Here is a 57,439-nt window from a genome sequence, read left to right as displayed (position 1 = left end):
GAGCAGCGGCCGTATTCTGCTGGAGGGCCGCGACCTCACGCCGGTGCCGCCGGAAAAGCGCGGACTCGGGATCGTGTTCCAGAGCTATGCGCTGTTCCCCCACATGACCGTGGCGCAGAACGTCGCGTTCGGTCTGGACATGCGCCGCGTGGACCCCGGGCAGAAGCAGCGCCGCGTGCAGGACGCGCTGGAGCTGGTGCATCTCGGCCAGCATGCGCAGCGTTATCCGCGCGAACTCTCAGGCGGCCAGCGTCAGCGTGTGGCGTTGGCCCGGGCGCTGGTGATCGCACCGCCCGTGCTGTTGCTCGACGAACCGCTCTCGAATCTCGACGCCAAGTTGCGCGAGCAGATGCAGGACGAGTTGCGCGCGATTCAACGCAAGGTCGGTACGACCACCGTCATGGTGACGCACGACCAGGCCGAGGCGCTCGCGATCAGCGATCGCGTGGTGTTGCTCAACGCTGGGCGTGTGGTGCGCATCGATACGCCGCACGAAGTCTACGAAGACCCGCGCGCCACGTTCGCCGCGCATTTCATCGGGCAGACCAATCTCATCTCCGGTCAACTCGATGTGCGCGGCGGCGTGGCGGTGCTCGATGCACAAGGGCACCGGCTCGCCGTGTCGCCCGCGCATGCGGGGCAGGCATCGGCGGCGGGGGGTAACGGCCCGGCGACATTCAGTCTGCGGCCCGAACGCATTCGCCTGACGTCGGCGACGGCGGGGCGGCTCGCGGGCCGAGTGGGCCAGCGCAGCTTCCACGGCAACCATTGGGTGCTCACCGTATCGACGGCCCTGGGCGAGCTGCGTGTGCTCGTGTCCAACGATGGCGTGGTGGCGGCCAACGACGGCGAGGCGGTGGGACTCGATTGGGCCGACGATGCCTTGCGTCTCGTGCAGGAGGGCGCATGAATGCTGCGACGTCTACGCCTCCGGAGGCATCGGCCATGTCGGAAATAAAAGCGACGGCGGCGATCTCGCCGGAGATCGCCAGCCAGCGCCGTGCGGCCTGGGCGCTCGTCATGCCGGCGACGCTGTTCTTCCTCGTGCTGCTCGCGGTGCCGCTCGTCCTGACGTTCGTGTTGAGCCTGCGTGGCTTCGATGCGAACCTGGGCGGCATACTGCCGACGATCTCGCTGCAGCACTATGCCGACATTCTCACAGACAGTTATTTCTACGAGATCTTCCTGCGCACATTGCTGCTCTCGGTCGGCGTGACGCTGCTCTGCGTGCTGGTCGGTGTGCCCGAAGCGTACTTCCTGTTCCGCATGCGCGATCCGTGGCGCTCGCTCTGCCTGGTGCTCGTGCTCGGGCCGCTTCTTATCTCGGTCGTTGTGCGAACGTTGGGTTGGTCGATCCTGCTGGGCCGCGAGGGGCTGGTGAACGTAGTGCTCATGAAGCTCGGGCTAATTGGACATCCCTTGCAGATGCTCTTCACGATGGGCGCGGTCACGGTGGCGCTGGTGCATGTGCTGGTGCCGCTCATGGTGCTCTCGGTGTGGACATCGCTCACCCGGCTCGATCCGGCGGTCGCGCATGCGGCGCGCTCGCTCGGGGCAGGACGTGCGACGGTCATGTGGCGGGTGGTGTTGCCGCAGATCACGCCGGGCATTCTCTCCGGCAGTCTGATCGTCTTCGCGTTGACGGCGAGCGCCTTTGCAACGCCGGCGCTCATCGGGGGCCGTCGCCTCAAAGTGGTGGCGACCACCGCTTACGACGAGTTCCTCGGTTCGCTGAACTGGCCGCTGGGGGCTGCGATTGCCATCGTGCTGCTGATCGTGAACGTGGCCATCATCACCGGGTACAACCGCGCCATCGAGCGGCGCATCACGCGCCGTCTGGGCTGAGGGGAAGGCAGATGAATCAACAAGACTCTCGGTACGACCGCAATGGCGTGGGGGCGATCGCGTTTCACGTCGTATTTCTCGTCTTCATCCTCGCGCCGCTGGTCGTGGTGTGTCTGGTCGCTTTCACGCCGGACGACTTCCTTTCCATCCCGACGCGGCACTTTTCGGTGCGCTGGTTCGCGTCGCTCATGAACGATGAAGACTTTCTGTCGGCACTGCGCACGAGTCTGTGGCTGGGCGTGACGTCGGCCACCGTGTCGACGGTGTTGGCCGTGCCGGCGGCGATGGGGCTGGCGCGCTTTCGCTTCCCGGGGCGCGACGCGATCAATTCGTTCCTGCTCTCGCCGTTGATGATTCCGCCGGTGGTGCTCGGCATTGCGTTCCTGCGGCTGTTCACGTTGATGGACATGGGCGGCTCGTTCGTGAGCCTCGTCGCTTGCCACGCGCTGCTGATCTTCCCGTATGCGCTGCGCCTGATCATGGCGGCGCTCGTGGGGCAGGCCGACGAAGGCGAACGCGCGGCGCGCTCGCTCGGCGCCGGACGCTGGACGACGTTTCGCCGCATCACGCTACCGGCGATCCTGCCGGGACTGGCGGGCGGCTGGGTGCTCGCTTTCATCAACAGTTTCGACGAACTGACGGCCACGATCTTCGTGACGGCGCCCACCACGATCACATTGCCGGTGCGCATCTACATGAACATGAGCGAGACGGTGGACCCGAGTGTGGCCGCCATCTCCACGCTGCTCATCGGGCTGACGTTGGCCGTGATGCTGATCCTCGATCGCGTCTACGGGCTGAACAAGGTTCTGATCGGAAATCACTAAATCATGCAAAAAACATACGATATCGCCGTCATCGGCGGCGGCCTCGTCGGCATGGCGATTGCCTACGGGCTTGCCAAGCGCGGGCAACGCGTCGTCGTGTGCGATGGCGAAGACAACTCGCTGCGTGCCGCACGCGGCAACTTCGGGCTGGTCTGGGTGCAAGGCAAAGGCGGCACGTGCACGAACTATGCCCGCTGGTCGCTGCACTCGGCCAACCTGTGGCAGAACCTGGCCGACGAGCTGTTCGCACGCACCGGCGTCTCCATCGGCTTTCAGCGGCCCGGCGGCTTCAACATCGCCCAGACGCCGGAGGAGCTGGCCAGCAAGGTCGAGAACATGCGCAAGCTGCAGGAAGCCGAACCGACCCTCCGGTACGAAGTGCTCGATCACAAGGCGCTTGCCGAGCGTCTGCCGGCCATCGGCCCCGACGTGGTGGGCGCCATCTATTCGCCGAACGACGGTCACGTCAGCCCGCTGTATACGCTGCGTGCACTGTTCGCCGCGTTCGAGCAGGCGGGCGGCGAGTATGCGCCGAACCTGCGCGTGACCGATATTCGTCAGACGGGCAGTGCGTTTCGCGTGAGCATGGGCGATGTGTCGCTGGAAGCGGGCCGCGTCGTGCTTGCGGCCGGTCTGGGCAATCGCGATCTCGCGCCGATGGTGGGACTGCGCGCGCCGGTCAAACCGTTGCGCGGCCAGATCATCGTGACCGAGCGCGTCAAGCCGTTTCTCGACTATCCGACCATCTACGTGCGTCAGACCGTCGAGGGCTCGGTCATGCTCGGCGACTCGGCCGAAGACGTGGGATTCAACGACGGTGTGACGCCCGACGTGCTCGCCGACATCGCCCGGCGCGGCATTGCGCCGTTCCCACTGCTCAAGAACGTGCGCGTGGTGCGTGCGTGGGGGGCGTTGCGGGTGATGACGGACGACGGTCTGCCGATTTACGAGGCCTCCGAGGCCTGTCCGGGCGCGTTCCTCGCGACCTGTCACAGCGGCGTGACGCTCGCCGCTGCACATTGTGAAACCCTCGCGCCGTGGATTCTCGGCGCGCCGCGTCCCGCGCTTCTGGATCATTTCTATGCCAAACGTTTCGCTGCTTAAGTCGCTGGCGCGCAAGGATGGCGCGACGGTGAAAGTGTTTATCGAGGGCACGCCGGTCGACGTGCCGAGCGACATGAATGTGGCTGCCGCGCTGCTCTTCGTGGGCGTGACAGCGTGTCGGACCACGCCGGTCACCGGCAGCGATCGCGCGCCGTTCTGCATGATGGGCGTGTGCTTCGATTGTCTCGTCGAGATCGATGGCGTGCCCAATCGGCAGGGGTGCATGACACCGGTGCGCGAGGGCATGCAGGTGCGTCGAATGAACGGTGCGAGGAGTGTCGAATGAGCACGAAAGTCGTGGATTTGTTGGTCGTCGGTGCCGGGCCTGCGGGATTGGCGGCGGCGCTCGAAGCGAAGCGTCATGGGCTAGAGCCGCTGGTCGTCGATGAGAATGGTTTGCCCGGCGGGCAGATTTATCGCAGCGTGAGCCGTTCGCCGCTGGCTGACCCGGGCGTGCTCGGGCCGGACTATCTTCGTGGGCGTGGGCTCGTCGACGCCTTTACGTCGGCCGGTATCGCTTATTGGCCGCAGACGCTCGCGTGGCAGATCGGCGCGGACAGACGTGTGTCGGTCACGCGCCAGGGCGCGGGCGGCGGAACGCTGCAGATCGAAGCCGGCGCCATCGTGCTCGCTGGCGGCGCGCAGGAGCGACCGTTCCCGATTCCCGGCTGGACGTTGCCCGGCGTGATGGGCGTGGGGGCGGCGCAAACGTTGCTCAAGGCGTCGGCGCTGGTGCCCGGCTCCCCGGCGGTGCTCGCCGGCTGCGGCCCGTTGCTCTATCTGTTTGCCTGGCAGCTCATCAATGCCGGCGTGCCGGTACGCGCCATTCTCGACACGGCCGAGGCAAGCGGGCGTCGCGAGGCATTGCGCCACGCGGGCGGGGCGTTGCGTGCGCCGTCGTATCTGATGAAGGGTTTCAAGCTGCTGCGCGCCATTCGTGCAGCGGGCGTGCAGCACGTCAAACATGTCGAAGCGCTGCGCGTGCTTGGAACCACGCATGTCGAGGGCATCGAGTATGTCGTGGGCGGGCGTACCGAGCGCATCGACACGTCGCTGGTGTTACTGCATCAAGGCGTGATTCCGAACACGCAGGTCACGCGCTCGATCGGGTGCGAGCATGCGTGGGACGACGCGCAACTGTGTTGGCATCCGAAGACGGACGCCTGGGGCGAGACGAGCCTGCCGGGCATTTTCGTCGCGGGGGACGGTGCGGGTATCGCCGGTGCGCTTGCCGCCGAACCGTCGGGACGACTCGCTGCCGTGCAGGTCGCAGTGAAGCTCGGCAAGCTCGACGCCGCGAAGCGCGACTCGCGCGCGCTGTCTCTGCGCCGTGAGCTGACGACGCATACGGCGATCCGCCCGTTCCTCGATGCGCTGTACCGGCCGGCCGAGGCGTTTCGCGTACCGGCCGACGACAGCACCATCGTGTGCCGCTGCGAGGAGGTGACGGCGGGCGACGTGCGGCGCATGGCGGGCTTGGGCTGTGTCGGTCCGAATCAGACGAAGAGTTTTTCGCGTTGCGGCATGGGGCCGTGTCAAGGCCGGTTCTGCGGCTTGACCGTGGCCGAACTGCTGGCGCAATCGCAGGGTTGTGCGGTGCCGGAGGTCGGATACTATCGCATCCGTCCGCCGATCAAGCCGGTGACGTTGGGCGAGTTGGCCACCGTGGTCGACGGCGCCGACATCCTGAGCGAACGTGCAGGCTTTCCCAAGTAGGTGAGGGGGCTCACGCCGCCCACCCGCTACTTTTTTGATTCTTTTGGAGATGTAGTTAATGAACGATATTCAACGCCATCACACGAACGCACGGATGAGCCGTGTCGTGGTGCATAACGGGACGGTCTACATCGGCGGCCAGACCGCGGACGATCGCAGTCAGGACATCACCGGGCAGACGCAACAAGTGCTCGCAAAGATCGATGGCTATCTGAAGGACGCCGGCATCGACAAGTCGCGTCTGCTCTCGGCGCAGGTCTGGGTGAAGGACATCGAGGCCGACTTCGCCGGCATGAACGCCGTGTGGGATGCGTGGACGAGCCCGGGCAACACGCCGACGCGCGCCACGGTGGAGGCGCGTCTGGCAGCCCCCGATCTGCTCGTCGAAATTGCCGTGATCGCCGCTGCCAAGTAATCGGCGATCACCGCACAGTGTGCGAACGAAAGGCCCGCGAGTGTTGAATTGAACCCAAAGAATCGGACATGGATCCGACGCTTTGAGTTCAGTTCAGTGTTCGCGGGCCTTTTGGTTTATTCCGGCACCGCCATCGACGCCGGTGCGCAGTACGTGGACTTCTTCCATTGCAGCCCGATCAGGCAAACCAGCGACACGGCGGCAAGGGCGCTGTAGAACAGTGCCAGCGGCCACCACTGTCCGGGCCACGCGTGGGCCAGCACGGTGCCGATCAATGGCGTCAGACCGCCGGCGATCGCCGCGCAGCACTGGTACGACAGTGAAATGGCGGAGTAGCGATAGCGTACGTCAAACGCTTCGGTCATGAGCCCAGCCATCACGGCATACGAACCCGACATGCATACCACCGCAATCCCGATGCCGATGACGATGGCCACGGGCCGACCCGTCGACACCAGGGCGAACATGGGATACGGCGACAGCATCGCGAGTCCGGCGGCCCACGCGAGAAACTTGACCGGCCCGACGCGCTGCGCGATCCACCCGGAAAAGAGCTGGTTGAAGAAGTGAACGAACGCCACCACGAACAGGCAGTCCAGGATCATCTCGCGGCTCAACCCAAGCGTCTGGGTGGTGAAGCTGAGCATGAACGTGTTGAGGAACCATGCGCCGGCCACGCCGATCACGTTCGCGCCGAGGCAAAGCAGTACGGTGCCCCATGCGTTGCGCAACACGTCGACGATCGGAAGGCGCGCAGGCTTCTCCCGTTCGATGGCTGCCGTGAACTCCGGGGACTCCGATACGCTCGCGCGGATGAATACACCAATGACGAGCAGTACCGCGCTGGCCAGGAAGGGCAAACGCCAGCCCCAGCCCATCAGCGTTTCGCGCGGAAGATGTCCCACCGTCTTGAAAGCGAGCAGCGCGAGAATCAATCCGGCGGGGCTGCCGAGCTGAGCGAATGACGCAAGGAAGGTGCGCTTGCGTTGCGGCGCGTGCTCGCCCGCCATCAGCACCGCGCCGCCCCATTCGCCGCCGATCGCAATGCCCTGGGCGATGCGCAGCACGACGAGAAGCGTGGGCGCCAGTACCCCGACGCTCGCGTAAGTCGGCAAGAAACCGATGCCGACCGTGCCGATCCCCATGATCGCCAGCGTGGCGACCAAGGCTTTCTTTCGGCCGATCCGGTCGCCGATGTGGCCAAAGATCAAGCCCCCGAACGGACGCGCGAAGAACCCGACCGCAAACGTGCCGAACGATGCCAGCGTGGCGTAGAACGGATCGCCTTGCGGGAAGAAAAGCTTGTTGAAGATGAGCGCCGACGCCATCGCATAGATATAGAAGTCATACCATTCGATGGTGGTGCCGACGAAAGCGGCGAAGGCGGCACGGCCCGGCTGACGCGCCGGGCTGCCCTGAGCGTGGTTCTGCATGAAATGTCTCCAGGTAGGGATGGCCGGTCTCGATTGCCGGCTTGTTTCGAATGGGGGCTTCGAATGTGTGTTTCGGTTGATCGGTCAGCGCGTTCAGCCTTTGAGTACCCCGGCGTCAAACAAACGCTGCTGCGTTGTTGCGTCGACACCGAGCGCGTCAAGCACGGCCCGGGTATCGCCGCCGAGGGTGGGCGGTGGCGTGCGATACGTCGCTGGCGTTCGCGAGAGCTTGATCGGGGTGCCGGTGCCGCGATACGCGCCGATTTCGACGATCAGTTGGCGGTGGTGCGTATGCGGGTGCCGGGCGACGGCATCGACGGTTTGCACCGGCCCGCACGGCACGCCGCCACGAATCAGCTCGGCCGCGAGCGGCTCGCATGCATGGGCTTGCAGAAGCATTTCCAGGATTTCCTTCAACTCGCGGCGATGTTCGCAACGACTGCGGTTGTCCACGAAACGCGCGTCTTCTGCGAGTTCCGGCGCGTTCAGATGCGACACCAGCTTCGCGAACTGCCGGTCGTTGCCGACAGCGAGAAAGATGGGCTCGGTCGCGGTTCGGTAGCTGTCGTACGGCGTGATGTTCGGATGAGCATTGCCGCTGCGTTGTGGCGTGCGGCCGTTGCCGAAGTAGTTGGGCAAGTGCGGATGCAGCAACGAGACCGCACAGTCGTACAGCGCGATATCGAGCGACTGACCCCGACCGCTCTTTTCGCGTTCCGCGAGCGCCAGCAGAATGCCCGACAGCGCATTGAGCCCGGTGACCATGTCCACCACCGGAAGACCGACGCGAAGCGCGGGTCCTTCACTTTCGCCATTCACGCTCATCAACCCCGCCATCGCCTGAATGGCCGCGTCGTAGCCGGGCAGGCCGCCGAGGGTGCCGTCCGGCCCGAAGCCCGAGATCGCGCAGTGAATCAAGCGCGGATAGCGCTCGGAGAGCCTGGCGTATTCCATCCCCCAACGCTCGAGCGTGCCGGGTTTGAAGTTCTCCACGAGCACGTCGGCGCCGTCGAGTAGCTGCCACAGCACCTCGCGACCTTCCTCGCGGGACAGGTCGACGCAAATCCCCTGTTTGTTCCGGTTGACCCCCACAAAGTACGAGGCGGTCTCGCCGACGAAGGGAGGGCCCCAGCCGCGCGTTTCGTCGCCGCCCGGGGGTTCGAGCTTGATCACTTGGGCACCGTGGTCAGCGAGCGCCTGCGTGCAGTACGGGCCGCCCAACACCCGGCTCAGGTCGATGACGCGTAGTCCCTGAAGGGCGCCGGTCACACGAGCGGCGCTCATCGTGCACCGCCTTCATGCGTGGGCATGAGCGACATCGCGGCGTCGAGGGACATGGGCGTTTCGTCGACCAACTGACGAAGCAGCGAAGCGTTGTCGCGCACATCCTTGGGCGCGAGCGGGTCGCGCGGCAGCAGCTTGTGTTCGGCGATGAGGTGGGCAAGGGCAAGGCGGCGAAAGTCGGGGGCGAGGCGCGCCGCTTCCGTCGCCATGAACACTGCCGAGGTCGCGTTGTACACGGCGCTTGCCGCCTCGCGCACGTTCTCGTCGCGGCCGCACTCCGCCACGTTGTCGAGCGCGGCGCTGGCGCGCTCGAACACGGCGCGCAACAATGCGACGGTTTCCGGCGGCAAGGCGGCATCGTCGAGCAGCGCATGGAGGTACTCGCCGAGCGACGCCAGCGCACCTTCACGCCGTGTTGCCCGTGCCACGTCCAGCGCAACGATGTTGCTCGTGCCCTCCCAGATGGATCCCAGATGCGCGTCGCGCACGAGTCGCGGGTCGGCCCACTCCTCGATATAACCCACGCCACCACGCACTTCCATCGCATCGCCCGTGGCCTTGCGAGCGTCGCGGCACGCGCGCAGCTTCACGAGCGGGGTGAGGATGCGCACGCATTTGGCTGCCAGCACGTCGCCGCGGTCGGCGCGGGGAAGGAGCGTGGCGATTTGCATGAACATCGATCGCGCCTGTTCCGCCGGCAGCATGATCTTCAGCAACTGCCGCTGCATCAGCGGCATCTCGATGAGCTTGCGACCGAAGGCCGAGCGGTGCCTTGCCACATGAAGCGCCTCGGTGAGGGCGCGGCGCATCAGGCCCGCCGCACGTACGCCGTTGGACAGCCGCGACATGTTGATCATGTCCGCCATCTGCTGGAAGCCGCGGCCCACTTCGCCGATGAGATAGGCCTCTGCACCGTCGAGCACGATTTCGCCGCTTGCCATCGAGCGGCTGCCGAGTTTGTCTTTCAACCGAACGATCTGATAGCGGTTGCGCGTGCCGTCTTCAAGCACCTTCGGGAGCAGGAACAGCGCCAGTCCCTTCATGCCTTCGGGCGCGTCGTCCGGACGGGCGAGGACCATGGCCAGGTCGGCATCGGCGTTCGAGCAGAACCACTTGTCGCCGGTCAGCTTCCACACCTCATTGCCGTGGGCGTCGACGCCGCGGGTCGCGCGCGTCACGGTGCGACCGGTATCGGAGCCTGCCGCCTGCTCCGTCATGAACATCGCGCCCTGGAAGAGCGTGTCGAAGTCCTGCGACACGAGCCTCGGCAGATAGCGGTCCACGAGTGCCTTCGCGCCGAACTTGCGCAACGTGCGCGTGAGCGAATCGGTCATGCTGACCGGGCAGCAGAGACCGAATTCGGCCTGGACGAACAGGAAGGTGAGCGCGTACTTGACGAGCGGCGGCGGTGCGTCGCTGCGATGACTCATCGAGGCGAGGCCGAGTTCGCTGTATGCCACGCGTTCGAGCGCGACGTAATCGGGGTGTTTCTCGATATGTTGGATGGCCTCCCCGCGGCGCGTGCGCTGGCGAAGCGAGGGCGGATTGTGGTCGGCAGTCGTCGCCCACGCGTCGAGTTCGTCGGACGCGCGTTGTCCCAGTTCGACGAGTCTGTCCGCGACCCCATGGAACACCGTCTCGCCCAGGTAGCTCTTGAGCAGCGCGCCGAACGACGGGTCGCTGAGGAAGAAATTGATGCCGCGGCTATCGGGGATGTTGGATGTCTCGGGCGCTTGCCGAAGTTCGAGCATTGACTGTCTCCTGGATTATCGTGCGGCGCCTCGGCACCGTACCTTCTTGGAGGCCAGCGTACGATTCAGTCCGATAATCGTCCAATACAATTGATGGCACGTACGATAAGATCTATTTATCGTTATCCTGAGGCGCAATCATGGAACTGAGGCAGCTCAGATACTTCGTCGCGGTCGCGGAGGAGTTGCATTTCGGCCGGGCGGCGCGTCGCCTCTTCATCTCCCAACCCGCATTGAGCTTCGACATTCGCCGCTTTGAGGAGCAACTCGGCGTCAAGCTGCTTGAGCGGAGCAACAAATCGGTGGCGCTGACCAATGCCGGGCAAGTGCTGTTGGGCGAAGCCCGGCGGCTGTTGCAGCAGGCGGAGGACGTGGCCAAGGTCACGCTGCAGTCCGCGCACGGGCTGGCGGGACGCCTGCGCATTGGGTTCGTCAATTCGATGCTCTACCGGGGGCTACCGGAAGCCGTGCAACAGTTCGAGTCGGCGCATTCGTCGGTGGAGATTGTGCTCAAGGAGATGAATACGGCGGAGCAGGTGCGAGCGTTGCAGCAGTTGCAGATCGACCTGGGATTTGCCCACTGGGGACACTTCCCCGCCGAGGTCGCGACGCAGGTGTGGATGTCGGAGGCGTTTCTTTGTTGCCTGCCCGTCGATCACAAGCTGGCGAAGAGGCAGCGCATCGACTTGCGTCAACTGTCGGACGAGCCGTTCATCCTGTTCCCGCGCACGGTGTCGCCGCATTACCACGACCAGATCATTGCCACGTGTGTGGAGGCGGGTTTCAGTCCTCAGATCCGACACGAAGCACGGCTGTGGCAAACGGTCGTGACGATGGTCGAATTTCAGATGGGGGTCGCGCTGGTGCCGGAAGCCTTGGCGCGCACCCGGTCTCAGCGGGCCGTATTCATCCCGCTCGCGCGAAACACGTTCTCCTCGCAAATTCTGCGTTTGACGCGCGCCGGCAGCCAACTGGATCTGACCGAGCGCTTTCTCGCCGCGCTCACGACCGACGATCGATCAAAGGCACGTTGAATCGCTGCCCCCCAAACCGATCGGCGACGACCAACCGGCTTGACCTGTTTGTAACACCCCACGCCTAGGGGTTTCCCATGATCTTGACTTCGCGTTTTCTTTCGCCAATACTTTGTCCGTACAAAGTAATAAACACCGAACAAAGTCGGCGAACCCGGCCAAGCGATCGAATTCAGGAGGAGGGAGACATGGACGCACTGCAACCCCAAGCGGAGACCACGCGCCGCATTCGTGCGAGCTACGGGCGCTATCTCGAGGAGTTCGAGGTTGGCGATATCTATGAGCACCGCCCCGGGCGCACCATCACCGAGGCCGACAACATTCACTTCTCGCTGCTGACGATGAATTTCCATCCGATGCATTGCGATGCCGCTCACGCGGCCAAAAGCGAATTCGGTCAACTGCTCGTCAATAGCGGGCTGACCGTCGCCATCGTGCTCGGCATGACCGTCAACGACGTGAGCGGCAAGGCCATCGCCAATCTCGGCTGGAAAGAGATCAAGCTCACCGCTCCGGTGTTCTGCGGCGACACGCTTTACGCCGAATCGCAAGTCCTGGAAAAGCGGGAATCGCGCTCGCGTCCCACGCAAGGTATTGTCACCGTGCACACGCGGGCCTTTAACCAGAACGGCGTGCAGATCATGGAATTCGTGCGCAGCGCGCTGATTCCGAAGCGCGGCCACGGCGTCGGCGACTGAGCCTCGCAGTTCACGTTACACGGTACGTCTCAATCGATATAACGCGCAGGGCGCCGATGCGCTCGGCACCCGCAGCACGGCTCGCTGTGACGGCACGGCGATGGAGGCAAGGATGCAAGGCAACATCCGGCAAGGCGATGCAATGCCGATACCCGACGCCCTCGGTCAACCCCGAGACGTCGGCCCGACCGCAAGCCATTCCACACCACCTACCGACGGATCCGGGCGGGTCGACGCGACCAGCGCCGCGCGCTGGGTCGATCAGTTCGGCTCGGCGCCGCTGAGCCCAGTGCATGCGATCGCCCTTGCCAACGCCGCACATGGCATCACCGACGCCGTCGCCCGCGCAGCTCGCGCGCTCGACTGGCTGACGCCCGACGCCTTCGACGCCACGCTGCGCCAGCAGGAGACATGCGATGCGCACGCTGCACGTTGAGGCACCGGTCTCTGCAACGGCCTCGGCTCCGGGCCGCGAGATGTCCGACGCCACTTGCGTTGAACGAACAGCCGTGGCGCTCGACGCTGCGGGTGTCGCCGGTCTGACGGGCGGCTTCGTCCGCCTGCGTGGCGACGCAGCGCTCGACCAGGCGCGCGCCGTCGACAACGCGATCCGTGACGACGTCACGCTGCCCAACAGCCGCGTGCTGGGGGCGACCCTCGCGCACAAGGACATGTTCTTCCGCGCCGGCGAGCTGTGCGAATGTGGCAGCCGCATCCTCGCTGGGCATCGACCGTTGCATACGGCCACCGTACTCGCGCGCCTCGATGTGGCAGGCGCGGTCGATCTCGGTGCGCTGCACATGGCCGAATTCGCCATGAGCCCGACAGGCTTCAACGCGCACCTCGGGCATGGTCGCAACGCCTGGTCGCCGGATCACGTCAGTGGCGGGTCGTCCAGCGGTAGCGGCGTGGCCGTCGCACGCGGTTTAGCGTTCGCCGCGCTCGGCTCCGATACCGGCGGCTCCGTCCGGATTCCCGCCGCCGTCAACGGCGTCACAGGCATCAAGCCGACCCAGCACGCCGTCTCGACCTACGGCGTGATGCCGCTGTCGCCAAGCCTCGATTGTGTCGGCGTGCTGGCGCGCACCGCGGCCGACGCGGCGGCAGTGCTCGAAACCGTCTGGGGACCCGATGTCAATGATCCTCATTGCCTGGTCAGCGGTGCGCGCGATTTCACGACCGGGTTGGCACGGCCATTGGGCGAGCGCGACGTCGTCGCGGTGCCCGAGTTCGACACCACGGCACCGATCTCCGACGAAATCCGTGCCGCCGTTGCACGGGTGACGCAAGCGCTCGAAGCCTGCGGCGCGACGGTTCGCAAAGTCCCGCTGCCCGATCTGCGCGAAGCCGGCGCGCTTGCCACGTTGGTGCTGGGCGCCGAGGCCGCCTCGATCCACGGTGAATGGCTGCGCGCGCGGCGTGACGAGTATGGCGAGCAGGTCTTGCGCCGTCTGGCGCGCGGCCTCCTGTATCCGGCGACTCGTTATGTCGACGCGCTGCGCCTGCGTGCCGGCTACACACAGTTCTTCGTCGAGCGCTATCTGGCAGGTGCGCAAGCCCTGCTGCTGCCCACGTTGCCCTATGCGGTGCCGACCATTGCCGAGACGCTCGACGGCGATGCGGACGAGATCGAACGACGCTTCGGTGATTTTTCGTACTGGACGCGCGGCATCAACTACCTGGGGCTGCCGGCGGTTGCCGTCCCGGCAGGCCGTACGCAGAACGGATTGCCGACCGGGGTTCAGTTGATCGGTCGCGCCTGGCGTGAAGACGTGCTGCTGCGTCTCGCGCATCAGTTGCAACAACAGACAGACTGGCACCTGCCATCGGTGGACCGTACTGGGCCGATCGACCGCGCAGCGAGGCCGGCACGTCGTGATTCGGCGGGGTCGTCAGTGTCACAGTCGGCGATGGACAGGAAGCGGTAACGCAAGCCAGGAACGATGACGCCATCGTTCGCCGCAAGTCAATTTTTGCTCGCATCACGTTCGCTTCAGACGAATGGATGCCACCAACGTTCAGGAGACAACCGTATGAACGCAACCTCCGTCAACGCTGGGGCCCGGCTCGACCGGCTTCCCCTGGCGAGGTTTCACTGGAAGATTCTCGGACTCATCAGTGGGGGGGCGCTGCTCGACGCCTTCGATGTCTACCTCGCCGCCGGCGTGCTCGCGGCGCTGGTCAAGAGCGGCTTCTCGACGCTGCAGCTCAACGCGGCCTTCATCTCAGCCACCTTCTTCGGCATGCTGATCGGCTCCGCGCTGGCCGGCTACGTCGGCGATCGCTTCGGTCGACGCTATTCCTACCAGATCAACCTCGCCGTGTTCGGTGTCGCGTCGCTGCTGGCCTGCTTCGCGCCGAACATGGCCACGCTGATCGTGCTGCGTTTCGTCATGGGCCTCGGTCTCGGTGCCGAGCTTGTCGTGGCTGCCGGTACGTTGTGCGAATTCGTGCCACCCGCCTATCGCGGACGCTGGATCTCGCTGATGGGGCTCATCATCAACTCGGGCCTGCTGATCGCCACGAGTGTCGGGTATGTCGTGATCCCGAACTTCGGCTGGCGCTGGATGTTCGCCATCGCAGGCGCGGGCGCCATCGCCATCTGGATCATGCGCAAGCGCATGCCGGAATCGCCGCGCTGGCTCGAATCGATGGGCCGCACCCAGGAGGCGGAAGCCACGCTCGCCGAGATCGAGGGCCAAGTGAAGCGACAGTACGGCACGCTGCCACCGGTGCCGCCCGCCCAGCCGGTGATGGCGCGCAACGTGCCCCTGTCAGTGCTGTTCTCGAAGCCCGTCATTGGCCGCACGCTCACCGCCGCGCTTACCTGTGTTGCCATCAATGTCGCGGTGTATGGCTTCGTCGCCTGGCTGCCGACCTTCTTCGTCAAGCAGGGCCTGACGGTGGTGCAGTCGCTCGGATTCACCACGCTGATGGCCTTTGGCGCCCCGGGCGGTGCGTTGGTCGGCTACCTGCTCGGCGATCGCCTTGGACGTCAGCGCGGACTCGTGCTGTTCTCGGCGGCCACGATCGTGCTCGGCTTCCTGTATCCGCAAATGCGTGATGCGGTGTCGATCTCGGTCGTCGGCTTCTGCCTGGTCACGTCGATCTATACGGTCGTCACGCTCGGTCTGTATGGCTATATCCCCGAGTTGTTCCCAACGGCGTTCCGTCTGCGTGGCACAGGCTTTGCCGGCGTGTGCGGCCGTGCGGCATCGATGAGCACGCCGTATCTGGCGGTGGCCCTGTTCCAGCATTTCGGCATCTCCGGTGTGCTGGCGATGGTGAGCGGCGTGCTTGGCCTGCTGATCGTCGCGCTGCTGGTGCTGCGCGTGGAAACGAATCAACAGTCGCTCGAAGATATCGGTATCCCTAACGACGCCAGTCTCGGCGGCGCCGCGACAACGCGTGTCATGCATGCCGAGCGCTAGCCTCAACACCTTGCATCCGGTCAAGAAGGAGACAGAATGACTTCAGACGTGAACACCTCCCCCCAGGGGATCTCGGCGACGCTGGCCTCGTTCGCCCTGGGCCTTTCGCTCGACGCCGTGCCGACGGTCGTGCGCGAACGCGCCAAGCACTTGCTGCTCGACGCGATCGGCCTGGCCTATGCGTCGCAGCCGGCCGACTTCACCCGGGTCGCGCTCGAAGGTCTCACGGCCCTGAGCGTCGGAGACAAACCGGGCGCGACGGTGATCGGCCGTGGCCATCGCCTCAACACGCGCGACGCGATGGTCATGAACGGCGTGCTCGTCCATGGTCTGGACTTCGACGACACGCATTCGCGCGGCGTGATCCATGCCACTGCGAGCGTGTTGCCGTGCGTGTTTGGCGTGTCGGAGATGCGCGGTGCCGATGGTCCGCAGATGCTGGCGGCTTACATCGCCGGCATGGAAGCGGCCACGCGCATCGGCTCGGTGGCGAAGGGTGGCTTTCACCAGGTGGGTTTCCATCCGACCGGTGTCGTGGGGATCTTCGGCTGCACGCTGGCGGCCTCACGCCTGCTGGGCCTGACCGCGCAACAGACCGCAATGGCGCAGGGCATCGCGCTGTCGATGGCCAGCGGCAGCCTCGAATTCCTGCAAGACGGCGCCTGGACCAAACGCTTGCATCCGGGCTGGGCAGCGCAGTCGGCGTTCACCGCGGCGACCCTGGCCGCGCATGGTTACATCGGTGCGTCGGCACCGTACGAAGGACGCTTCGGTCTGTTTTCGAGCTACCTTGGTGACCAGAGCGACAATGCCGATCTGTCGCTCGCGACCGACGGCCTGGGCGAGCAATGGCAGATCGAGGAAGTGGCGATCAAGCCGGTGCCGGCCTGCCATTTCACGCACGCGTTCGCCGACGCCGGCACGGCGTTGCACAAGGTATGGCAGCAACGAGGCGCGAAGATCAGCGAACTGGGCGATCACGTCGAGCGCATCCGCGTGAAGGTGCCCGAGGCGGTCGTCAAGACCGTGTGCGAGCCGGTGGCCAACAAGCGCCGTCCGGCCAACAGCTACGACGCGCAGTTCAGCGTACCTTATGTGGTATCGAGTGCCTTGATCAAGGGCCACTTCACGCTCGACGAACTCGAACCGGCGGCGCTGCGCAACGACGCGGTGCTCGCGCTGGCCGCCAAGGTCGAGTATGAGATCGACCCGGCCAGCACCTTCCCGCGCCACTACACAGGGGAAGTCGTGCTGGAACTGCGCGACGGCAGCACGCTCGCGCACCGCGAGGCGATCAATCGCGGCAGCGCGGATCGTCCGCTCAGCAATGAGGAAATCGTGGAGAAGTACGTCGCCAACGCCGCGCGGGTGCTGCCGCAGGCACGCGTGGACAAGGTGCGCGAGACCGTGCTCTCGCTCGACCGCCTGTCCGCGGGCACCCTGCATGCCGTACTCGGCGAGTCGGTCTAGGCCGCGAGTGAATGTCTGGAGATAGTGAGATGACGCAAGTGGAAAGCAACACCGCAGGGCAAGGCGAGGACGATGCGCTGATCCTCGACATGCTCGACCGCTTCCTCAAGGTCGAGGTCAAGCCTTACGTGCATGCGCTGGAGAAAGCCGACGAGTATCCCGCCGAGATCGTCGAGCAGATGAAGGAGATGGGGCTGTTCGGTTGCCTGATCGCGCCCGAGTATGGCGGATTGGGGCTGTCGACCCGAATCTACGCACGCATGATCGAGCGCATGTCGGCGGTGTGGATGTCGCTCAGCGGCATCGTCAATTCGCATCTGATCATGGCGATGACGGTGCAGCGCAACGGCACACCGGACCAGAAGGCGGCCTTCCTGCCGCGCTTCGCCACTGGCGAGCTGCGCGGCGGCATTGGCCTGACCGAACCGGATTGCGGCACCGATCTGCAGGCGATCCGCACGACCGCCACGCGCGACGGCGATCATTACGTGGTCAATGGCGCCAAGACCTGGATTACCAACAGCCTGTACGGTAATTGCCTGGTGCTGCTGGTCAAGACCGATACGACGGCACAGCCGCGACATCGCGGCATGAGCCTGCTGATCGCGGAGAAGGGACCCGGCTTCGAAGTGAGCCGCAAGCTGGAAAAGCTCGGATACAAGGGCATCGATACTTGCGAACTCAACTTCGACAACTACCGCGTGCCGGTCGATCGCCTGATCGGCGGCGAGGAGGGGCGTGGCCTGAAGCAGATCCTGAGCGGGCTGGAACTGGGTCGCATCAACGTCGCGGCGCGCGGTCTCGGCATCGCGGTGGCGGCACTCGACGCCTCGGTCGCCTACAGTCAGCAACGCAAGACCTTCGGCAAGCCGATCTGCGAGCATCAGGCGATCCAGCTCAAGCTCGGCGAGATGGCCACGCGCGTGCATGCCTCGCGGTTGCTCGTCGATGCGGCGGCGCAGGCGTATGACCGCGGCGAACGCTGTGACATGGAAGCCGGCATGGCGAAGTACTTTGCCACCGAGGCGGGCGTCGAGAACAGCACCGAGGCGATGCGCATCCACGGTGCGTATGGCTATTCGAAGGAATTCGACATCGAGCGACTGTATCGCGATGCGCCGCTGCTCGTGATCGGCGAGGGCACCAACGAGCTGCAACGCATCATCATCGCGAAGCAACTGATCGAGAGGAATCCGGTATGAGCCTGCCACTGTCCGGACTGCGGGTGATCGCAGTCGAGCAATACGGTGCCGGTCCGTTCGCCACGCAGCATCTGGCCGATCTCGGCGCCGACATCATCAAGATCGAGAACGCGAAGGACGGCGGCGACGTCGGCCGCGCGGTCGGCCCGCACTTCTTCGGCGAGGGCGACAGCCACTTCTACGAAGCGTTCAATCGCAACAAGCGCAGCATGGCGCTCGACCTCAAGAGCGCCGAAGGCCGCGAGATTCTGCTCAAGCTGGTCGAGTCGGCGGATGCCGTGTTCGACAATCTACGTGGCGATCTCCCCGTCAAGCTCGGCCTCGACTATGCGTCGCTGGCGCGCGCGAACCCCGCGCTGGTATGCGTGCACTTGTCGGCTTACGGCCGCACCGGTTCGCGCAAGGCGTGGCCCGGCTACGACTACCTGATGCAGGCCGAGGCCGGCTATCTGTCGCTCACGGGCGAGCCGAACGGTCCGCCCGCGCGCTTCGGCCTGTCGATCATCGACTTGATGACCGGCACGACCGCCTCGATGGCGTTGCTCGCTGGCGTGCTCGAAGCACGCAAGACGGGCACGGGGCGCGACCTCGATGTCAGTCTGTTCGACGTGGCGCTGCATAACTTGGCCTATGTGGCGACGTGGTACCTGAACGGCGGACACATGACGCGGCGCGAACCGCGTTCGAGCCATCCGTCGCTCACGCCCAGCGAGTTGTACCGCACGCGCGACGGCTGGATCTTCCTGATGTGCAACAAGGAGAAATTCTGGGGTGTGCTGGCGCAGGAGATCGGCAAGCCGGAATGGATCACCGACCCCGAGCTTTGCAACTATGCGGCGCGCCTGAAGCATCGCAACCGCGTGCGTCGCGAACTCGACGACGTGTTGATGACCGAGGACACGGCGACGTGGATGCAGCGCTTCGCGGGCAAGGTGCCGGCGGCGCCGGTGCACGATGTCGCGCAGGCGCTCGACAATCCGTTCGTGGCCGAGCAGGCGCGCGTGATGGACTTCGAGCACCCTGAGCATGGCCCGATCAAGGGCGTGGCGTCGCCGGTGCGCATCGACACACCGCTGCCGGCACGCGCGGCGCCGCGAATGGGCGAGCATACGGACGAGGTGCTGCGCGAAGCCGGGTTCGGCGACGACGCGATTGCTTGGCTGCGCGAACAAGCTGTGGTGCAATGACACCATTACTCCTCACCGGCAACGCCGACCACGCGCATGACCCCATTGCTTAACCAGCAGCCACGCTATCTTCAGCTCGCGCAGACGCTGATCCACGAGATCCGCGATGGTCGATACGCGGTCGGTGACTTCCTGCCGACCGAGTTCGATCTGTGCGAGCAGTTCGGTGCCAGCCGTTTCACGGTGCGCGAGGCGGTCAAGCGCCTGGTGCAGATGGGGCTGGTGGATCGACAGCCCGGCGTCGGCACGCGCGTGTTGGCGCGCGAGGCGGTCAGCGGCTACCAGCAGGTGATGCGGCAACTGGGCGACTTGCAGCAATATACGGCCGACACCGAGCTGGAGATCCTCGCGCGCGATCTGGTCGAAGTCGACGAGACACTGGCGCCGGTGCTGCGCGCCGGTAATGGTGAGTCGTGGCTGCATCTATCGGCGCTGCGGCGCAGTGGCGGCGAGCCGGACCCCATTTGTGTCAGCGACATCTATATCCATCCGGCGTTTCGTGCGCTGGAGGGGATCGCGGACAGTTCGCACGTGCCGATCTACACGCTGATCGAAGAGCAGTTCGGTGAGAAGATCGCGGCGGTGCAGCAGGAGATTCGGGCCACGCTCATCACGCCGGCGCAGGCGCGCTGGCTCAACGTGAAGCCGAAGTCGGCGGCCTTGTGGATTTGCCGGCGGTATCTGAATCGCCGTGAGGAAATCGTCGAGGCGGCGATCAGCATTCACCCGGCCGACCGCTTCAGTTATTCGGAAACATTTCAACGCGACTGGCGCGCCGCCTCCTGACACCCCGTCAATGCGTCGGGAAGGGCGCCCGCGCAAAGGGGCACCCATGAACGCTGTATCCACGTATCTGTTCGTTCCCGGCGACCGTCCGGATCGCTTCGACAAGGCGCTCGCCACCGACGCGGCACGCGTGATCCTCGATCTCGAGGACGCCGTTTCTCCCGACAACAAACAGACGGCACGCGACGCGCTGTTTCAATGGCTGGCGCAACACGGTGAAGACGCGCGTGTATTGGTGCGCATCAATGGCGTGCATACGCCCTGGCACGCCGACGATCTGCGATTGGCCGAAATGCCGGGCGTCGCGGGGATCATGTTGCCAAAGACGGAGCGGGCCGACGAGCTGCAGTCGTTGCGCGCCCGCTTGCGCGAGGCGCAGACGCTTTATGCGCTGATCGAGACGGTCGACGCGGTGGTGCGTTTGCGCGAAATCGCGGGGGCGCCGGGGGTGACGCGCCTGGCATTCGGTACGGTCGACTTCTGCGCGGACGCCGGCATCGGCGACGACGGTGCCGCGCTCGATGCGATTCGCACGCAGTTCGTGATCGAGTCACGCTATGCGCGGTTGCCGGCGCCCATCGATGGGGTGACCGTCGCCATCGGCGATGACGACGCGTTGAGAGCCGATGTGCGCCATTCACGCGCGTTTGGTTTCGGGGCAAAGCTTTGTATTCACCCGAGGCAAGTCGGGATCGTGCGCGATGGTTTCCTGCCGACGCAACAGGAAGCCGAGTGGGCGACGCGGGTGCTCGATGCGGTCGCCACGGGAGGCGCAGGCGCGATCGCCGTGGACGGCAAGCTCGTTGACCGGCCGGTTGTGGAACGTGCCAAGGCGATCGTGGCGCAGCTGGCTTAGGGGCCGCGCCAAAGGCGCCAGTTGGCCCCAGGTTCAATGGCGCTCCGAAAACATCGTCATCCGCTTCAGAATCCACGTCAGCAACGTTTCCGCCGCCGCCGAAAGCGGACGACGAGATTTCACCAGCACCCGCGCCTTCGCTGCTTCGAAGAGGGGGTGTGCAATGGGCAGTGCCACGAGTTCGCCGGCATCGATTTCGCGGTACACGGAGAAGGCGCCGATCAGCGTCGCGCCTTCTCCGCGAGTCACGAAGTGGCGTAGTACCTGAAGCGAGTTTGTGGTCAGCGTTCGGCGGATGTCGACGTTTTCCGTGTAAGCCAGCATCTCGACAACCTGTCCAAGCCCGAATGCGGGCGGCATCAACGCCAACGGATATTGCAGCATTTCCTCGATGGTGACGGTCCCGCCTCGCAGTGCGAGCGGATGCCGGGTATTGACGAGCAGCACGATCGGCTGCGACGACGTCGCGCGGAATTCAATCTCCGGATGCGCGGGAGGGTTATAGGCCAGACCGATGTGCGCGCGGCTCTGCGCCACCTCCTCCAGCACGTTGTTGACCGGCAGGATATCGACGATCACGTCGAGACCGGGGAACTGCATGCAGAAGTCGTTGAGCACCTCTTCCATCAGGCCGTCGATGTAACCCTCGCTGATCGCAAGCCGGACATTGCCCCGCTTCAAACCGCGCAGCGCCTCAAGCCGATCTTCGAACTGCTCCTGTTGCGACTGGCATCCCCGCCAATATTCGAGGAGGTGCATGGCCGCTTCGGTCGGCCGGACACCCCGCGCACGCCGCTCGAAAAGCGGTGCGCCAATCTCGTCCTCGAGCAGCCGGATTTGCCGAGTGATCACCGACGCCGCCGTATTGAGGCTGTCGGCTGCCGCGCGGATCGAGCCGTGCGTAAGCACTTCGTGAAAATACCGCAAACGCCGTTGATTCAGTTCGCGCACCGTGTCCGTCCTCGGTTAAGTGTTGCCAAATGAGCAACGATAACCGACTTAGGTTGCTCTTGCTCTTCGGTTTTTGGCTGTTAATGATGAATTCATCCTAAGCACACCGGAGAACGCTCTTGTCCGCTATTCCTTCCACGCCTCTCACTGAGCGGCACGCGGCGCTGTATCGCAAGTTGAACTGGCGGCTGCTTCCGTTTCTGCTGCTTTGCTACACGTTCGCGTACCTCGACCGGGTGAATATTGGTTTCGCGAAGCTTCAGATGCAAAGCGATCTGGGCTTCTCCGATGCCGTGTACGGTCTCGGCGCGGGCATTTTCTTCCTCGGCTATGTGTTGTTCGAAGTCCCCAGCAATCTCCTCTTGCCGAAGGTGGGCGCGCGCAAAACCATCAGCCGGATCATGGTGTTGTGGGGAGTGACGTCGGCGTCGATGGTGTTCGTGCGTTCGGAGCCGATGTTCTACACGATGCGGTTTCTGCTCGGCGTCTTCGAGGCGGGATTCGCACCCGGCATGATCTTCTACTTGACCTATTGGTACGGTCGCGCGCGCATGGCGCAGGTCATGGCGATTGTCATGCTGGCAGGTCCGATCGGCGGCATGTTTGGCGGTCCCCTGTCGACGTGGATCATGACGGCGTTCTCCGGCGCGCACGGCCTTGACGGCTGGCAGTGGATGTTCTTGATCGAGGGATTGCCGTGCGTGGTGTTCGGCGTGCTCGCGCTGTTCGTGCTCGACGACCGGCCTGCCGACGCACGTTGGCTGAGCGCCGACGAGAAGCGCCTGCTCGCGTCGGAACTCGATGCCCGGGGCGGATCACATCATTCGTTCGCGCAGGTCGCCAAGGATCCGCGGGTCTATTGGCTCGCGTTGCCATACTTCTGCTTTATCTGCGGAATCTACGCAGTGAGCTTCTGGCTGCCGTCGATCATCAAGGCGGCCGGCGTGCGAGACACCCTGCAGATTGGCTTTTACTCGGCGATACCTTACGTCGCCGCGGCCGTCGCGATGCTGCTCGTCGGCCGCAGTTCCGATCGGCGCGGCGAGCGTCGTTATCACAGCGCAGTGCCCGCACTCATCGGTTCGGCGACGCTGGCGCTCGCCACGCTCTTCAGCAGCGATCTCGCGCTTTCGCTGACCTGCATGACGATTGCGACCGCCATGATGTGGGTCGCCTATACCGTGTTCTGGGCGATGCCGTCCGAATACCTCAAGGGCGACGCGGCATCGGGCGGCATTGCGCTCATCAACACCATCGGGCTGATGGGCGGTTTCCTGAGTCCGACGATCATCGGCTGGGCGCAGGGTGCGACCGGCAGTCTGCACGCCGGGCTGTACGTGATGGTCGCGCTGCTGGCCATCGGCGCAATCGTATTGATCGCGATGCGTCCGGCACGCACCACTTGACGTCTGCGATGCCTGTGACGCCTGTTACGCCCGATCCCGCCCCCACAATTTCATCAGAGGTCTGATTTTGTCCCGTACCCCTCCGACCATTTTGATCGCCGGTTTCCAACACGAAACCAATACCTTTGCGCCGTCGAAAGCCGCGTACGAGAACTTCGAGCGTGGCGAAGGCTTTCCGTCGATGTCGCGCGGCAGCGACGTACTCGCGCTGCGCGACGTCAACATTCCCGCCGGCGGCTTCATTCGAGCGGCGGAGGCTGCCGGATATGCGCTCTCGCCGGTCATCTGGGCAGGCGCGAGTCCGTCGGCGCACGTGACGCGCGACGCATTCGAGCGGATCGCGGGCGAAATCGTGGAGGCGGCGCGCACGCAGCGGTTCGATGCGGTGTATCTCGACCTGCATGGGGCGATGGTTGCCGAACATGTCGACGATGGGGAAGGCGAGCTGCTTGCGCGCGTACGCGAGGTCGTCGGCCCGAGCGTGCCTATTGTCGCGTCGCTTGATCTACACGCGAACGTCACCGAACGAATGTTGCGCAACGCGAATGCACTCGTCGCGTATCGCACGTATCCGCACGTGGATATGGCCGAGACGGGGGCGCGTGCGGCCGATCTGCTTGCACGGCTGATATCGGGAGAAGAGCTGCATCGTGCGTCGCGGCGATTGCCCTTTCTCATTCCGATCAATGGCATGTGTACGCTGCTCGAACCATCGCGCGGGATGTACCAGCGCGTCGGCGAGGCGGAAGTGGGCGATGTCGTATCGGCATCGTTCGCACCCGGGTTTCCGGCAGCGGATTTTCCTGAATGCGGTCCGGTGATTTGGGCGTACGGACATGCGGCCGACGCCACGGATGCTGCCGTCGACGCGCTTTATCGGCGCATGATCGACGAGGAGTCTGCGTGGCGCGTCACGTTCCTGTCCCCCGATGCCGCAGTGCAAGAGGCGATGCGATTATCCGAAGGGGCGAGTCGTCCGGTCGTCATTGCCGATACGCAGGACAATCCCGGGGCCGGTGGCGATGCCAACACGATGGAGATGCTGCGAGCGCTTGTTCGTCATGGGGCAAAGCGCGCTGCGGTCGGCCTGATATACGATCCGGATGCTGCGGCGTTAGCGCATCGCGCGGGCATCGGCGCGCAGATTGAGATGTCGTTGGGCGGGCAGTCGGGCGTGCCTGGCGACCAACCGTTCGTCGGCAAGTTCGAAGTCACGTTCCTCTCCGAGGGTCGGTGCCGCTATGACGGCCCCATGATGAACGGCATGCAAGCCGAACTTGGCCCGGTCGCGTGCTTGCGCATCGACGACGTGTTGATTGCGATCAGTTCCAGCAAGGCGCAGATGCTGGACCGCAATCTGTATCGCGTGGCGGGAATCCAGCCGGAGGAGATGCGGATCCTCGTGAACAAGAGCTCGGTGCATTTTCGCGCGGACTTCGAGCCAATCGCCGAGGCGGTGTTGGTGGCGAAGGCGCCGGGCCCCATGACCGCCGATCCCGCCGATTTGCCCTGGACGCGTCTCGCACCCGGCATGCGCACCCGGCCCGGCGGTGAGCCTTTTGGCGGGTAGCGTCGGCGCTACACATCAAATACCAGGACGTCTGGGCGGAAGGCGCCATGCACGACACCGTCGTTAGGCCAGCCTGACGGAGAAATAGGCGAGAGGCATAGGGAAGAGGGATAGTCGCCCATCCCGGACCATCGCTCGCCCTATGGCATCCGGGGCGACGGTCGCGGCGCCCAGTGAACCCGCCTCGGGTCTTCAGTGGCGTCGCCGCGTCGGATCATCTCGTCAATTTCAGCCCGCAATTGCTTGACGAGGACATCCACGGCCTCAAAGCATTTCCCGACGGAGGGCGCCACTTGTCGGTGCGCGACGATCCTGCGCCTATCGCGATAGCGTATCCACGCGATGTACCCGTGATGCTCAAGCTCGAGCGCAGCCTCGATGTGGACGGACCGATAGGTTTCGATGGTTCTCAGGTTCATGCCCCCTCCTGGTAAGTGCCGGGAAGATCTACGCGGCTTCGAGCTGGTGAATTTGCGTTCCCGCGTGAAGTCCCGCAATCAAGTCGCTCTCCGTAATCATTCCGATGACATGATTGCCGTCATCAACCACTGGAATATGGTGGTGCCCGGTCGTGGAGAACGTGGGCAGCAGGTCGAGAATGGAATCTGAGCCCTTTGCGGTACACACCTTGGTTGTCATCACCGAGCCGACCGATCGGGTGTTGTCCTTCCCGGGGAGAAGCCAACCGAGCGCGTTGCCAATGCTTTGCGGTCCGGCCGCACGTCCAAGCTCGCGATGGATGTCATACCGCGTCACGATGCCGACGATCCGATGATCGGTATCGCGTACCGGAAGCGCCTTGATGGCGTGACGCTCCAGCAACTTGAGCGCCACGGAGCAATCCGTCTCCTCGAGCACCGTCAATGGCGACTTCGTCATGATGTCCTGGCACGTCAGGCCGTGAAATGTACGGCGGCAGGCGGCGAGCTGGGTTTCTCGCAGGAGCGCCTCCAGGTCGTCGATGTCCACGTCGATGAATTCATTTCGACGCGCCAGCACGGCTTCCAGATCTTTACGCGTGAATCCGGCGCCGGTTTCCATCGAATCATCAGCCGATTCCGTCGCCTTGACCTTCACCACGCGATGCGGATAGCGGTGCCCCGTGAGCGAGTGATAAATGATGGCGAGAGACACCAGCACCGTCGACTGCAGGGCAACGGGGGCAATGGCGAAGGCATAGCCCATTCCATGGATGCCGGCCCCGCCGAACACGGCGGTCAGTGCCACGGCACCGGCGGGCGGATGCACGCAACGCGCGGCAAACATCGCCAGGATGGCCACGGAAACGGCGATTGCGCCGGCAATCGGCACATTCGTAATGACGATGCCGCACGTGACGCCGACAATGGCGGCGATGACGTTGCCGCCAATCACCGACCACGGTTGAGCGAGCGGGCTGGCGGGTACGGCAAAGAGCAGCACCGAGGAGGCCCCCATCGGGGCGATCAGCAGCGGAAAACGACTGGAGAATCCGGGGAATAGATGGATGGTCAGCCCGGCAATCGTCAGCGCTGCTGCTGCGCCCAAGCCAGAGCGCAGGCGTTCCCGTGCACTGAGGCCCGTGGCGTTCGGCAGAAACGCGCCTAACCATGCTTGCATCTGCTTTTGAGTCAACATACCCTTTCGAATTGTTATGGTGTGAAGGAAAAAGCGCCTCGCCGCACGAGTGACTTCGATCGGCTGGCCGTCCATGATTCTGCCTCTGCGCGTCAATAGAGTCCAAGACGTGGTTGCAATGGTCCCGATAAGTTCAAGTTATGGAGAGCCGCACCGTGGTCCCGCGTCAGATACGGTATTTGCTCGCTGTTGCAGAGCACAAGAACTTCACACGTGCTGCGGACGCGTTGGGCGTTTCCCAGCCTGGGTTGTCGCAGCAAATCAAGCAGCTCGAGGACTACCTCGGCACAACATTGTTTGACAGGACCGGACGGTCGATACGACTCACCGATGCTGGCGAGACGTACGTTGCGCATGCGCGCAAGGCGTTGTTCGAGCTTGAAGCCGGGTGGCGAGCGTTGCAGGAGGTTGAGGATCTTTCTCGCGGGGTGCTTCGCGTGGCGTGTACCCCTTCATTTACCGAATCGCTGATGCCGAAATGGGTGCACTCGTTTCACGAGCACTATCCGAACGTCCATGTGTATTTGTCGGAAATGTCGCTCGACGCCATTGAAGGCGCGTTGTGCGCGGATGAAAGCGACATTGGCGTTGGATTCACCGATGTTCGAACCGAAGGCATCCAGGTGACGCCCCTATTCGAGGAGCGGGCAACGCTGGTCGTCAGCTCGACGCATCCACTGCGCTGCGCGGGGGTTGCCATCACATCGGCGCAATTGGCGAGCCTGCCGCTTGTGATGCTCGTCGAAGGTTTCGCCGCCAGAACGTATGCGGATGCGTATTTCCGAGCGCACAAAATCGCGCCTAATATCGCCATCGAGGCCAACTCCATCAGTGCGGTTCTGAGAATTGTCCAGCTTGGGGGGATGGCCACCGTATTGCCCCAGGTCAGCGGGGACGTGCCGACAGGACTCTCGCATCTCGATCTGCCGGAGCCCATCACGAGCCGTACCGTGGCCATTCTGGAGCGGCAACGGGTGCACCGAACCGCCGCCGCAAAGGCCTTTGCGAACATCGTGATGTCGTCGACGCGTCAGCTTGGGCTTGCGTCGTCATTCATCGACGACGACCGTCATCGGGCCGACGGCACTGTCGTCAGAACACCCCGGGGATGACGCGGTAACGCACGATCGCTTGATAAGCCCGATATTCCGGGTCGCGGGACAAGAGCCATTCTTCCCGAAGCAGTCGTCCAATCTGTAGGGCGTACAAGCCTGCATAGACGAGCAGGTTGCGCCAACCGAAGTTCGTCGACAGAAAGCCCATGTCCGTGATGAAGTAGCCGAGATAGATCGGATGCCGGACAAGACGATAGGCGCCGCGGGTCACGATGCCCCGGTTCGCCGGCAAGAGGCCGAACGACCGGCGCAACGACGCCTTGGCGAGCAGTTGCCACAGAATGCCCGCACAACACAGGGTTGCACCCACCGTCTCCGGGATAAGCCGGATCCCTGGCGCCAGCTCGATAGCCAGGAAGTAGAACGTGCCGCCGACCGACAGCGCAATGCTCAGCGGTCGCCAGTCGCGCGTCTCGGGAATGCGGGCAAACAGCGACAGACCGACGGTCAACGACGACGCAAGTGCAAGCAGCAGCACCGTCAGACGGGCGGGGTCAAGGCGCCATTGCAGGATGGCCGAATACGCAAAGATGCTTAGCAGCAGCGCGGAGCACACGCGCACCGATATCTCCACCGCCATTTCACGCCAGTGGGGTCGAGACTGCATGCCCGGTTCGTCACGGGACAACGCACCGTCCAGGGGCAGCTCCACGTAGTTCTTGCTTTCCATGATCCAGGTCCTTGATGCCGGTCACGTCTGCACCTCGCGTGCCGGTCTTTTTTGTATTTTCCCTGCGCCGCAAACGCGTCAGGCGGTAGCGGTGTCGTTCCGTTGCACGGAATAGCCCGACCTTAGCTCACGCCACTTAAATTCGGCAAGGAAGCTGCACTTACGGGCGGCATCTGCGAAGCGACCAGCGATGCGGTTGCTCGCGAACGGTGGCACCACAGGTGTCGTCGCCAGCAACGTCGTTGCCGCAGCCACATGCACGCCGGTGGATGCCACGCCCGACACGCCGAAACGAACGAAACGTCCCTGCGTCCCCGAGGCCATGGGCTAGGGCTTCGCGCGGAGCACCGCCAGCAGCGACACGCCGAACGGCAGGTCGATATGGGGCAGGACCCAACGCTCCGCACTGAAGATCCGATAGAGCGAGGTGTTGAGCCACGATGGGGGGAGGGCGGTGCCGGACGCCATTGAGGAGCGAAGCAGTCGGTCCTTCATGCGTGCGACGACAGCCAGGGGGAACAGGGCCGTGTTGAAGTAGGTCACGCGCTCGATGGCGAGACCGGCGGACTCGACGGTCTTCGTCAACGTCTGTCGGCTGTAGCGCCGATGATGGTGCAGCATTACGTCGTGCTGGCTCCACATCCACGCATTCGCCGGCACGGACACCAGTACGGCCCCGCCCGGCGCGAGTTGATCGCGAACACAGCGTAGCGAAGCGACATCGGGCCCGATGTGTTCCAAACAGTCGAAGAGGCAGACCAGATCGTAGCGGGTGCCGTCGAAGGGCATATCGTCGGGGCAGTGCCCCTGTCGAATGTCGAAACGTCCGCCGGTCTTTTGATGGGCGATGGCACAGGCGTCGGTATCCATCTCGACGGCATGGACACGCCCGTGGGCGGCAAGCATGTCGAGGTTGCCGCCGGTGCCGGAACCGATTTCCAGAATTGCGGCATCGGTGGGCAAGGACAAGCGACGAATGACATTGCCGAGAATGCGTCTGCGCCCTTGGAACCACCAGTGATGGTCTTCGGTGCCGGCCATATCGAGATAGGCTTCAGGCGACATGACGCTTTTCTCCCCCCGTAGTCACCACTGCGCCGCAGGTTCAATGGCAGTGTGCGTTCAGTATAGGCAGGCGGCGCGGTCGAAGCCAGACGGTATCGGGTAATCCTGAGTCGATGCCGGCGGGCTTGATGCACAGAAGTTCCAGTTTCTTGATCTGACCAGTGCGCCGGAGGCCGCCTTAAATCCATTGATCGTTCTCGACGGTACGCTCGCCCGTCGCGCCCTCGCCTGTGTTCACCACACCTCGTGGTTCGATCAGCAGCAGTTTCACTTCTGCATTTGCACTGGGCTTGTGCTCGACGCCTTTGGGCACCACTGCCATTTGACCGGCATGCAGCACGATCGAACCGTCGCCCGAAGGCGCGGTACGAAAATCGATACGCAACTCGCCTTCGAGCACAATAAACGTTTCGTCGGTATCGGCATGCCGGTGCCAAAGGAACTCGCCTTCAACCTTTACGACCTTGAACTGATAGTCGTTCATTTCAGCGACGACGCGCGGTTGCCAGTGACCGTCGATCTGCGCAATCTTGCCGATCAGGTCGATGGTCTGGCACTGGCCGCGCTCGGCAGGCGCGGCGATGTGGTTCGAAGATTGGGACATCTTTCTCTCCATTCATGGGTCAATGCGCCGAGGGTACGCATGTTCCTTGCGGCCGTATTGAACGATCGTGGATGTCTTCAACCGCGCACGACACCACCCGCGATCTGGAGCCAGCGCCCCGGCGTGAGCCCGAACGTCTTCGCGAAATGTCGCGTCATGTGGCTCTGGTCTGCAAAACCTGCGGCCGCAGCGGCGTGAGCAAGCGAGGTGCCGGCAAGCAGCATGCGGCGTACCATATCGAGGCGCCGCATCGTCAGATAACGATATGGGCTCGTACCGTAGAACGCGCGAAAGTCGTGCGACAGGCTCCAGCGATCACGGCCCGTCGCCACTTCGAGTTCATCCAGCGTGACGACGCGCAGGCAGTTTGTGTGCAGGTAGTCGCGTGCGCGCCGCGCTGCGAGGAAGTCGCCTTTCACGCGTTGCGCGGGCATGCGCGCAACGGCGGAAAGTGCGTGTGCCAGTTCGGCGAGCGCATCGCTCTGTTCGAGCGGCTCGAGCGTCGCGCCGACGTGCTGCAGCAACGTTGTGGTTGCCGCAGCAAGGCGCGGATCGGTCGTCACGCCGCCTTCGATGAATGGCAGCGCGCGTCCGCCGAGTACGGCCTGAAAGAACGCAGGCTCGACGTAGATCATCCGGTAATGGAATCCTTCGTCGGTGCCCGCCTGGCCATCGTGGGCCTCGTCGGGATGCAACACCATCGTGTTGCCGGGCAGGCTGTTTCGCTGGTCGCGCCGATAGCTGAAACGCTGAACACCGGCGAGGGTGCGGCCGATCGCATAAGTGTCGTGGCGGTGCATGGCATAAGCTTTGCCGTGAAACCGTGCTTCGATGCGCTCGACACCATCTGTCGGCTCGGCGCGCCTCACCCAGTCGGGGTGTGAGCGCGATGCAGATCGGTTCATGATGTATGGCCTTGGATGGCCTGAGGTGTCGCGAGGCGGTGCGGGCGCTCAGGCGCGGTATGGTGCTCAGCCGCTCCCCGAATTGTCGCATGAGACGGCCCACGCACGACGACACGCTATGGTCGACGCCGATCCATATGACCACGGACCTGCGAGGTGCAACCCGCGCGGTAACCGCTAGAATTACGGTTTTAGCCCGGAATACGTCCATGTCTTTTGCCTCGCTTGGTCTGATCGATCCGCTGCTGCGCAATGTGCAGGGCCTCCATTACGAGACACCGACACCGGTGCAGGTCAAGGCGATTCCTGCTGTACTCAGTGGCAAGGACGTCATGGCTGAAGCGCAGACCGGCACTGGCAAAACCGCCGCTTTTGCGCTGCCGCTGTTGCAACGACTGATGCAACACGGCCCGGCGGTGTCGAGCAACCGTGCGCGCGTTCTTGTTCTGGTGCCCACGCGTGAATTGGCTGAGCAACTGCTGCAAAGCTTTATCGCTTATGGCAAAGGCCTCGACTTACGATTTCTGGCCGCCTACGGCGGTGTGAGTCTCAACCCGCAGATGATGGCGTTGCGCAAAGGTGTCGATGTGCTCGTTGCCACGCCGGGGCGTTTGCTCGATCTCAATCGTCAGAACGCAGTGCAGTTTGATCAGGTACAAACGCTGGTGCTGGATGAAGCCGACCGCATGCTGGATCTGGGCTTCGCGCGCGAACTCAACGCTGTCTTTGCTGCCTTGCCCGCTCAGCGCCAGACCTTGCTGTTTTCCGCGACGTTTACCGATGACATCCGCGCCATGGCGGCGAGCGTTCTGCGCGGTCCGATCAATATCAGCGTCAGCCCGCCCAACGCCACGGCCAGCAAGATCAAGCAGTGGGTGGTGACGGTGGATAAAAAGAACAAGCCGGACCTCTTCATGCACCTTGTGGCCGAGAACCACTGGGAGCACGCGCTGGTGTTTGTTAAAACGCGCAATGGCGTGGATTATCTGGCGGCTATGCTCGATGAAGCGGGTTATGCGGTCGACACCATCCACGGTGACAAACCCCAACCCGCTCGCTTGCGTGCGCTGGAGCGCTTCAAGACGGGCGACGTTCAAATGCTGGTAGCCACCGATGTGGCTGCGCGCGGGCTGGATATCGACGATCTGCCGCTGGTGATCAACGTCGATCTGCCGATCGTTGCGCAAGACTACGTGCATCGTATCGGCCGTACCGGCCGCGCGGGCGCGAGCGGCGTGGCGGTGTCCCTCGTGTGTGCCGACGAAGCGCCGCAATTGGCCGCGATTGAAGCACTGATCCGGCAAACCCTGCGCCGTGAAGAAGCGCCGGGTTTTGAAGCCGAACACCGTGTGCCGCAAACCAGCGCGACGGGCCGGGTCATCAAGAAACCCAAAAAGCCCAAGAAGCCCAAAGTGCTGTTGGCCGCGCCGGTTACGGTGCAGGCGCTCAGCAAAAAGCCGCGCACCCAACCCGCCGGCAAACCCGCTACGGGTTCGCGCAAACCCACCGGAAAACTCGCGGGTGGTCGCGGCAAACGCCAGCCATGATTCCTGCCTTTGCGGCGCAACCCCGGAAAAATTGCGGGGCACCGGTCACAAATGTCAGTCACCACAACCGGTAAGAATTGCGAAAGCTGGCAGAGGGGGGCTCGCTTCCCCCCGGGCTCTGAAACCACTCCATCGCCAAACGCTCATCACGGAACTTCTTATGTGGGGAAACGCTTATAAAGCGGAGGCGCCAAATTTCAGGGGGCAGGGCGCTTTCATGACGCTGCCCTGACGATAGCCATATCATTTGGTGTCTTACCCGTTCTAATCAGGGTGCGACTCGGTGCTCGACGGAGAAGCGCGCCAACGGGTTGGCGAGCGGCCGTATTCGCCCTTGAACCAGCGCGCAAATGCGCTCTGGCTTGTGTACCCAAGCAGCGTGGCGACATGCTCGATCGAGTACCGCTTGTTCATCAGGTATTGTGCGGCCAGATCACGTCGTAGCGCGCCCACAAGATCGGAGAATTGCTGCGCCTCGTCGTCAAGACGACGTTGCAAGGTCCTCACGCTCATATGAAGATGGTCCGCCACCTGGTTGATGGATGCACGGCCAACAGGGAGGAGCAGCACGATCGCTCGCTGTACCGAAAGGGTCACCGAGTCGCGGTCGACTTCAAGCCGCGACTGAATGCTTCGCTCAAGCTGCTCGACCATGAATGGATCAGCGAGCGGGTTCAAGCCATCGAGATCGCGACTAAAACACGTGAAACCGTTGAGCTCGCTGTCGAACACCACTTCGCATCCGAACACCCGCTCATGGAACATCAGTTCCGATGGCGGCGAGTGCGTAAAGTGTATCGAAAGGGGGCGCCATTTTGCTCCGAGCAGCAGTCGGCACGCGTTAACCAAAACCCCCATGGCAAGCTCCGTCGCCTGACGTGAGTAGTGTCCTGTGACGGGCATGACCTCCTGACGAATAAACACGACATTGCCATTGTCAGTGATGTCGGTGACCAACATCGCATTGAGCAATTGCCGGTATTCGATCAGCGTCTCGATCGCGTCGCGCAAGGTACGTCGATGCGGAAGCAGCATACCGACAACCCCCATTCCAGAGGCTTTTCGTTGGTCTGCCATGCGCAGCCCAAAATTGATCTTCCCCGTCTGCACAGCGGACTCTTCGATCAGCCAAACCATCGCTTTGGCGGAAATCAACTGTTCCGGCGTCGCCAAGACGGCGGGATCTATGCCGGCCTTGCGCAGCAGTTCATGAGGACTGAAATGAAGCGCCTGGGCAACTTCGAGATAGCCGCTGAACGTGGCCGCGCGAATCTGCAAATCCATCAGAAAGCTCCGTCGCCCGACACACCCTCGCTGCGATGCAATCAACGAGCTGTGGCGTGAAATGTTTAATGAAAGGCATCAAAAGTATAACCATTTTCTGTCAATCCCATAAGCTGGCAAAAAATCGCTGCCGTAAGTTTCCCGCATGGTGGCCCAGGGATAGTCAAAGGAAATAGCATGGCTCAGATTGTTCGCTTTCACGAAACCGGTGGTCCGGAGGTCTTGCGCGTCGAGGCGCTTGAAATAGGGGAGCCGGGGCCGGATGAGGTCAGGTTGCGTCACGTAGCGGTCGGCCTGAACTTTGCCGACATTTACTTCCGCACGGGGCTCTATCCCGCACCATTGCCATCGGTCCTTGGGACCGAGGCCGCAGGCATCGTCGAAGCCGTTGGCAAGAACGTGACAAATGTTGCCGTTGGCGACCGTGTGACCTACACGGGGGCGTATAACACCTTGGGCGCGTACAGCACTGAGCGTCTTATTTCTGCTGCGCCGCTGATCAAGCTGCCAGACGCGATTACATGCAAGACAGCGGCCGCGATGACGATGCGAGGTCTCACATCGGCCTACCTGTTGCGACGCATCTACGACTTTAAGGAAGGGGACGTCATCCTGCTGCACGCTGCCGCCGGTGGTGTCGGGTTGATCGTCTCTCAGTGGGCCAAGCTGCTCGGTCTTACGGTGATTGGCACCGTATCGAGCGAGGCCAAGGCCGAAATTGCCCGCGCTCATGGTTGCGATCATACGATCAACTACAGCCTCGAGGACGTCGCAAAGCGTGTTCGTGAACTGACCGGGGGCGTCGGTGTGAACGTGGTGTTCGACAGCGTTGGCAAGGATACCTTTGATGCGTCGCTCGATTCCCTCAAACGCCGCGGGTTGATGGTCTGTGTAGGAACCGCGTCGGGTCCGATCTCCCCGTTTAACCCCCAGATACTGGCCATGAAGGGCTCACTCTTCCTCACGCGGCCGGCCTTGGCGGACTACATCTCCGATCCGACGGAAAAGGCTGCGCTGGCGCGGGAGCTTTTCGATCACGTCGGCGCTGGCCGTATCAAGATCGAGGTCAACCAACAATACGCGCTTCAAGACGCCGCGCACGCGCATCGCGACCTGGAATCGCGCAAGACCACTGGTTCGTCGATTTTCGTGATCTGAGCGCACCACGAGGAATGAGTGAACCATGCAAATTGAGCAACTGACGTATTCGATCGGTGCCGAGTTGACCGGCGTCAAGCTGGCCGACGCCGTTCACGACGACGGCCTGTTCGACGAAATCCGCACCGCCCTGGTCAAACATCGGGTGTTGTTCCTGCGCGACCAGGAATTTACGCGCGCCGAACACGTCGCCTTCGCGCGCCGGTTTGGTGATCTTGAAGATCACCCTGTGGCAGGCAGCGACCCTGAGCATCCTGGGCTCGTGCGGATCTACAAGTCGCCCGAGCAGCCCAACGACCGCTATGAAAATGCCTGGCATACCGATGCGACATGGCGAAATGCGCCTCCGTTCGGATGCGTGTTGCGTTGTGTCGAATGTCCGCCCGTCGGCGGCGACACGATGTGGGCAAATATGGTGCTGGCTTACGAAAAACTCCCCGACGACATCAAGCACCAGATAGCTGATCTGCGCGCACGTCACAGTATCGAGGCCAGTTTCGGTGCCGCCATGCCGATTGAAAAACGACTCGAACTGAAAGCGCGCTTCCCGGATGCAGAACACCCCGTGGTGCGCATTCATCCGGATACCGGCGAAAAGATCTTGTTCGTCAACGCATTCACGACACACTTCACGAACTATCACACGGCAGCCCGAGTGCGCTTCGGGCAGGACGCCAATCCCGGCGCCGCACAGTTGCTCAGCTACCTGATCAGCCAGGCCTACATCCCTGAATTCCAGGTGCGTTGGCGCTGGCAGCCAAACAGCGTCGCCATCTGGGACAACCGGAGTACGCAGCACTATGCCGTTATGGACTACCCGCCGAGCCACCGAAAGATGGAACGCGCGGGAATCATTGGCGATATTCCTTTCTGACCTTCGAACAGGCAAGCACCAGGAGTAGAAGATGCAATTTTTTGACGATTCCCTGCACCCAGAAAACCAGGAAAAGGTGGTCATCACCGTCGCGCCGTACGGCCCTGAGTGGATGCCTGCCGATTTTCCGGAAGATATTCCGGTGACGATGGACGAGCAGATCCAGAAGGCCGTCGATTGTTACGAGGCCGGCGCCACCGTGCTCCATTTGCATGTGCGCGAACTCGACGGTAAAGGCTCCAAGCGCCTGTCGAAGTTCAACGAACTGATCGCGGGCGTGCGCGCTGCCGTGCCCGACATGATCATTCAGGTCGGCGGATCGATTTCGTTTGCGCCCGAAGACGACGGACAGGCCGCGAAGTGGCTGTCCGACGATACCCGTCACATGCTGGCCGATCTCGATCCGAAGCCGGATCAGGTGACCGTGGCGATCAACACCACGCAGATGAACATCATGGAGCTCCTGTATCCGGAATACCTGGAAGGAACCTCGCTGGCCCACCCGGCGCTCATGGCAGCCTACAGCGAAATGACCGTGCCCGCAGGGCCGGCCTGGGTGGAGGAACATCTGCGCCGTCTTCAGGCCTCGGGCATTCAGCCTCACTTCCAACTGACCGGCATCCACGCGTTCGAGACACTCGAACGCCTTGTGCGCAGGGGCATCTACAAGGGGCCGATGAACCTGACGTGGATCGGCATCGGCGGCGGCTTCGACGGACCGAATCCGTTCAACTTCTTCAACTTCGTGCATCGGGCACCGGACGGCTGCACGCTGACGGCCGAATCGTTGCTAAAGAATGTGCTGCCGTTCAACATGATGGCCATGGCCATGGGGCTTCATCCGCGGTGCGGCATTGAAGACACCATCATCGATCAGCACGGCAAACGCATGACCTCCGTGCAGCAGATCGAGCAATGTGTCCGCGTTGCACGCGAGTTGGGGCGGGAAGTGGCCAACGGCAAGGACGCGCGCAAGATCTACAAGATTGGCGAGCAATACCAGACGGCCGATGAAACGTTGGTCAAGCTTGGCATGTCGCCCAACCGTACGCCTGGTGTGAAAGGCGTGCCGATGCGGTTCAACTGAGCTTGGTAGTACCGGGTGCGGCCGAAGTGGCCGCTTGACTGAAAGACTCCCCCGGCGCGCACAGGAAGCGATCCGCTGCACTCGTATGCAGATGAGAAAGCCCGGCCGCTGGGACCTGGAGGAGACAATCTTGGACGTCCATTGCTTTGACACCGCCGTGAGCGGTGTTCCTGCGACTCCCACCGTTGGCCGCACCTATGCGTGGGCTGTATTCGCGCTGACATTTGGTCTGCTGCTGTCGGACTACATGTCGCGTCAGGTGTTGAACGCGGTTTTCCCTTTGCTGAAGAGCGCATGGGGCCTCTCGGATACGCGACTCGGCTCGCTGAGCGGTATTGTGGCCCTGATCGTCGGTTTATTGACCTTCCCGCTTTCGGTAATCGCCGATCGATTGGGGCGCGTCAGAAGCATTGTCGTGATGGCAATGGTCTGGAGTCTTGCGACGCTGGGTTGCGCCCTGGCGACGAACTTTGGTGAACTGTTTGTCGCACGCGCGTTTGTTGGGCTTGGCGAAGCCGCCTACGGTAGCGTGGGCGTTGCCCTGATCCTGAGTATCTTTCCTGCCCACCTGCGTTCCACCCTGACCGCCGCGTTCATGGCGGGCGGCGCTTTCGGCTCCGTGCTCGGAATGTCGCTCGGCGGTGCCGTCGCCGTACATCTGGGCTGGCGATGGTCGTTTGGCACGATGGCGCTCCTGGGTATTCTACTGACCGCGGCTTTCTGGCTGGTCGTCACCGAGAAGCGGATCGGAACCGATGCTCGTGGACTGCGCCAGCAACGATCGAATGGTCAAGGCATCGGCACCAGTCTGCGTGTGCTGATCAACGGACTCTTTTCTACCGTCTCCGTGGTCTGTGCCTATGTCGGAAGCGGGCTGCAGTTGTTCATTCTCGGCTCGCTGTTCGTCTGGATGCCAAGTTACCTGAACCGCTACTACGACATGGCGCCCGATAAGGCCGGTGCTGCCGCGGCGGCATTCGTCATGATCGGCGCGGTCGGCATGGTCTTGTGCGGCATGGTGACCGATCGTGTGAGCCGTCAGGAACCGTCCCGCAAGTGGGTGAGCGCAATCGCCTATTGCCTCATCTCGTTCGTCTTGCTGGGGATTGGCTTTCACGTGAAGCCCGGCGCATTGCAGCTCGTATTGATTGGCGTTGGCATGCTGGTCGTGGCCGGAACATCCGGCCCCGCCGGGGCGATGGTGGCCAATCTCACGCCGACAACCATTCACGCCTCGGCATTTGCCACGTTGACGCTTGCGAACAACCTGCTTGGCCTGGCACCTGGACCCTTCCTCACAGGCGTGGTTGCCGACAAGGTAGGTCTGCACGGGGCATTGCAATTGATTCCGTTTATGGCACTGCTTGCCGCGGTGGCGTTTTCGGTCGGCAAGGCGAGCTACGCAAACGATCTACGTCGCCTCAATGAGTTGCGCAGCGCCGCGAAGCGTTAATGCGGGCTGCCGCACTCTACAAAATCAACAGAGATTCCCGATGAATAGCCTGGTGTCGTCTCCAACCGTCTTGATTGTCCCTGGCCTGCGGGATTACGTTGCCGACCACTGGCAAACGCATCTGGAGTGCACGCTGCCCAATGCCCGTGCGGTGCCGCCGCTGGAACATGACAAGTTGTCGTTGGCAGCGCGAGTTGCGGTGCTCGATGCAACGCTTGCGTCGATCGAGGGACCGGTCATCCTGGTTGCCCACAGTGCGGGCGTGATGATCGTGGCGCATTGGGCGATGCGCCACGACCGAGCCATCCTCGGCGCGCTGCTGGCAACCCCGCCCGACCTCGAAGCGCCAATGCCTGACGGCTACCCGCGCCTGGACGCCCTCCGCGCACAGGGCTGGCTCCCGATGCCACGCCGGAAATTGCCCTTCCCGAGCATCGTCGCGGCAAGCACGAATGATCCGCTCGCACGGGTCGAGCGTGTTGCGGAGTTGGCTCAAGTATGGGGTAGCCGATTTGTGGATCTCGGTGCCGTGGGGCACTTGAACCCGGCGGGCGGTTACGGCGTGTGGCCGCGTGCCACCGAGCTTATCGCCGAACTGTCCTGAATTTCGTGTCGTCGACGTAGCGTCCACGCCCCGCGCATTCGGCAACGGGCCGGAGGGCTCGCGTGCGCATCCCTGCGGGAGCGACGCCGAACGCTGATGGGTGGACGTTCATTGAGTTAGCGGCATTCGTGTTGCCAAGGCGGAAAGGGCTATGAAACAAGCGCTGAACATTGATGTTTTCTTTGATCTGGTTTGCCCTTGGTGTTTGATCGGCAAACGGAATTTGGCCGTCGCGCGGGACCGCTTTGCAGTGCTTCATCCCGAAGTGCAAGTGTCTGTGAAATGGCACCCGCACCGCTTGCTACCCGACATGCCGCGCGAGGGCGTGCCTTTTGAGGCTTTTTACCTGGCGCGGCTGGGAAGTCCGGAAGCCGTTGTGATGCGTCGGGAGCAAGTACGGCGGGCAGGAACTGCCGCTGGCATCTCGTTTGCGTTTGATCGAATTCAAATGATGCCGAACACGGGCGCAGCCCATCGCCTGATCAACTTTGCGCAGCGCTTCGGCACGCCCAAACAACACGAGAGGCTCATCGAGCGTCTGTTCGTCGGGTACTTCCTGCTTGGGGAAAACATCGGCGATACGGCGACGTTGGCACGTATCGCACTTGAATGCGGCTTCACCGGCGCGTCCAAGGCTTACCTCGATGTCTCGACTGAACGCGGGAGTATTGCCAGCCCTGAACGGACGTACGAAATGCCACCGGGCAGCGGTGTGCCGTACTTCGTTTTCGATCGGTGCCAGGCATTGTCCGGCGCCCAGCAACCGCAAACGCTCTTGACCGCCATGCAGACCATGGTTTGCGCTGAACGGTTGGAGCGCTAAGCGATGGAGCCGCTGATCGAGGGGGTGCCGATGACTGACGTGTTGCAAGGTGTTGTGGACGCGGACGCAACGTGCAGCGATCCTCCTATGGCCAATCCGTGTATCAACATTTGCCGAATGGATCTGAGCGGCAAGTTCTGTCAAGGGTGTCGGCGCACCGCGGTCGAAATCGGGCTATGGGATCGCATGTCTGAGTCGCAAAAGATGGAGATTGTTTGCCGCATCGAGCGCCACGAACACGTTCAGAAGCGTGGTGGCAACGCGATCTTAGGTCCTTCAATAGAAAGTGGAATGCAAAAATGAACGGATTGATGCTGGAAAAGCAGTTGCTGATCTCCTCGTTGATCGCGCACGCCGATCGTCACCACGGCGATACGGAGATTGTGTCGCGACGCGTGGAGGGTGACATCCATCGCTATACCTTCCGAGACTGCCACCGCCGCGCACGTCAGATGGCCAATGCGCTTACCCGCCTGGGCGTAAGCGCATCCGAGCGCGTGGGCACGCTGGCATGGAACGGTTATCGGCACATGGAGCTGTACTACGGCATCTCCGGCATGGGGGCGGTCATGCACACGATTAACCCGAGATTGCACGTTGACCAGATCACGTACATCGCCAATCACGCACAAGACCAGTACATCTTCTTCGATCTCAGCTTTCTGCCGTTGATCGAGGAGATCGCCGGTCGCTGTGAGTCGGTCAAGGCATTTGTCGCCATGACCGACCGCGCGCACATGCCGCAAGCCCACCGCATTGCGAACCTGCTGTGTTACGAAGACCTGATCGACGAGAGCTCACCTGACTACGCCTGGCCGGAATTTGACGAACATAGTGCATGCGCGCTGTGCTACACCTCGGGCACCACCGGCAATCCGAAAGGGGTCCTTTACTCTCACCGATCCTCGTTGCTCCATACGTATGCCGCCGCATTGCCGGATGCGCTGAACTGCTCCGCGAAAGACGTGCTCCTGCCGGTGGTGCCGATGTTTCACGTGAATGCTTGGGGCATTCCGTACGTCGCGTGCATGGTCGGTGCCAAGCTGGTGTTCCCCGGCCCGGGGTTGGACGGGAAATCGCTGTACGAACTCATCGAAGCGGAACAAGTGACGTTCGCGGCTGGCGTCCCGACAGTTTGGCAAGGCCTGCTGAACCATGTAGGGGAGGGCGATCTGACATTCTCGACCTTCAAGCGCACCGTCATTGGCGGGGCGGCATGCCCGTCGTCCATGCTTCGTACTTTCCAGGAAGCGCATGGCATCGAGGTCGTGCACGCATGGGGAATGACCGAACTGAGCCCGATCGGCACCGTTGGCGCGATGAAGGCGAAACACCGGGCAACGTCCCCCGAAGATCGTTACGCCACACAAGCGAAGCAAGGTCGAGCCGTATTTGGTGTCGACATGAAAATCGTTGACGGACTCGGAGACGAGCTTGCGTGGGACGGTGTGACAGCGGGCGATTTGCTGGTGCGTGGGCCGTGGATTGCGAGCGACTACTTCCTCAACCAGGGCGACAGCCCATTGCTGCGCGATGCCGCCGGGCAGGGTTGGTTCCCCACCGGCGACGTTGCGACGATCGACGCCGATGGCTTCATGCAGATCACCGACCGCAGCAAGGACGTGATCAAGTCCGGCGGTGAATGGATCAGTTCGATCGAGATCGAGAACATCGCCGTATCGCATCCCGCCATCGAGAGCGCCGCGTGCATTGCCGCCAGGCATCCGAAGTGGGACGAGCGACCGCTTCTCCTCGTTGTAAAGCGCGCGGGTGAGCCACTGACGGCCGAAGAAGTGCTGACATACCTGCGGGGAAGAATTGCGAAGTGGTGGACGCCGGACGCTGTTGTGTTTATTGACGCACTGCCGATCGGTGCCACCGGCAAGGTATTGAAGAACAGGCTGCGAGAAGCATTCCAGGATTACCTGCTGAAGTAGTGAATCGGCCGGCGGCAAGCATGCCATCGGCGTGTGTTGGATTGGCAATTTGCAATTTTACAAAAAAGAGATTGGAGGAGACATGAAGTTGAAGTGGATTGCAGCGGCCGCGCTGGCCGCAACGGGGCATGTGGCTTACGCACAATCGTCGGTAACGCTGTACGGTAACGTCGATACAGGGATGTTGTATCAAAGTACCTCCGCGGCGACGTTCAACCCTGCGTCGGCCAACCTTGGCAAGGTCTATCGCGCCAAGGATGGCGGCATCTACGCCAGTAATTGGGGCATCAGGGGCACCGAAGACATTGGCGGTGGTTATCACGTGAACTTCAAGCTGCAAGGCACGTTCGATACCACCAGCGGGAAGTTGGGCCTTGCGGACACAACCGGCGGCACGGCGATCTTCAATCAGCAGGCCAACGTTGGCATTTCGGGGCCGTTCGGCAGCGTGACCGCTGGGCGTCAAATTGTGCCAATGGCCTGGGCTATGGCGGAAACGGACGTTCGCTCGGCACAATACTTTGGCAGCATTTTGACCGCGTGGTTGGGTATGAACCAAGCCGCGGGTTGGCCCGGCACCAACACCAACGCGCCCATCGGCGCGCTATACGACAGTAGCGCGATCGTTTATGAATCACCCAAGTTCGGCGGCGTCTCCGCCGTACTCGAATACGCGCCGGGCGGTTCGCCGGGCAGCTTTCAGGGCGGCACGCGTGAGTCGGCCGTACTCAAGTACTCGAACTACGGACTTGCCGTGTCGGCTGTTTATTACAACGGGCACGATACGAATCCGATGCCCGGCGGTTCCGCAACCGGCGTCGACAACAACCGCTTCATCTATCTGGGCGCGAAATATACCTTCAGCAACGGCCTTTCGGCATCCGCGTCCTACAGCAATGGCAGGAATCCATCGAATTCCGGAGCCGTCAATATCGATATGTATTCAGCGGGGTTGGGCTATCGGATCACGCCCGCGTTGCAGCTCACCAGCGCCGTTTATTACCTGAGGGACAAAAACAACTCGACCAACCACTCGACCGAGTTCGCTGCGGGGGCGGAATATCACCTCTCCAAAACGACCATGGTCTATGGACAGTACGGGTATGTGAACAACAAGGGCACGATGACCACCACGATTACCTACGGTCAGCCGGTCGCGCCAGCCATGGCGACAACGGCGGTCATGCTGGGTATGCGCCACTCCTTCTAATCGCGCCGCGCGGGGGCTCGCATGTGCCGGACGCATGCGAGCCCCGGCCGCTTGGTCAATCACTCCCCGATTCCCGGATGAATAACTTCAGCATCAAGACCCGTCTGGTTCTGTTGGTGACTGCATTGCTTGCCTTATTTTTACTCGTCGCCAGTCAGAGCGTGCTTCGACTTCACAATGCCAATGCGTCGATCGATATCCTCTACAACGATCGCGTTCTGCCGCTTGGCGAGCTCAAGGTGGTATCGGATGGATATACGCGGAGCATGGCGGGTGCGGCGCGCAGGGTAAGGGATGGCACCTTGCCTGCCACCGATGCCGTCAAGGTAATCGACGAGGCACGAGCGCGCATGGATAAAGCGTGGACGAATTACACGGCAACCCAACTGACTGCGGATGAAAAGCAGCTTGTCAACGAGGCGGCCCCGCTCAGAGACCGGAGCGACTTGGCTGTGGCCCGCTTGCGGGAGCTGTTGCGCGCTGACGACAAGGACGGCTTGCAAGGATTTGTCGCCGGTGAAATGTCTTCGGCGTTCGAACCGATGACGCGTCTGCTTGACCGGTTGGTCAAACTTCAGATGGATGCCGCACGCCAGGCGTATGAGCAGGCAGACGCGACCTATCGACGCGTGGTGTGGACAAACGTCATCGGAACCCTGCTCATTGTCGGCACTTTCGGGTTCATCTGCTGGGCGCTGATTCGCTCCATCTCCCGACCGCTTGCGGAAGCGGTACGCATTGCGGAAACGGTATCAGCGGGTGACCTGACTTCTCACATCGAGCCGTCGGGGCGCGACGAGACAAGTCATTTGTTGGTTGCGCTCAAGTGCATGAACGACAACCTCGTTGGCATCGTCCGTGGCGTTCGCACGAGCGGTGAGTCAATCGGGACGGCGACGCGTCAGATCGCGGCGGGCAATATCGACTTGTCTTCACGCACCGAACAGCAGGCGGCGTCGCTCGAACAGACGTCAGCGACCATGGACGAGTTGACCGGCACGGTGCAGCATAACGCTGAAAACGCCCGGAAGGCGAGCGTGCTGGCGGCCAACGCAGCGGAAATCGCCAATCGCGGAAATGCGTCCGTGGCCCGTGTCGTGGACACCATGGGCGAGATCAGTGAGCGCGCGTCCAGGATCGTCGACATCATCGGTCTTATCGAAAGCATCGCGTTTCAAACGAACATTCTGGCACTCAACGCAGCGGTAGAAGCTGCGCGTGCCGGCGAGCACGGGCGCGGTTTTGCGGTCGTTGCCGGCGAGGTCAGGGTGTTGGCGCAACGTACGTCAAGTGCATCAAAGGAAATCAAGGGGTTGATCAACGCGTCGGTCGCTCGCGTCGCAGCCGGTACGGAACTCGCGAATCGAGCCGGTCACACCATGTACGAAATCGATCAGGCCGTCTCCAGAGTCACGAACATCATGGGCGAGATCGCAGCGGCTTCTGACGAGCAGAGCCGGGGAATCGAGCAGGTGGGGCAGGCCATAGCGCAGATGGACAGTGTGACCCAGCAGAACGCCGCGCTCGTCGAAGAGGCGGCGGCAGCCGCACAGTCGCTCGAACAGCAGGCGACAACGCTCATCTCGGCCGTGACCGTATTCAAGCTGAACGACGCGGTTTCCAGGCCTCTGCCCGTGACGATCGCCAAACGACACCGAGGCCCCCGCCTGATGCCACGATTGCGCAACGCGTTGGCACAAAGCCATTGAATCCGCTTTCGGCTACCGTTCCTGTCTCGCTCGTGAACAGCATTCTTGTCGGTGCTGCTCCGAGCGAAATCGCGCATCTGGCCGGCTGCGCGGGCATTTCCTACGAATTGCTCCGCGAGCCCGGCGCCCGTCTGACGGAAGAGCAATTCGCAACACTGTACCGGATGCGTGCCCATGCGCTGGACGACGAAATGCCGGGCATCTTCGGCCGGCCGTTGCGCAACGGCACCTTGAAATACCTCAGCTTGAGCCTGCTCGACGCACCGAATTTAGAAGTTGCGATGCATCGGTTCGGCCAGTTCCTGCGTCTGCTCATCGACGAGTTCGGCGTCAAGACGCGACGCGAAGGGAATATCTGCAGCATTGAACTCGTTGCCAGGCACGATGGTTCCACCGCGAGCAGGCTTGGCAGGGAACTGATACTCAAGCTCGCTCACGGCTTGGCGTCGTGGCTGATTGGTCAACGGATCCCGCTGCTCGGCGTAGATTTCGATTTTCCGCGTCCGCCGCATGCGGTTGACTACCGCTATCTGTTCCCGGGGCTGGTTCGCTTCGATTGTTCGCGAACGCTTATGCGTTTCGACGCCAACTTTCTCGACATGGTTATCCGGCGGCAAAAGTCGGATTTACGGGTGTTTCTGGCGCATGCGCCAAAGGACTGGCTCTTCGTGTCGTCGGCGGAGCCAATGGTGTGCCATCGGGTTCGCGACTACCTGAATGCATGTCTGCCGACGGTGCCGACTATCGAGATCGTGGCGCGGGATCTGCATCTCTCCGTGCGCACCCTATGCCGCCGACTTTCGGCCGAAGGGACCACCTTCCAAGCCATCAAGGACGAGTTACGGCGTGATCTCGCGATTCACCGCCTGACGCGCTCGGTGGACGCCATTGCGGCCATCGCCTACGACATCGGCTTCGACGATCCCAGCGCGTTTCACCGGGCGTTTCGGCATTGGACGGGAAGCACGCCGCAAGCCTACCGAAAGGCAGGGCCGCGCACGCCGCCATCGCGGTGAAACATGGCACGTTTTGTCAATGAAAGGGCGGCGTTTGGCATTGGTGTTCGAACGGCGGATCGCTACGATGGCTCGTCTGGGTCGAGTCGCCACGGGATTACGTCCGTGCGCCGGCATCCCATTTCGCAAAGATCACACAGGAAGGACGCGCGATGAGCTACGCCGCACCATTGAAGGACATGCTGTTCGTCATGAAGGAGCTTGCCGGACTCGATGACGTGGCGACGTTGCCGGGCTTCGAGGAGGCCAATCTTGAAACCGCGCAGGCAGTGCTGGAAGAGGCGGCAAAGCTATGCGGCGACGTGCTGGCGCCATTGAATGCGCAGGGGGACCGCAACCCAAGCGCATGGAAAGACGGTAGCGTGAGCGCATCACCTGGTTTTGCGCAGGCATTCCGCCAATTTGCAGAAGGGGGGTGGCAGGGTTTGCAACACCCGGTCGCCTATGACGGCCAGGGGTTGCCCAAGCTGATCTCGACGCCCTGTGTAGAGATGCTGAACGCGTCGAACCTGTCGTTTGCGCTGTGTCCGCTCCTGACCGACGGTGCGATCGAAGCCTTGCTCACGGCCGGCTCCGACACGCTGAAGCAGACCTATGTGCCGAAGCTTGTCTCAGGCGAGTGGACCGGCACGATGAACCTGACCGAGCCGCAGGCGGGCTCGGATCTTGCGCTGTTGCGCGCTCGCGCGGAGCGGCAAGAAGACGGCAATTACCGCGTGTTCGGGACGAAGATCTTTATTACGTGGGGCGAGCACGACATGGCCCGGAACATCGTGCACCTCGTTCTTGCCCGCACACCGGATGCGCCGGAAGGCATCAAGGGCATCTCGCTGTTCGTCGTGCCGAAGTTTCTCGTCTGCGCCGACGGCTCGCTTGGTGAGCGTAACGATGTGGATTGCGTGTCCATCGAGCACAAGCTGGGCATCAAGGCGAGCCCGACGGCCGTGCTGCAATTTGGCGATCATGGCGGGGCGATTGGCCAACTGGTCGGCGAGGAAAATCGCGGCCTCGAGTACATGTTCATCATGATGAACGCCGCACGCTTCGGGGTCGGCATCCAGGGCATCGGCGTGTCCGATCGCGCGTATCAGCAGGCGGCCGCCTACGCCAAAGAGCGCGTGCAGAGCCGCCCGGTCGACGGTTCGGCCCGCAAATCTGTGACGATCATTCACCACCCGGACGTGCGTCGCATGCTGGCGTCGATGCGGGCGGCAACCGAAGCCGCGCGTGCGCTCGCCTATGTCGCGGCAGCGCATTCGGACATCGCACATGCGCATCCGGACGACCTCACACGAGCCCAGCACAAGGCTCGGTATGAATTCTTGGTGCCGATCGTGAAGGGTTGGAGCACTGAGACATCCGTCGATGTGACCAGCCTCGGCCTACAGGTCCACGGTGGTATGGGCTACATCGAAGAGACGGGGGCCGCTCAGCTTTACCGCGACGCTCGCATTTTGCCGATCTATGAGGGCACGACCGCGATTCAGGCAAACGACCTGATCGGCCGAAAGACGTTGCTCGACGGCGGCGCAGCGGTACGGTCCGTGCTCCGTGATGTCGCGGCGACGCTCGCGCAGATCGAACAGCGGGACGGGCTGGCGTTCCGATCGACACAGCGCTATTTGAAGCAAGGTCTGCGCTCGCTGGAGGCCGCGGTGGCATTCGTGCTCGACAATGCCAAACAGAGTCCGAATGCGGTGTATTCGGGGGGCGTCGCTTACCTGAAGCTGGCGGGCGTTGTCCTCGGTGGCTGGCAGATGGCGCGGGCGCTGATCGTCGCGACCGACAAGCTCGAGGAAGACCCCGCCTTCTATGGCGCAAAGATTGCGACGGCGCAATGCTACGCGGAACATATCCTGCCGCAAGCCTCGGCGCTTGAGGCCGCGATTGTTTGCGCCCGGGAGAATGAAGGGCTGCTTGCCTTGTCCGAAGATCAGTTTTAAGGCCGCGGCTATCCATGTCTCCCGAACATCTGCTTGAAAAATTTGGTCCCCGCGAGTCAATGCAGTACGACGTGGTCGTGGTTGGGGGGGGGGCTGCGGGGTTGTCTGCCGCGATTCAGTTGAAGAAGCGGGCACTGGCGCTGGGCCGAGAGATCAGCGTTTGCGTGCTGGAGAAGGGTTCGGAAATTGGCGCCCACATCCTCTCGGGGGCGGTGATGGATCCACGCGCGCTCGATGAGTTGATTCCTGACTGGAAGGCACGTGGCGCACCGCTGAATGTCCCGGTCACGGAGGATCGCTTCCTGTTTTTGAGGGAGGGCGGCGCAAACGCGGTCCCCAACTGGGCATTGCCGGACAATTTCAAGAATCACGGCAACTATGTCGTCAGTCTGGCTAACGTCACCCGTTGGCTCGGGCAGCAAGCCGAGGCGATGGGTGTCGAGATGTTCCCCGGATTTCCCGCGGCCGATGTCATTTATCACGACGACGGTGCGGTGAAGGGCGTGGTGACCGGTGACATGGGACTCGGCAAGGACGGCGAACCCACCGCCAACTTCCAGCTTGGCATCGCACTGCATGCCAAGTACACGTTGTTCGCCGAAGGGGCGCGCGGTCATCTTGGCCGAGCGCTTCAAGATCGCTTTGCGCTGCGTAAGGGCGTCGATCCGCAGGTTCACGGCATTGGCATCAAGGAACTGTGGGAGATCGCCCCGGAAGTGCACCAACCCGGTCTCGTCATCCACACTGCGGGATGGCCGCTGCGAAGCGACACCTACGGCGGATCGTTTCTCTACCATCTGGACAATCGCCAGGTAGTGGTGGGGTTCGTGGTGGGTCTAGGCTATCAGAACCCCTATCTATCGCCTTTCGACGAGTTTCAACGCTACAAGACTCACCCGTCGATCCGAAAATACCTCGAAGGCGGCAAGCGCTTGTCCTACGGCGCACGAGCCATCACGGCGGGCGGTTTGGTGTCATTGCCGAAGCTGACATTTCCGGGAGGGGCGCTGATCGGCGACGATGCCGGGTTCCTCAACGCCTCACGCATCAAGGGCAGTCATGCCGCGATCAAGACCGGCATGCTCGCGGCCGACGCGGCGTTCGACGCGGTGCAAGGCGGGCGCCAATCGGATGAGTTGTCCGCTTACCCGGAGGCCTTCCGGAAATCGTGGCTGTACGCCGAGCTTCGCCGAGCTCGCAATTTCAAGCAATGGATGGGCAAGGGTCTCTATTTGGGAGCGCTGATGGTCGGTGTCGAGCAGAAGCTGCTAGGCGGCAAGATGCCTTGGACGCTGCACCATCAGCACGCCGATCACGAGACGCTCAAACCGGCTGCTCGGTGCAAGCCGATTGCGTATCCGAAGCCAGACGGCAAGTTGACGTTCGACAGGCTCTCATCCGTGTTCGTCTCCAACACGAATCACGAGGAAAACCAGCCATCTCACTTGAGGCTGAAAGACGCCGCCATACCGGTCAGCATCAACCTGCGCACATATGACGGCCCTGAAAGCCGCTACTGCCCCGCAGGCGTATACGAATTTACGAAGCACGACGACGGTGCGCAGCGATTGACGATCAACGCCCAGAATTGTGTGCATTGCAAGACCTGCGACATCAAGGACCCTACGCAGAACATTGTCTGGACGCCCCCGGAAGGCGGCGGGGGGCCGAATTATCCAAATATGTGAATTGCCGTGCGAGGCCAACGAGCTGGCGCACTTGGCCGATAAATCGAGGAGCGTGACGTGAAAAAAGAAGTCGTGGTGGTGAGTGGCGTGCGAACGGCAATCGGGAAGTTCGGCGGCAGCCTGAAAGCGTTTGCCCCTACCGAATTGGGCGCAATGGTCGTGCGAGAAGTGCTGGCACGTGCAACGGTCGGCGGGGATGAAGTCGGGCATGTCGTATTTGGCAACGTACTTGCCACCGAGCCCAAGGATCTGTATTTGGCGCGCGTTGCCGCAGTCAATGGCGGTGTTGCGGCAGCCACGCCAGCCCTGACTGTCAATCGGCTATGTGGTTCCGGCTTGCAGGCAATCATATCGGCGGCACAAACGATCCTGCTCGGCGACGCCGACATCGCCGTCGGCGGCGGGGCCGAGAACATGAGCCGCGCCCCCTACATCACGCCTGACGCGCGGTTCGGTGCTCGCATGGGCGATGCTCGTTTGATCGATATGCTGCTTGGTGCATTAGACGACCCATTTCACAGCGTTCCAATGGGCGTCACAGCGGAGAACGTTGCTCGGAAGTACACCATCCACCGTGAGCAGCAGGATGCCCTGGCCGTCGAATCGCACCGGCGCGCTGCGCGAGCGATCGACGAGGGACGGTTCAAGACGCAGATCCTGCCCGTCAGCCGCAATGTGAAAGGGCAGGTGCTCACGTTCGACACGGACGAGCACGTTCGTCGACAGCTTGATCCAAGCGAGCTTTCCGGACTGCGGCCGGTGTTCCAGAAGGATGGGGGCACGGTCACGGCGGGCAACGCCTCAGGCATCAACGATGCGGCGGCGGCTGTCCTTATGATGTCCAGGGACGCCGCCGAGGCGCGTGGTGTGAAGCCAATGGCGCGTTTGGTGTCTTATGCGCACGCTGGCGTTGATCCGCTGTACATGGGGATTGGCCCGGTCCCTGCCACCCGCATTGCACTTCAGCGCGCAGGGCTTGAAATCTCGGACCTGGATGTCATCGAGGCCAATGAAGCGTTTGCGGCACAGGCATGCGCGGTCATGCAAGCGTTGCAACTCGATCCGGCCAAGGTGAATCCGAACGGGTCAGGTATTTCGCTCGGCCATCCCATCGGTGCCACTGGTGCTCTGATTACCGTCAAGGCGTTATACGAGTTGCAGCGAATCAATGGTCGCTACGCCTTGGTCACCATGTGCATTGGTGGCGGGCAAGGCATTGCTGCCGTGTTCGAGAACCTTCAGCAGGTGTAATTCGGCAAGTCGAAGACAATGGAAGTCCCAATGACAATTGAATCCGTAGGCATCGTTGGTGCTGGTGCGATGGGCAGCGGCATCGCACAGATCGTCGCCACCGCCGGCCTGAATGCCGTCCTGATCGACATTAACGAATACGCACTTGCTGGCGGCATTGAATCGTTGACCGCCAGCCTTGACCGAATGGTGGCCAAAGGTAAGCTTGACACGGCACAGCGAGCCGTCGCCATTTCGAGGGTTGAAGCATCGACAGATTATCGGCGACTTGCGGACGTTGATCTAATCATCGAGGCCGCGACCGAAAATCGCGAACTGAAGATGCGCATCTTGACTCAGATTGAGTCGATTGTCCGCCCCAGGGCAATCATCGCTTCAAATACCTCGTCAATCTCGATCACCGCGCTTGGCGCGGCGATGTCGGACCCATCGCGCTTTATCGGTATGCATTTCTTCAACCCGGTGCCATTGCTACCGCTTGTCGAGATCATTAAAGGTGTTCAGACAAACGCCGAAACCGTGCGCGCGGTGCACGAGTTAGCGCTACAGTTGAGCAAAGCGCCTATCAACGTCAAGAATTCGCCGGGCTTCGTAGTCAACCGGATTCTGGTGCCGATGATCAACGAGGCGTTTTTTGTGCTGGCGGAGGGCATTGCAAGCGCAGAAGAAATCGACGCGGGAATGCGGCTTGGCGCCAATCATCCACTCGGACCGCTGGCGCTTGCCGACCTGGTCGGGCTCGACGTATGCCTGTCGGTCATGGACGTCTTCTCAAAAGACTTCGGTGACCCTAAGTACCGAGCTTGTCCGTTACTGCGCGAGTTAGTGGCCGCGGGGCGCTTGGGCAGAAAGTCGGGCTATGGTGTGTATTGCTATACCTAGACATCGCTACTGAAGCAGCAACGGAGCATCGCTGCGGTTGCGCGGCAAGGTCGATGTTGTCGCCGCCAAGATGCTTCCGACCGACGGAAGCGAACGACGTCAGTCGCTACCGCAGGCCGGTTCGCCATCGTCAAATCTTCGAAAGCGACGCAGCCGACTGCGTGGTGACGGCCTTACTCTCCACGGCTCGCCCATGCTTTGCGCCCGCGAGCAGAATCCCCAGCGCGGCCAGCACTGCCGGTATCGCGAGAATCATGAACAGTCCGGCATTGCTCCAACCCGCCGCGAGCAGCATGGCGCCGCCGAGCGATCCCGCCACCGCCCCGATGCGGCCGATGCCGAGCGCCCACGCCACGCCGGTCGCGCGATTGGATGTCGGGTAATAGGCGGACGCGATCACGTTCGCGCAGACCTGCGAACCGCTCACGCAGAATCCCGTCACGAAGATGCCCAGCGCCAGCCATATCGCATCGCCGGCAATCGCCAGCGACGCTAGCGCGAACGCACCCACGACATAGGCTGCGGCGACCACTTTGTAAGGATGGAACCGGTCGATCAGCACGCCCAGCACAATCGCACCCAGCACGCCGCCGCCTTGCAACAGTCCGGCAAACATCGACGCCTGCTTGAGCGTCAGGCCGCTGCGCTCCGCCAGGATCGGCAGCCAGTTGATGAGCAGGTACAGCAACAGCAAGCTCATGAAGAATGCGAGCCAAAGCAGCAGCGTGCCGCGCCGGTAGTCGCGATGGAACAGTTGCACCACGGGCGACGACGGGAGGCGATCGTCGGCAGCGGTGTACTGCTGACCGGCCACAACCCGTTGCGGCGCGACGCGCGCCAGAATCGAGGTGATCTGCGCCTGCGTGCCGCCTCGGATTGCCAAAAAGCGCACCGACTCCGGCAGCGTGAACCAAAGCACCGGCACAAGCGCCAGCGGCAGCAGGCCGCCAACGGCGAGCAAGCCGCGCCAGCCGATCCCCGCCACGAGGTAGGCCGTCACTACGCCGCGGAGCGCCGAGCCGAGCGAGAACCCGCAGAACATCAGCGTGAGCAGAGTGCCACGACGCCGCTCGGGACTGAACTCCGACGTCAGCGTGATCGCGTTGGGCATGGCGCCGCCCAATCCTAAGCCGGTCAGGAAGCGAAGCGCGATCAGCCATTCGACGTTCGGCGCAAACGCAGCCCCTACACTTGCCGCACCGAACCACGCGACGGACAGGATCAAGACGCGGCGGCGTCCGATACGGTCTGCCATCGGCCCGCTACAGAACGCACCCACCATCAGCCCCAGCAATCCGGCGCTGAACAGCGGGCCGAGCGAGACCATCGACAACTGCCATTCGGCGCGGATGTGAGGGGCGATAAAGCCGATGATCGCGATGTCGAACCCGTCCAGCGCCACGATCAGGAAGCACATCGCGCTGATCATGATCTGGAAGCGCGACACCGGGATCGCGTTGATGAAGTCCCGTATGTCCACTGACGTGTGCCGGGGGGCGTGCTTGTCCATGAAAGTGTCTCCTGTCTCGATGCGGCGATGCGATGTCGCCGTTTATGTGTATGCGCTGGATGATGCTGGCGGCTATGCGGCGTGCCCGTGCAACGCTGAGGCGGCATTGGCCTCCACTTGTGCGACGAACGTTGGATCTCGCTCGCGAAGGTCTTCGTGACTGACGCGTCCCGTGCGCAGCATGTAGTCGTATGCGAAGCTCACGGGATCGAGGTGCATGCGCTGGCCAACGGACTCGTACCAGTCGAGGCTCCGTCTGGCGGCGTCCTGAAAGCGATCGGAGGCGCCGCGGCGGCTTTGCTCGAACGATGCGAACGCCGCTTGCACGTCGTTCCGATGCGCCGACAGCGCCTCGAACAAGGCGATGGCATCCTGCATGGCCATGCGCGTGCCCGAGCCGAGCGAGAAGTGCACACTGCGCAGGGCGTCGCCAAGCAGCACCACGTTGCGGTGCGACCAGCGCGCATTGCCGACCACCCGTGCCTGAAACCAGTTCGACCGGTTGGTCAGCAGCGAATGACCTTGCAGGTCGTCGGCAAAGATCTGCTCGCAGAACGCGCGGCTCTCGTCCTCGGCGGCGGTATCGAGGCCGCAGCGTTGCCATGTCTCGGGATCGACCTCCACGAGAAACGTCGAGCGATCGGGACTGTATTGATACGCGTGCGCCATGAACACGCCGTGCGGCGTCTGACGGAAGATCAACGAAACCGGGTGGAAAAGCCGCGCCGTGCCGTACCACGCGAACTTGTTGCGTCGCTCGTCGAAGCTTGGCATGAAGTCTTCGGCCAGATGGGTTCGCACTTCGCTGTTCACGCCGTCGGCGGCAACGATCACGTCGGCGTCCGATAGTTGGGCCGGATCGGTGACGTGGCTCTGATAGCGAACATCGACGCCTGCTTCGGCACAGGCTTGCTGCAGTACGCGCAGCATATCGATGCGGGCCGTACGCGAAAAGTGATTGTTGCTCAGGCGGACCGGCACGCCTTGATGCACGATCTCCATGTAATCGCAGCGGGTATGGTGCGCCGTGAACTTGCGGAAGAATGCTTCGTCCGCCTCTTTCAGGAACGCAAGTGCAATGTCGGAGAAGACAACGCCCCAGCCATATGTGGCATTGGCGGCGTTGCGCTCGTGCACGACGATCTCGTCTTGCGGATGACGCTGTTTCATCAACAGCGAGAAGAACAGGCCGGCAGGCCCGCCACCGATGACGGCGATTCTCATGATGGGCTCCTTGATTTTTAGCTGGCGAAGATGGCGGGGGCGTCAGGCTATACGTGTCAGCGGTCGCGTGCTCGGCACGGCCAACAGGGCACCGGCGTTGGGCACCACAGGGGCCAGACCGAGGTGATCGAGCATCTGGCGCACGGTGCTCACGGCGGTCGACGTTACGGGCAGGCCGAGCCGGTCCTGCGCGATCTGGATCGCAGGCAGCGACGGCATCTGCACGCAGGCGGACAGCACCACGACGTCGGCATTGGCCGTATTGAGCCGCTTGACGTCGTCGAGCAACTGCATGGGGTCGCGGCGTCCGACCTCAAGGTTGTCGGGCATTTCGAACGAAAGCGCATCGAGCACCTCGATGCCCTCGTGCTCGATATACTCGACCACGGCCTGCGTCAGCGGCTTCATGTACGGCGCCATCAGCGCGATCTTGCGCGCGCCCAGCGTTTTCAACCCCGCAACGAGTGCACCGGCCGACGTCATGACGGCGGCGTCGCAGTGGTTCTCGCGCGCGACTCGGCGCAGGTCTTCCTCAACCTGGCGGTGGTAGCCCGGCCCCATCGCCATGATGGCCACGAGGCAAGCGGTACTCATGACATTCACACGCGCGTCGGCGAGTTCGGCGGCACAGCGCAGCCCCTCGGCGTTCATCGCCTCAAGTTCTTCCTTGACCACGCGATGCATGCGCATGCGGCTCGAATGGAAGGTGAAGCGCTCGGGCAGGACCTGCTCACGCGCGCGCAGCATGGCGGGAATCTCGGTCTCCATCGTGGTGTTGGAACTGGGTACGATCTGACCAATGCGAAATGGGGTAGGCGTCATAAGGTGATGTCTCCGGCGAGTGAGGGGGCTGCGGCGTGTTCGTTGCGGGCTCGGTATTGTTCGAGCGCCGCGCGCAGTACCGACGGCATCTCGATCGACTCGCGCGCGCCGCGCTGGATGCAGATCGGCGTGAGTCGTGCAAGGAAGGCGATGTCGTTGTCGGCTTTGCGCGCCGTCATCAACAAGGTGAAGGTTCTTGTGCGAACTTCGGCGACTTCCACGGTGACGTCGAACACGTCGTCCGGCCAGAGCGAGCGGCGGAAGTCGAATGTCAGCGCGCGGGTGGGGGTGCCGAATCCGTGTCGGTTCTTGACGGCCTGTGGTGTGCCGCCGAAGAGCGATCCGTAGAACAACTCGGCGACGGAGATGACATAGTCGGAAAAGGTCGCCGTGTAGACGACGCCGGCCGGGTCGCACTCGCCCCATCGCACCTGACGGCGCACTACGAAGGGCTGCTCGCTCACCACGTATTCGGTGCTGATCATGCGTCCGCCTTTGCCGTCTGGGCGGTGGTGGGGCGCGCGGTTTCGGCGGCAAGGCGTTCGGCGATGGCCGCCCGCAGCGATGCCTTGTCGACCTTGCCGACGCGGGTCACGGGAAATTCGTCGACCGTCTCGATACGCTCCGGGCACTTGAACTTCGCCAACCCCTGGCCGACGAGAAACGCGGCGAGTTCGGTGACGGAAGGCGCAACATGTCCGGGGCGCAGGATGAGATAGACACAACCCCGCTCGCCGTAAATTGGATCGGGCATGGCGACCAGCTTGGCGTCGGCAACGGCCGGATGATGGCTGACAAACGCTTCGACCTCTTCGCAGCCGATCTTCTCGCCACCGCGATTGATGTTGTCGCGCAGACGCCCTTCGAAGGCGAAGCAGCGCACGCCGTCGATGACCTTTTCCGTGACCATGTCGCCGGTGCGCACGAAACCGTCTGGCGTGAGCGTCTGCGCCGTTGCGTCGTGCGCCTTGTAGTAGCCGCGCAGGCTCGACGGTCCACGGAAGCAGAGTTCGCCGGCGGTGCCTGCTTCGGCGGGCGTATCCGTGCCCGGAAACAGCACACGAATATCGTCGTCGTCGCACCCGGATAGCCCTTGCGTATGGTGACGCAATGTTGCTGGCAGATGCGCGCCGGCCCCCATGAGCAGGCCTTCGGTCGTGCCGTAGAGGTTGAAGCACGGTACGCCGAGGTGGGCTTCAAGCGAGTCGGCGCGGCTCATGGTGCCGAAGAGTTGTAGCGACGACAGATCGTGTTTCCCGACGTTCTTGTACGCGATCATTTGCGGTGCAACAGGTCCGATGGAGAGGCCATGCGTGACGCGGTGTATCTCGATCAGCGTGAGCATGCGGGCGATGTCGACACGGGGCATCAGCACGGTCGTCATGCCGGTTGCCACGGTGGACGCCAGCACGTAGAGCTGACCGGCGTTGTGCAGCAATGGCAGCGACCAGATCATGCGACTGTGTTCGGTCATGCCAATGTGGCGCATCCATGTCAGCGAGTGACCGATGTACTCCGCATGAAAGCGTGGGATGATCTTCGGCACACCGGTCGTGCCGCCCGAGAGTTGGAAGCTCAGCACGTCTTCGCTGCCGATGCGAATGTTGGCCAGCACCTCGCGCGCGTGCTCGAGTGGCATCGCGTCGATGAGACGCTCGAAGGCGTGATGGCCAGTGCCGGCGCGATCATCCTGCTTCCCGCGTGCCACCAGCAGATGCTCCAGCGACGCGTGCCGCGCCATCATCTGACGCGCAAACCCGACGAGATCGAACGCGGAGAAATCGGCTTGTACGAAGTAGCCGCGCGCCTCGGACTGTGAAACCAATTGGCCGATTTCCACTTCGCGGTATTGCGGCACGGCACACACGGGGACGACGCCCGCCTTGTAGGCCCCCATCAGCGCGACGACGGTGTCGACGGTGGTGCCCATCTGGAAGACCGCCCGGTCGCCCGGGCGCAGGCCCAGTTCGATGAGCGCCGCGCCAAGCCGTTCGCTGCGCGAGTCGAGCTCGACGAAGGTCAGCGTGGCCTCATCACTGAGGTAGGCCGGGCGTGCCGGCACACGCGCGGCGGTCGCCCGCAAGGCGTCGCCGAGGGTAGTGTCGACCCAGGCGTTCGACGCGAAATAGCGCTGCGCCAGGTCCGGCGGACAGTACGTCACGCCGTCGATACGGTGATAGATACCGCTCATAGTGTCTCCTGCACGTTCCGGTGGCGACGTTATGCGCGCGGGGCGATCCGCACGATGTCGCGTTCGTAGCTTTCGATTCGGCCGTCGAGCCCGCCCGTGAACAATCCGTACCAGACGGCGGGTTTCAGGCCCAGTGCGCGACGCTCGAACGCAATCGGCACATCGCTGGAAATCACCGTGTAGTCGCCGTGGGCTTCGACGCGGCACGACGGCAACTGCCGTGCGGCTTCGGTCAGCGGCGCAAATTCGGGCACATTAAGGACGAAAAGCTGCAGCGGCTGGCG

At 62.7% G+C, this 57,439-nt stretch carries 52 protein-coding genes and 1 pseudogene (2 of these 53 cut by a window edge); 36 read left to right on the top strand and 17 right to left on the bottom strand.

The annotated features are described in order from the left end of the window. The 7 genes in view from PSO31014_RS03450 to PSO31014_RS03420 are tightly spaced (at most 58 nt apart) and all read left to right on the top strand, a layout consistent with a single transcriptional unit that may run on beyond the window. Positions 1-910 carry the 3' portion of an ABC transporter ATP-binding protein gene (locus PSO31014_RS03450; RefSeq protein ID WP_150550297.1) on the top strand. Its footprint begins 170 nt before the window's first position, so the window shows 910 of its 1,080 coding nt (coding positions 171-1,080); its start codon lies off the left edge, out of view; the stop codon is at positions 908-910. Positions 911-945: 35 nt separating this feature from the next. After that, positions 946-1,845 (top strand): ABC transporter permease, encoded by a 900-nt coding sequence (locus tag PSO31014_RS03445; RefSeq protein ID WP_150550296.1) that lies wholly within the window; start codon positions 946-948, stop codon positions 1,843-1,845. An 11-nt stretch (positions 1,846-1,856) separates the two neighbouring features. Continuing rightward, positions 1,857-2,672 carry an ABC transporter permease gene (locus PSO31014_RS03440; protein ID WP_150550295.1) on the top strand — a complete coding sequence of 272 codons (816 nt, stop codon included), beginning with the start codon at positions 1,857-1,859 and terminating at the stop codon, positions 2,670-2,672. Then, positions 2,673-3,776 carry an NAD(P)/FAD-dependent oxidoreductase gene (locus tag PSO31014_RS03435; RefSeq protein ID WP_425494843.1) on the top strand — a complete coding sequence of 368 codons (1,104 nt, stop codon included), beginning with the start codon at positions 2,673-2,675 and terminating at the stop codon, positions 3,774-3,776. It begins immediately after the preceding gene. Beyond that, positions 3,754-4,062, top strand: coding sequence for a (2Fe-2S)-binding protein (locus tag PSO31014_RS03430; RefSeq protein ID WP_150550293.1), 309 nt, complete (start codon positions 3,754-3,756; stop codon positions 4,060-4,062). Before PSO31014_RS03435 ends, PSO31014_RS03430 begins: the two co-directional genes overlap by 23 nt. Further along, entirely contained in the window at positions 4,059-5,492 is a 1,434-nt protein-coding gene (locus PSO31014_RS03425) for an FAD/NAD(P)-dependent oxidoreductase (RefSeq protein WP_150550292.1), read from the top strand. Before PSO31014_RS03430 ends, PSO31014_RS03425 begins: the two co-directional genes overlap by 4 nt. 58 nt (positions 5,493-5,550) lie before the next feature. After that, positions 5,551-5,907 (top strand): RidA family protein, encoded by a 357-nt coding sequence (locus PSO31014_RS03420; RefSeq protein WP_150550291.1) that lies wholly within the window; start codon positions 5,551-5,553, stop codon positions 5,905-5,907. A 116-nt stretch (positions 5,908-6,023) separates the two neighbouring features. Here the strand turns inward: PSO31014_RS03420 and PSO31014_RS03415 are convergent, their stop codons facing one another. The 3 genes from PSO31014_RS03415 to PSO31014_RS03405 all read right to left on the bottom strand — a co-directional run bounded on the left by PSO31014_RS03415 (position 6,024) and on the right by PSO31014_RS03405 (position 10,375). Then, complete coding sequence (locus tag PSO31014_RS03415) at positions 6,024-7,340, bottom strand: MFS transporter (RefSeq protein ID WP_150550290.1); 1,317 nt, start codon at positions 7,338-7,340, stop codon at positions 6,024-6,026. Positions 7,341-7,433: 93 nt separating this feature from the next. Beyond that, a complete protein-coding gene (locus tag PSO31014_RS03410) occupies positions 7,434-8,624 on the bottom strand; it encodes a CaiB/BaiF CoA transferase family protein (RefSeq protein ID WP_150550289.1) in 1,191 nt (396 codons plus the stop codon). Then, positions 8,621-10,375: an acyl-CoA dehydrogenase family protein gene (locus PSO31014_RS03405; RefSeq protein WP_150550288.1), complete on the bottom strand. Its 1,755-nt coding sequence runs from the start codon at positions 10,373-10,375 to the stop codon at positions 8,621-8,623. Before PSO31014_RS03405 ends, PSO31014_RS03410 begins: the two co-directional genes overlap by 4 nt. Positions 10,376-10,515: 140 nt before the next feature. Between PSO31014_RS03405 and PSO31014_RS03400 the strand changes: the two genes are divergently transcribed. The 10 genes from PSO31014_RS03400 to PSO31014_RS03355 all read left to right on the top strand — a co-directional run bounded on the left by PSO31014_RS03400 (position 10,516) and on the right by PSO31014_RS03355 (position 21,039). Next, on the top strand, positions 10,516-11,409 hold the full coding sequence (locus tag PSO31014_RS03400) for a LysR family transcriptional regulator (RefSeq protein ID WP_150550287.1): 894 nt from the start codon (positions 10,516-10,518) through the stop codon (positions 11,407-11,409). Positions 11,410-11,597: 188 nt separating this feature from the next. Further along, entirely contained in the window at positions 11,598-12,107 is a 510-nt protein-coding gene (locus tag PSO31014_RS03395) for a MaoC family dehydratase (protein ID WP_150550286.1), read from the top strand. Between the two features lie 112 nt (positions 12,108-12,219). Further along, positions 12,220-12,543 carry a hypothetical protein gene (locus tag PSO31014_RS03390; protein ID WP_150550285.1) on the top strand — a complete coding sequence of 108 codons (324 nt, stop codon included), beginning with the start codon at positions 12,220-12,222 and terminating at the stop codon, positions 12,541-12,543. Beyond that, the gene (locus tag PSO31014_RS03385; protein ID WP_150550284.1) at positions 12,524-14,035 is read left to right on the top strand and encodes an amidase; all 1,512 of its coding nucleotides are present in this window, start codon (positions 12,524-12,526) and stop codon (positions 14,033-14,035) included. Before PSO31014_RS03390 ends, PSO31014_RS03385 begins: the two co-directional genes overlap by 20 nt. Positions 14,036-14,140: 105 nt before the next feature. Next, positions 14,141-15,538: an MFS transporter gene (locus PSO31014_RS03380; protein WP_150550283.1), complete on the top strand. Its 1,398-nt coding sequence runs from the start codon at positions 14,141-14,143 to the stop codon at positions 15,536-15,538. 36 nt (positions 15,539-15,574) lie between these two features. Then, the gene (locus tag PSO31014_RS03375; protein ID WP_150550282.1) at positions 15,575-17,008 is read left to right on the top strand and encodes an MmgE/PrpD family protein; all 1,434 of its coding nucleotides are present in this window, start codon (positions 15,575-15,577) and stop codon (positions 17,006-17,008) included. A gap of 29 nt (positions 17,009-17,037) precedes the next feature. Then, on the top strand, positions 17,038-18,210 hold the full coding sequence (locus PSO31014_RS03370; RefSeq protein WP_150550281.1) for an acyl-CoA dehydrogenase family protein: 1,173 nt from the start codon (positions 17,038-17,040) through the stop codon (positions 18,208-18,210). After that, a complete protein-coding gene (locus PSO31014_RS03365) occupies positions 18,207-19,397 on the top strand; it encodes a CaiB/BaiF CoA transferase family protein (protein ID WP_150550280.1) in 1,191 nt (396 codons plus the stop codon). The genes PSO31014_RS03370 and PSO31014_RS03365 overlap by 4 nt, the downstream gene beginning before the upstream one ends. Positions 19,398-19,433: 36 nt before the next feature. After that, the gene (locus PSO31014_RS03360) at positions 19,434-20,183 is read left to right on the top strand and encodes a GntR family transcriptional regulator (RefSeq protein WP_017233440.1); all 750 of its coding nucleotides are present in this window, start codon (positions 19,434-19,436) and stop codon (positions 20,181-20,183) included. A gap of 46 nt (positions 20,184-20,229) precedes the next feature. Then, complete coding sequence (locus PSO31014_RS03355; RefSeq protein ID WP_150550279.1) at positions 20,230-21,039, top strand: HpcH/HpaI aldolase/citrate lyase family protein; 810 nt, start codon at positions 20,230-20,232, stop codon at positions 21,037-21,039. Positions 21,040-21,072: 33 nt separating this feature from the next. Here the strand turns inward: PSO31014_RS03355 and PSO31014_RS03350 are convergent, their stop codons facing one another. Continuing rightward, the gene (locus PSO31014_RS03350) at positions 21,073-21,990 is read right to left on the bottom strand and encodes a LysR family transcriptional regulator (protein ID WP_150550278.1); all 918 of its coding nucleotides are present in this window, start codon (positions 21,988-21,990) and stop codon (positions 21,073-21,075) included. A gap of 119 nt (positions 21,991-22,109) precedes the next feature. On the opposite strand from PSO31014_RS03350, the gene PSO31014_RS03345 reads away from it, so the two are divergent. Both PSO31014_RS03345 and PSO31014_RS03340 read left to right on the top strand, forming a co-directional pair. Further along, the gene (locus tag PSO31014_RS03345) at positions 22,110-23,396 is read left to right on the top strand and encodes an MFS transporter (RefSeq protein WP_150550277.1); all 1,287 of its coding nucleotides are present in this window, start codon (positions 22,110-22,112) and stop codon (positions 23,394-23,396) included. A gap of 67 nt (positions 23,397-23,463) precedes the next feature. After that, positions 23,464-24,966: a M81 family metallopeptidase gene (locus PSO31014_RS03340; protein WP_246176201.1), complete on the top strand. Its 1,503-nt coding sequence runs from the start codon at positions 23,464-23,466 to the stop codon at positions 24,964-24,966. Positions 24,967-25,106: 140 nt separating this feature from the next. Here the strand turns inward: PSO31014_RS03340 and PSO31014_RS03335 are convergent, their stop codons facing one another. Beyond that, positions 25,107-25,385 carry a hypothetical protein gene (locus PSO31014_RS03335; protein WP_150550276.1) on the bottom strand — a complete coding sequence of 93 codons (279 nt, stop codon included), beginning with the start codon at positions 25,383-25,385 and terminating at the stop codon, positions 25,107-25,109. Positions 25,386-25,413: 28 nt separating this feature from the next. Beyond that, positions 25,414-26,583 (bottom strand): HPP family protein, encoded by a 1,170-nt coding sequence (locus tag PSO31014_RS03330; protein ID WP_150550275.1) that lies wholly within the window; start codon positions 26,581-26,583, stop codon positions 25,414-25,416. A 140-nt stretch (positions 26,584-26,723) separates the two neighbouring features. Here PSO31014_RS03330 and cynR point away from each other — a divergent pair, with 140 nt between their 5' ends. Continuing rightward, the gene (gene cynR / locus PSO31014_RS03325; protein ID WP_246176200.1) at positions 26,724-27,695 is read left to right on the top strand and encodes a transcriptional regulator CynR; all 972 of its coding nucleotides are present in this window, start codon (positions 26,724-26,726) and stop codon (positions 27,693-27,695) included. On the opposite strand, the gene PSO31014_RS03320 is transcribed toward cynR, so the two are convergent. The 4 genes from PSO31014_RS03320 to PSO31014_RS03300 all read right to left on the bottom strand — a co-directional run bounded on the left by PSO31014_RS03320 (position 27,676) and on the right by PSO31014_RS03300 (position 30,942). Beyond that, complete coding sequence (locus tag PSO31014_RS03320) at positions 27,676-28,305, bottom strand: methyltransferase family protein (protein ID WP_246176221.1); 630 nt, start codon at positions 28,303-28,305, stop codon at positions 27,676-27,678. The two genes, cynR and PSO31014_RS03320, sit on opposite strands and share 20 nt — an antisense overlap. 390 nt (positions 28,306-28,695) lie before the next feature. Next, positions 28,696-29,433 carry a class I SAM-dependent methyltransferase gene (locus tag PSO31014_RS03310; protein ID WP_150550273.1) on the bottom strand — a complete coding sequence of 246 codons (738 nt, stop codon included), beginning with the start codon at positions 29,431-29,433 and terminating at the stop codon, positions 28,696-28,698. Positions 29,434-29,611: 178 nt separating this feature from the next. Next, positions 29,612-30,037 carry a cupin domain-containing protein gene (locus PSO31014_RS03305; protein WP_150550272.1) on the bottom strand — a complete coding sequence of 142 codons (426 nt, stop codon included), beginning with the start codon at positions 30,035-30,037 and terminating at the stop codon, positions 29,612-29,614. Between the two features lie 77 nt (positions 30,038-30,114). Continuing rightward, a complete protein-coding gene (locus PSO31014_RS03300; protein ID WP_150550271.1) occupies positions 30,115-30,942 on the bottom strand; it encodes an AraC family transcriptional regulator in 828 nt (275 codons plus the stop codon). 209 nt (positions 30,943-31,151) lie between these two features. Here PSO31014_RS03300 and PSO31014_RS03295 point away from each other — a divergent pair, with 209 nt between their 5' ends. Then, positions 31,152-32,489 (top strand): DEAD/DEAH box helicase, encoded by a 1,338-nt coding sequence (locus PSO31014_RS03295; RefSeq protein WP_174976354.1) that lies wholly within the window; start codon positions 31,152-31,154, stop codon positions 32,487-32,489. 264 nt (positions 32,490-32,753) lie between these two features. Here PSO31014_RS03295 and PSO31014_RS03290 read toward each other — a convergent pair whose 3' ends face one another. Then, on the bottom strand, positions 32,754-33,773 hold the full coding sequence (locus PSO31014_RS03290) for an AraC family transcriptional regulator (RefSeq protein ID WP_150550269.1): 1,020 nt from the start codon (positions 33,771-33,773) through the stop codon (positions 32,754-32,756). A 177-nt stretch (positions 33,774-33,950) separates the two neighbouring features. On the opposite strand from PSO31014_RS03290, the gene PSO31014_RS03285 reads away from it, so the two are divergent. The 15 genes from PSO31014_RS03285 (at position 33,951) to PSO31014_RS03215 (ending at position 51,408) form a co-directional block, all read left to right on the top strand. Further along, positions 33,951-34,931, top strand: coding sequence for a quinone oxidoreductase family protein (locus PSO31014_RS03285; protein WP_150550268.1), 981 nt, complete (start codon positions 33,951-33,953; stop codon positions 34,929-34,931). Between the two features lie 25 nt (positions 34,932-34,956). Further along, on the top strand, positions 34,957-35,805 hold the full coding sequence (locus PSO31014_RS03280; RefSeq protein ID WP_150550267.1) for a TauD/TfdA dioxygenase family protein: 849 nt from the start codon (positions 34,957-34,959) through the stop codon (positions 35,803-35,805). 31 nt (positions 35,806-35,836) lie between these two features. After that, positions 35,837-36,892: a beta-keto acid cleavage family enzyme gene (locus tag PSO31014_RS03275; RefSeq protein WP_150550266.1), complete on the top strand. Its 1,056-nt coding sequence runs from the start codon at positions 35,837-35,839 to the stop codon at positions 36,890-36,892. Positions 36,893-37,022: 130 nt separating this feature from the next. Continuing rightward, positions 37,023-38,345 carry an MFS transporter gene (locus PSO31014_RS03270; protein WP_425494835.1) on the top strand — a complete coding sequence of 441 codons (1,323 nt, stop codon included), beginning with the start codon at positions 37,023-37,025 and terminating at the stop codon, positions 38,343-38,345. Positions 38,346-38,385: 40 nt separating this feature from the next. After that, positions 38,386-38,949: an RBBP9/YdeN family alpha/beta hydrolase gene (locus PSO31014_RS03265; protein ID WP_150550265.1), complete on the top strand. Its 564-nt coding sequence runs from the start codon at positions 38,386-38,388 to the stop codon at positions 38,947-38,949. Between the two features lie 151 nt (positions 38,950-39,100). Next, positions 39,101-39,772 carry a DsbA family oxidoreductase gene (locus PSO31014_RS03260; protein ID WP_150550264.1) on the top strand — a complete coding sequence of 224 codons (672 nt, stop codon included), beginning with the start codon at positions 39,101-39,103 and terminating at the stop codon, positions 39,770-39,772. A gap of 87 nt (positions 39,773-39,859) precedes the next feature. Then, positions 39,860-40,075: a DUF1289 domain-containing protein gene (locus PSO31014_RS03255; protein ID WP_174976375.1), complete on the top strand. Its 216-nt coding sequence runs from the start codon at positions 39,860-39,862 to the stop codon at positions 40,073-40,075. Next, positions 40,072-41,709, top strand: a complete 1,638-nt coding sequence (locus PSO31014_RS03250; protein ID WP_150550263.1) for a 3-(methylthio)propionyl-CoA ligase — start codon at positions 40,072-40,074, stop codon at positions 41,707-41,709. Before PSO31014_RS03255 ends, PSO31014_RS03250 begins: the two co-directional genes overlap by 4 nt. 82 nt (positions 41,710-41,791) lie before the next feature. Then, positions 41,792-42,919 carry a porin gene (locus tag PSO31014_RS03245; RefSeq protein ID WP_150550425.1) on the top strand — a complete coding sequence of 376 codons (1,128 nt, stop codon included), beginning with the start codon at positions 41,792-41,794 and terminating at the stop codon, positions 42,917-42,919. 77 nt (positions 42,920-42,996) lie between these two features. Next, positions 42,997-44,628, top strand: coding sequence for a methyl-accepting chemotaxis protein (locus PSO31014_RS22810; RefSeq protein WP_150550262.1), 1,632 nt, complete (start codon positions 42,997-42,999; stop codon positions 44,626-44,628). Next, on the top strand, positions 44,598-45,644 hold the full coding sequence (locus tag PSO31014_RS03235) for an AraC family transcriptional regulator (protein ID WP_425494842.1): 1,047 nt from the start codon (positions 44,598-44,600) through the stop codon (positions 45,642-45,644). The genes PSO31014_RS22810 and PSO31014_RS03235 overlap by 31 nt, the downstream gene beginning before the upstream one ends. Positions 45,645-45,796: 152 nt before the next feature. Then, a complete protein-coding gene (locus tag PSO31014_RS03230; RefSeq protein ID WP_150550261.1) occupies positions 45,797-47,587 on the top strand; it encodes an acyl-CoA dehydrogenase in 1,791 nt (596 codons plus the stop codon). A 14-nt stretch (positions 47,588-47,601) separates the two neighbouring features. Beyond that, positions 47,602-49,275: an electron transfer flavoprotein-ubiquinone oxidoreductase gene (locus tag PSO31014_RS03225; RefSeq protein WP_150550260.1), complete on the top strand. Its 1,674-nt coding sequence runs from the start codon at positions 47,602-47,604 to the stop codon at positions 49,273-49,275. Positions 49,276-49,317: 42 nt separating this feature from the next. Next, a complete protein-coding gene (bktB, locus tag PSO31014_RS03220) occupies positions 49,318-50,526 on the top strand; it encodes a beta-ketothiolase BktB (protein ID WP_343039570.1) in 1,209 nt (402 codons plus the stop codon). Between the two features lie 30 nt (positions 50,527-50,556). Further along, positions 50,557-51,408 carry a 3-hydroxybutyryl-CoA dehydrogenase gene (locus PSO31014_RS03215; protein ID WP_150550258.1) on the top strand — a complete coding sequence of 284 codons (852 nt, stop codon included), beginning with the start codon at positions 50,557-50,559 and terminating at the stop codon, positions 51,406-51,408. Between the two features lie 130 nt (positions 51,409-51,538). Here the strand turns inward: PSO31014_RS03215 and PSO31014_RS03210 are convergent, their stop codons facing one another. The 6 genes and pseudogenes from PSO31014_RS03210 to PSO31014_RS03185 all read right to left on the bottom strand — a co-directional run. Further along, positions 51,539-52,918, bottom strand: coding sequence for an MFS transporter (locus tag PSO31014_RS03210; protein WP_150550257.1), 1,380 nt, complete (start codon positions 52,916-52,918; stop codon positions 51,539-51,541). A gap of 72 nt (positions 52,919-52,990) precedes the next feature. After that, a complete protein-coding gene (locus PSO31014_RS03205; protein ID WP_150550256.1) occupies positions 52,991-54,142 on the bottom strand; it encodes an FAD-dependent monooxygenase in 1,152 nt (383 codons plus the stop codon). A 42-nt stretch (positions 54,143-54,184) separates the two neighbouring features. After that, the gene (locus PSO31014_RS03200; RefSeq protein ID WP_150550255.1) at positions 54,185-54,964 is read right to left on the bottom strand and encodes a maleate cis-trans isomerase family protein; all 780 of its coding nucleotides are present in this window, start codon (positions 54,962-54,964) and stop codon (positions 54,185-54,187) included. After that, entirely contained in the window at positions 54,961-55,449 is a 489-nt protein-coding gene (locus PSO31014_RS03195; RefSeq protein WP_150550254.1) for an acyl-CoA thioesterase, read from the bottom strand. The genes PSO31014_RS03200 and PSO31014_RS03195 overlap by 4 nt, the downstream gene beginning before the upstream one ends. Then, complete coding sequence (locus tag PSO31014_RS03190; RefSeq protein ID WP_150550253.1) at positions 55,446-57,155, bottom strand: AMP-binding protein; 1,710 nt, start codon at positions 57,153-57,155, stop codon at positions 55,446-55,448. Before PSO31014_RS03190 ends, PSO31014_RS03195 begins: the two co-directional genes overlap by 4 nt. Positions 57,156-57,184: 29 nt before the next feature. Continuing rightward, positions 57,185-57,439 (bottom strand): annotated as a pseudogene (locus PSO31014_RS03185) (VOC family protein) (it continues 668 nt past the right edge of the window).

Source organism: Pandoraea soli (assembly GCF_902459595.1).
In the GTDB taxonomy this organism is placed as follows: Bacteria; Pseudomonadota; Gammaproteobacteria; order Burkholderiales; family Burkholderiaceae; genus Pandoraea; species Pandoraea cepalis.
Note: the sequence above shows the minus strand (reverse complement) of the source record. Positions and strands in the feature narration are given on the sequence as shown.

Excerpts from the sequence above, each read along its gene's own strand:
- PSO31014_RS03400 (WP_150550287.1), top strand. The coding sequence starts at position 10,516 with ATGGAACTGAGGCAGCTCAGATACTTCGTCGCGGTCGCGGAGGAGTTG.
- PSO31014_RS03395 (WP_150550286.1), top strand. The coding sequence starts at position 11,598 with ATGGACGCACTGCAACCCCAAGCGGAGACCACGCGCCGCATTCGTGCG.
- PSO31014_RS03280 (WP_150550267.1), top strand. The coding sequence starts at position 34,957 with ATGCAAATTGAGCAACTGACGTATTCGATCGGTGCCGAGTTGACCGGC.
- PSO31014_RS03195 (WP_150550254.1), bottom strand. The coding sequence starts at position 55,449 with ATGATCAGCACCGAATACGTGGTGAGCGAGCAGCCCTTCGTAGTGCGC.
- PSO31014_RS03355 (WP_150550279.1), top strand. The coding sequence starts at position 20,230 with ATGAACGCTGTATCCACGTATCTGTTCGTTCCCGGCGACCGTCCGGAT.
- PSO31014_RS03370 (WP_150550281.1), top strand. The coding sequence starts at position 17,038 with ATGACGCAAGTGGAAAGCAACACCGCAGGGCAAGGCGAGGACGATGCG.
- cynR (WP_246176200.1), top strand. The coding sequence starts at position 26,724 with ATGGAGAGCCGCACCGTGGTCCCGCGTCAGATACGGTATTTGCTCGCT.
- PSO31014_RS03255 (WP_174976375.1), top strand. The coding sequence starts at position 39,860 with ATGGCCAATCCGTGTATCAACATTTGCCGAATGGATCTGAGCGGCAAG.
- PSO31014_RS03405 (WP_150550288.1), bottom strand. The coding sequence starts at position 10,375 with ATGCTCGAACTTCGGCAAGCGCCCGAGACATCCAACATCCCCGATAGC.
- PSO31014_RS03415 (WP_150550290.1), bottom strand. The coding sequence starts at position 7,340 with ATGCAGAACCACGCTCAGGGCAGCCCGGCGCGTCAGCCGGGCCGTGCC.
- PSO31014_RS03305 (WP_150550272.1), bottom strand. The coding sequence starts at position 30,037 with ATGTCCCAATCTTCGAACCACATCGCCGCGCCTGCCGAGCGCGGCCAG.
- PSO31014_RS03295 (WP_174976354.1), top strand. The coding sequence starts at position 31,152 with ATGTCTTTTGCCTCGCTTGGTCTGATCGATCCGCTGCTGCGCAATGTG.
- PSO31014_RS03230 (WP_150550261.1), top strand. The coding sequence starts at position 45,797 with ATGAGCTACGCCGCACCATTGAAGGACATGCTGTTCGTCATGAAGGAG.
- PSO31014_RS03330 (WP_150550275.1), bottom strand. The coding sequence starts at position 26,583 with ATGTTGACTCAAAAGCAGATGCAAGCATGGTTAGGCGCGTTTCTGCCG.
- PSO31014_RS03320 (WP_246176221.1), bottom strand. The coding sequence starts at position 28,305 with ATGCAGTCTCGACCCCACTGGCGTGAAATGGCGGTGGAGATATCGGTG.
- PSO31014_RS03420 (WP_150550291.1), top strand. The coding sequence starts at position 5,551 with ATGAACGATATTCAACGCCATCACACGAACGCACGGATGAGCCGTGTC.
- PSO31014_RS03375 (WP_150550282.1), top strand. The coding sequence starts at position 15,575 with ATGACTTCAGACGTGAACACCTCCCCCCAGGGGATCTCGGCGACGCTG.
- PSO31014_RS03440 (WP_150550295.1), top strand. The coding sequence starts at position 1,857 with ATGAATCAACAAGACTCTCGGTACGACCGCAATGGCGTGGGGGCGATC.
- PSO31014_RS22810 (WP_150550262.1), top strand. The coding sequence starts at position 42,997 with ATGAATAACTTCAGCATCAAGACCCGTCTGGTTCTGTTGGTGACTGCA.
- PSO31014_RS03445 (WP_150550296.1), top strand. The coding sequence starts at position 946 with ATGTCGGAAATAAAAGCGACGGCGGCGATCTCGCCGGAGATCGCCAGC.
- PSO31014_RS03245 (WP_150550425.1), top strand. The coding sequence starts at position 41,792 with ATGAAGTTGAAGTGGATTGCAGCGGCCGCGCTGGCCGCAACGGGGCAT.
- PSO31014_RS03290 (WP_150550269.1), bottom strand. The coding sequence starts at position 33,773 with ATGGATTTGCAGATTCGCGCGGCCACGTTCAGCGGCTATCTCGAAGTT.
- PSO31014_RS03390 (WP_150550285.1), top strand. The coding sequence starts at position 12,220 with ATGCAAGGCAACATCCGGCAAGGCGATGCAATGCCGATACCCGACGCC.
- PSO31014_RS03380 (WP_150550283.1), top strand. The coding sequence starts at position 14,141 with ATGAACGCAACCTCCGTCAACGCTGGGGCCCGGCTCGACCGGCTTCCC.
- PSO31014_RS03250 (WP_150550263.1), top strand. The coding sequence starts at position 40,072 with ATGAACGGATTGATGCTGGAAAAGCAGTTGCTGATCTCCTCGTTGATC.
- PSO31014_RS03265 (WP_150550265.1), top strand. The coding sequence starts at position 38,386 with ATGAATAGCCTGGTGTCGTCTCCAACCGTCTTGATTGTCCCTGGCCTG.
- PSO31014_RS03260 (WP_150550264.1), top strand. The coding sequence starts at position 39,101 with ATGAAACAAGCGCTGAACATTGATGTTTTCTTTGATCTGGTTTGCCCT.
- PSO31014_RS03285 (WP_150550268.1), top strand. The coding sequence starts at position 33,951 with ATGGCTCAGATTGTTCGCTTTCACGAAACCGGTGGTCCGGAGGTCTTG.
- PSO31014_RS03275 (WP_150550266.1), top strand. The coding sequence starts at position 35,837 with ATGCAATTTTTTGACGATTCCCTGCACCCAGAAAACCAGGAAAAGGTG.
- PSO31014_RS03190 (WP_150550253.1), bottom strand. The coding sequence starts at position 57,155 with ATGAGCGGTATCTATCACCGTATCGACGGCGTGACGTACTGTCCGCCG.
- PSO31014_RS03200 (WP_150550255.1), bottom strand. The coding sequence starts at position 54,964 with ATGACGCCTACCCCATTTCGCATTGGTCAGATCGTACCCAGTTCCAAC.
- PSO31014_RS03410 (WP_150550289.1), bottom strand. The coding sequence starts at position 8,624 with ATGAGCGCCGCTCGTGTGACCGGCGCCCTTCAGGGACTACGCGTCATC.
- PSO31014_RS03215 (WP_150550258.1), top strand. The coding sequence starts at position 50,557 with ATGACAATTGAATCCGTAGGCATCGTTGGTGCTGGTGCGATGGGCAGC.
- PSO31014_RS03310 (WP_150550273.1), bottom strand. The coding sequence starts at position 29,433 with ATGTCGCCTGAAGCCTATCTCGATATGGCCGGCACCGAAGACCATCAC.
- PSO31014_RS03225 (WP_150550260.1), top strand. The coding sequence starts at position 47,602 with ATGTCTCCCGAACATCTGCTTGAAAAATTTGGTCCCCGCGAGTCAATG.
- PSO31014_RS03385 (WP_150550284.1), top strand. The coding sequence starts at position 12,524 with ATGCGCACGCTGCACGTTGAGGCACCGGTCTCTGCAACGGCCTCGGCT.
- PSO31014_RS03360 (WP_017233440.1), top strand. The coding sequence starts at position 19,434 with ATGACCCCATTGCTTAACCAGCAGCCACGCTATCTTCAGCTCGCGCAG.
- PSO31014_RS03335 (WP_150550276.1), bottom strand. The coding sequence starts at position 25,385 with ATGAACCTGAGAACCATCGAAACCTATCGGTCCGTCCACATCGAGGCT.
- PSO31014_RS03210 (WP_150550257.1), bottom strand. The coding sequence starts at position 52,918 with ATGGACAAGCACGCCCCCCGGCACACGTCAGTGGACATACGGGACTTC.
- PSO31014_RS03205 (WP_150550256.1), bottom strand. The coding sequence starts at position 54,142 with ATGAGAATCGCCGTCATCGGTGGCGGGCCTGCCGGCCTGTTCTTCTCG.
- PSO31014_RS03430 (WP_150550293.1), top strand. The coding sequence starts at position 3,754 with ATGCCAAACGTTTCGCTGCTTAAGTCGCTGGCGCGCAAGGATGGCGCG.
- PSO31014_RS03300 (WP_150550271.1), bottom strand. The coding sequence starts at position 30,942 with ATGAACCGATCTGCATCGCGCTCACACCCCGACTGGGTGAGGCGCGCC.
- PSO31014_RS03365 (WP_150550280.1), top strand. The coding sequence starts at position 18,207 with ATGAGCCTGCCACTGTCCGGACTGCGGGTGATCGCAGTCGAGCAATAC.
- PSO31014_RS03425 (WP_150550292.1), top strand. The coding sequence starts at position 4,059 with ATGAGCACGAAAGTCGTGGATTTGTTGGTCGTCGGTGCCGGGCCTGCG.